Source organism: Streptomyces sp. NPDC051207 (assembly GCF_040682395.1).
Classification (GTDB): Bacteria; Actinomycetota; Actinomycetes; order Streptomycetales; family Streptomycetaceae; genus Streptomyces.
The window spans coordinates 1-45,688 of sequence record NZ_JBFBAX010000038.1; the positions used below are offsets into that span (position 1 = coordinate 1).

Genomic DNA, 45,688 nt, shown 5'->3' on the forward strand with positions numbered 1-45,688 from the left:
GCCGGCGGCGCCGGGGGCGTCGACGAGCCGGGCCTCGAGGCGCCCGCCCGGGTAGCTGTCGCGCTCGAGGGCGGCCTCTGCAGTCTCAGTGGCTGCCGGTCAGCTGGCCGGCGAGGCGCTCGTGCATGTCGGCGCTGGACTTGTTCAGGCCGATGATGGTCACCTTCTTGCCCCGCTGGGCGTACTTCGTCTCGACCGCGTCCAAGGCTGCGACGGAGGAGGCGTCCCAGATGTGGGCGGCAGAGAGGTCTATGACCACGTCGTCCGGGTCGTCCTTGTAGTTGAACTGGTAGACGAGGTCGTTGGAGGAGGCGAAGAACAGCTCGCCGGTGACCGCGTAGACGACCTGGTTGCCGTCGGGGTCGACCACACCGGAGACGTTGACCAAGTGCGCGACGCGCTTGGCGAAGACGACCATCGCGGTGATGCAGCCGACCACGACGCCGATGGCCAGGTTGTGGGTGGCGACCACGCACGCGACGGTGACGACCATGACGGTCATCTCGCCGAGCGGCATCCGCTTGATGGTCTTCGGGGCGATGGAGTGCCAGTCGAAGGTCGCGAACGACACCATGATCATGACGGCGACCAGGGCGGCCATGGGAATGTCGGAGACGACCGGGCCGAAGACGATGCACAGCACCATCAGGAAGGAGCCCGCCAGGAAGGTCGACAGGCGGGTGCGCGCGCCGGACACCTTCACGTTGATCATGGTCTGGCCGATCATGGCGCAGCCGCCCATGCCGCCGAAGAAGCCGGTGACGATGTTGGCGACGCCCTGGCCGATGGACTCGCGGGTCTTGCCCGAGTGGGTGTCGGTGATGTCGTCGACGAGCTTGGCCGTCATCAGCGACTCCATCAGCCCGACCAGCGCCATCGCGAAGGCGTAGGGGGCGATGGTGGTCAGCGTGTCCATCGTGAAGGGCACGTCGGGCAGGCCCGGCACGGGCAGCGAGGAGGGCAGCGCGCCCTTGTCGCCGACGGTCGGCACCGCGATCGCGGCCCCCACGGTGATCACGGTCAGGACGACGATGGAGACCAGCGGGGCCGGGATCACCTTGGTGACCTTCGGGAAGAACACCATCAGGGCGAGACCGCCGATGACGAGCGGGTAGACCATCCACGGCACGTCGTGCAACTCCGGCACCTGCGCCATGAAGATCAGGATGGCGAGCGCGTTGACGAAGCCGACCATGACGCTGCGCGGCACGAACCGCATGAGCTTGGCCACCCCGAGCGCGCCCAGGATCACCTGGAAGACGCCGGCGAGGATGACGGCCGCGATCAGATAGCCGAGACCGTGCTCGTGATTGAGCGGGGCGATGACCAGGGCGATCGCGCCGGTCGCGGCGGAGATCATGGCCTTGCGGCCGCCCACGACCGAGATGACGACGGCCATGGTGAAGGAGGCGAACAGGCCGACCGCCGGGTCGACCCCGGCGATGATGGAGAAGGAGATCGCCTCGGGGATCAGGGCCAGGGCGACGACCAAGCCGGCCAGCACCTCGGTACGGAAGACCTTCGGGGAGTCGAGCCAGTCGGGCTTGGTCAGGCGGAACTTCGGGGCTGCGGACAGCGGTGAGGACATGCAACCGTTTCTGTTCAGGCGGATGCGCCAGCAGAGGGCGGACGCGTCCACGTCGTACACGACTCCGCGCACGAATGAGGCGGAATCCTCGGCGGCCCGGCCACTTCAACGGGGCCCAGCCGATCTGCAAGGCAGCCGTCCGGCTGCCGGTCGGGCATCATGGCCCGGAAGTCTCGGATGCCATCGGGGCCCGGTCAGGCCCACGCTATGGCGTTCACTCCTGCCGTCACTCTCGACGGCGGCCGTGAACACGTAGAGACTCTACCCTGACGTGACGGCAGAGTGCGACGTGCGGCTTGTGAAACGCAGGTAAACACCCGCCAAGATTCTGTGATTCATGTCACTTAAGGTGGGTTGCTTTACGGATTCGAAAATCGAAGAAAACAACGAAGGGGATCGTGGAGCGATGACGGATCAGCGGCAGATGCAGATCGGCGAGGTGGCCGAGCGGACCGGTTTGTCTCTGCGCACCATCCGGCACTACGAGGAAGTGGGCCTGGTGATCCCCTCGGCCCGCAGCAAGGGCGGTTTCCGGCTGTATACGGAGTCCGACGTCGAGCGCCTCATGGTGATCCGCCGGATGAAGCCGCTGGACTTCTCCCTGGAGGAGATGCGCGACCTGCTGGACATCACCGACCGCCTCGCCGCCACGGACGACCCGTCCGCCGGCGAGGAGCGCGAGCGGCTGCGGGAGCGGCTGGACTCTTATCGCAAGGTGGCCGACGCCCGCTGCGAGACCCTGCGGGCCCGCCTGGAGATGGCCGAGGACTTCGCCACCACACTCCGCCGCCGCCTGCAGGCCGATGCCCGCGCGGGCACCTGAGCCGCGTCGGCGGTCGCAGCACCAGACGGGGGCCACGGCTATGGCGGTCCGCCCCTTGATGCGGCCCGGGAACGGTTTTGCGGGCCGGAAGCCCGTGACTGCGCCCGCCACGGGGTGAGTCACCCGCCCAACCTCGCCCCGGCGCGCTGGCGTGCTACTAGGGGTGCAGCAGGTGCAGGCGGCCGGGCAGGGCCTCGATGCGCAGTGGGGCGCGCACCTCGCGGGCGGGTGCGCCGTCCACGTCCAACCGGTAGGCGCCCCAGGCGCGTTCGAAGCGAAGTCGGCGGATGAGGCGTCTGCCGAAGGAGTCACCGCGCGCCTCCAGCAGCCCCTCCTCGGCCAGGGTGATGCGCAGGGGCAGGTCGCCGGGTGCGGTGATCTTCTCGTTGCCGAGGATGAGGCGAGCGTTGCCCGGGTGTGGCTGCAGGGAGACCAGGATGGTCTCGCGCACGGCGACGCCGAAGCCGCCGTCGGGGAGATGGATGCCGATGACGGGGCTGCGATGGGCTCCGAAGGCGTTCAGCTCGCCGCCCGACCGCCCCTCGGGGCGGTCGATCAGCAGCGGCAGCTGCCACAGGGCCGCGGCCCGCATGGCCTGCTCCGGATGGGGTCCTCCGGCGTGCACCAGTAAATCGACGGCCGGGCGCCGGACGCCGCGGTCTGGGCCGCCACGCTCGCCGGCTTCGGGGATGGGACTCAACTCCGTGCTGCGTATGCCGTGTTCGGCCAGCCGTGTGCGCAGCAGCAGGGCCCGCTCCCGGCCACCGCGGTCCCAGCTTCGCACGATGGCCAAGGTGGGGCGCACGGCGGGGAGGGTGCCGGCGAGGCGTACGGCGGCCGCCAAGAAGCGTTCAGTCTCCGGCCCGTCCGTGGCGGATCCGGTGCCGGGGGGGGCGAGGTCGAGGACAGCATGCGGACTCCTTGCGCACTCGGGACGGACTGCTGATCAGGCGGCTTCGGGGATGCGGTCCGCAACCGCGCCGGGGGTGTGCGGCCCGCGAGACCTGCGGGGCAGGACAGGAGGCGGCCTCGCGGGCTGCGACCCGACGGCCGCTTCGGAACGACGGCCCTGAGGCCCCGCCTCTGTGGCCCGAGGCGGGACGAACGGTGGCCTTCCGATGTTCATCTCTAACCTAACGTGAGAGTCGCTTGGTGTGAAGCAGACTCCTCGGCGCGGCAGCCCCAGGTAGGCTCTCCACGCTTCCGGTCTTCCTCAGCGCAGGCCGGCGGCCGGGTCGGAGGTGAGCCAGCCGCGGGCGCCCCAGAAGTCGACCGCCCGGCAGATCGTGCTCAGGCACCGCTGCGCGCGGTCGCCGCCGTCACCCCAGTGCCCGAGGCTCCAGCGGGCGAGCCGGTCGGCGGCGCCGTCCTCGTCCAGCACGGTCAGCCGGTTGTGGGAGCCCAGATGGGTGCCCAGCAGCAGCATCGCGGTGGCATCGGCCTGCCCGGAGGACTCGCCCATGAACGCGGCGATGGCCTGCCGGACGGTGGGCGCCATGGACGGCGACGGCGCGGCCTTCGGCCGGGTCTGCCGAGGGCGAGCCGGGCCGCGCGGAGCGGGTGAACTCTTCGCGGGTTCGGCTGAGTTCGCCGCGGCGGCGGGAGCGTGCTTCGGGGGTGGGGCGGGAGCAGGCGCCTCTGCCTGCGGCGCGGCAGTCGCCGCCGAGTTCTGGGCGGCGCCGAGACAGGCGGCGACGTAGTCGCTGGGCACGGGGGTGTTCTGGGAGATGGACTTTTCCAGCGCCTCGGCGTCGCAACGGCGGCACAGCGGGAGCTCGCGCCAGCCGATGATGGACAGCTGGGTGCCGCGCGAGTGCCGGGTCATGGCCTGCGGGCGGTGGACGATGTGCTGGCCGCCGCAGTTCGCGCAGCGCGCGCCGCCGCGCATCCATTGCGCCGTGCAGCTCAGACAGGTGATCCTGATGTCGTCCTTCACCTGTTCGCCGCGCAGGTCCTCGGCCTCCCCGCACGACGGACATGCCGCCACACCGGCCATGATCGTCCGCCCTCCTCGCCGCGGAGTATTTGCCCATCGAAGTCTACCGTTACGTGAGAGTATGCACCCCGGTCAGGTTTTCTTCTGACTGAGTACGTGGCGAAGGTGCCGTCGGACGCCGGCAATCGGGTCGACGGAAGCGAGACGCAGGGTGAGGCGGTCGTGCCCGGCAAGCGGTCTGACGTATGCGGGCAGGCCCCGGTGGCGGAAACGCAAGGTGGGAAGAGCGCGATCTCCAGGGACGGGCACCTCCTCCGCCCCGGGAACCCGCAAGGCCACGGAGAGCTGCCAGTCGCCCCACTGCAGCGTTCCGGCGGCGACGGCGCGGGGGAGGTCGACGCGGAGCTCGACTCGGCCGCCGGCGCCGATGGTCAGGGTCTGGAAGGCGTCGAGTTCGACGGTACGGCCCTCGCGGTGGGCCCGTACGACCAGGTCCTCGGCGGTGATGTCCTGGACGCCGATGCGGCCGTCGAGGGTGAGGGTGGCGGGGGCGTTGTCCGCCCAGGTGACGCCGTTCATCGTGCAGTGCGGGCGCACGGAGTGCTTGCGCTGGCCGACGTCGAGGGTGAGGTTGTCGTACGGCTTGGTGAAGTAGGGGGTGATGATCTCGGCCCGTGCTTCCGCGAGCCGCACCAGGTGCGGCCGGGGACGGGAGTCGATGCCCGGGGATCGCCGGTTGCCCAGCCGGGCTTCCTTGACGATGTCCTGGCTGCGCACGCGGAGGAAGACGTCCCAGAGTCCGGCGGGCAGGGGGCCGCCGCCGTCGGCTGCGGTGGCGGTGTCGATCCGTGCGGCGAACCCGGCTTGGTCGTAGTCGTACAGGCCTTCCCCTTCCGATGTCGTCAGGTCCGCTGTGTCGGTGGTTGCTGCGGGGAAGGTGTACTCGGTGCGGCTCTCGCGCTCCCGCAGGACGACCTCAGTGCCCGTCTCGTGTGTGTCGACGCGGTGGATGTATGCGTGGCCCTGGACTTCGAGCCAGCTGCCGCTCAGCGATAGCGAGTCGAGGTGGTGACGTACGGGCAGTTGCTCGGTGATGTCGTAGCAGTCGTCCGGGGCGCCGACGGTGGGATCCCGGAAGAACGGGTAGGCGCCGAAGGCACGTCCCTTGTCGACGACGACCTTGTCCCGACGACCGGACCTGTCGAAGTCGACGACGGTGCGCAGCTCGTCCAGCAGGCCCCGGTGGGCCAGGTTGAAGCGCAGCCGGGTCATCGCGGGCAGGCGCTCGGTGATCTCGTCGGTGCACCAGGTGTCGAGCAGGCGCCGGACGCCGGCGAGGGCGGCCTCACGCACATCCGGCTCGTTCTCGCGCACCAGGTGGGCGAGGGCACCGTTGAGGTCGACCTCCAGATGGCGGCGGATCAGCAGATCCCGGCGTGGCCCTGCTTCCACTTCACGTTCCAGCAGTTCGGACATCAGGTGCAGGAAGCGCAGTCTGGGCTGTGTTCCGCGGGTGGTCAGCGTGACGTTGTTGCCGTCCTCGCGTTCGACCCAGTAGTAGCAGTCGTAGTCGGCCACAACGGAGATCGCTGCGGCGTGCAGGTAGGCCATGGCGACGAACGGCTGGTCCTCACCAACCCGCAGATCGGTGCGGAAGCGCAGCCCGAGCCGCTCGATCAGTTCACGTCTGAAGAGCTTCAGCGGGCTGAGTGTCCAGTAGACGCGCGAGGTGAAGACGTCCGTTCTCGGCTGGTTGCGCCGGAACATCGAGCGGGGCGCGCCCCGGCCGCCGACACCCACCATCTTGCCGAGTACCACGTCGGAGCCGTTGGTGTCGGCCATGGCGACCATGCGTTCAAGGGCCTCAGGGCCGAGGTGGTCGTCGGCGTCCAGGAAGAACACATACCGGCCGCAGGCCAGTTCCAGTCCCACGTTGCGCGGCGCCGAGGGACCTCCGGAGTTGGCCTGGTGTACGACACGGATGGCGTCGGGGAACTCCTTTGCCAACCGGTCCAGTTCGGCGCCGGTGCCGTCCGTCGAGCCGTCGTCCACGGCGATCAGCTCGATACTGCCGCGCCCGATCGTCTGCTCCACCACCGACATCACGCAGCGCGTCAGATAGGGCATCGCGTTGTACGCGCCGACAACGACCGAAACATCCGGGACGACGTCAACCGGCATATCACTCACAGATTGTGGCCTTCTCGTGAAAGGGCAGGTGCCCGACTGGGGTGCGGCAGGCGTGCCGCGCCACCGGCCGCAGGCACGCCTGCCGCCGGAAGGGGTGTTCTTCGCCATGTGCGGCATCGCTGCTGGGCGGGCGTCAGCCGGCCACAGCCGCCGTACGGCGGGGAAAAGGAGGGTGGCTCAGCCCTTGGCCTTCCGCTCGGCCAGGTCCGGGCGGAAGGCCCAGACCAGGTCCGGCTCAGTCACCGGACGAAGGTGATGGCGCACCGGTGGGGTGCACAACAAGGTGACGGCAACGGCGGTGATGAGTGAGAGAAGGACCTTCCCGGCCGGGTCGTTCAGCCAGGTGTAGGCGTCGACGACACCCGCGTACTCCGCTCCCTTGGTCAGGAAGCCGTGGAGCAGGTAGCCGCAGATCGTGCCGGCGCCGAGCACCGTGAACCACGTGCGCCGACGCGGCACCCAGGACAGGAAGGCGGCCGTCAGCAGCACGGAACAGCCGAAGAGCGCGAACGTCATGACGACGCCGGTCCACCAGGGTTCCCCGATCTCCTGGGCGCTGGAGCGCCGGAAGAACCACTCGGTCCGCAGGCGGGGCGACGCCCAGTAGGCGAAGGCGAGCGCGCCGACGAAGAGAGGTATGGCCAGCAGCCGGATCTCACGACGTCGCAGGAGCTTGAAGTGTTCGGCCTTAAGGCACAGACCGAGCACGAAGAACGGAAGGAACTGCAGGACCCGCTGGAGGTTGAGGTCGTCGCCGAAGCCAGGGGTGACGGAGGCGAGCACCGCGACGGTCAGCGCGACCGCCAGGGGGTGCCGCAGTTGCTGCCACAGCGGTGTGGTGAGCCGCCAGATGAACAGGGCGGCGAGGAACCAGGTGAGCAGCCACGGATCGAGCAGGCTGATGGGATGGTCGGGCGCGTTGTCGGCGTACCGCTTGAACACGGAGTAGGCGGTCTCGAAGACGACGTACGGAACGGCGATGCCACCGACCAGGCGCCTGATCTGGCGAGGTCGGGCGGTGAAGCTCCGCGACAGGTAACCGGAGATGATGATGAACGCCGGCATGTGGAACGTGTAGACGAGGACGTACAGCGCCTTGGTGGCGCGGCTGGTCTCCACGAGCTCCCAGGCATGCGCTACGGCCACCAGGACGATCAGCAGGTACTTCGCGTTGTCGAAGAATGCGTCACGCGTACCGCCGCCGGGTGGCGGGCCGCTGTCGTGCGTTGCCGCTTCCGGGGCTGGGGAACGGACTTGCGTGACGGCATTCGGTATGTCGTGTGACAAGACGCTACCCTCTCGTGACAGAAGAGATTTCCGAGGGTGCTCAGGCGCCGCACCGACGGCACAGGCCGCCGGTCGCGGCCGGAGCGACCCCCCAGCCACCGGTGACACCCACCCCGTCCGCATGCAATGGCCGTGAGGGCGATCATCTGCCACCCACCCTAGCAGCCTGTTTACCTGTCCTTTGCCAAAACATGGCGACTGCTTTACATGTCGTCTGCTCGCCCAACCGTATTCCGAGCCGACGGTTCAAGAAGGGCTGATCAATCGAGCGACGGCCGACGGGATCGGGCACGTACTCTCCCCTCGGGGGAGATATTAGCCTGCTCCCCGCTCGTAGGCGGCCGTCCTACTCGTGGGCGGCGATGAGGTGGTCCAGCCGGGCGGCGGGGAACTCTCTCTCGAAGGAGCCCGCCTGCCAGCGGTCGGGGAACAGGGCGAGCTGCGCCTTGTCGCGGATGCGGGTGAGGGCTTCGCCTTGGACGATCCGGGAACGGTTGAGAGCTTCTGCGCCGGCCGTGTCGGTGGCGCGGGCCAGGCGGTAGGGCAGCGTCTCCAGCTTCACCGGGGAGGAGAACTCCCCGGCCATGCGGGTGCTGACGACGTCGAACTGCATCGGGCCGACTGCGGCCAGTACCGGCGCCTGGTCCCCGCGCAGGTCGGAGACCAGGACCTGGACGACACCCTCCTCGTCCAGCTGGGCGATGCCGCGCCGGAACTGTTTGGACCGGCCGAGGTCGACCGGGCGGGCCACGGCGAAATGCTCGGGCGCGAAGGTGGGCATCGGCGGGAACACCGTTGACCGGCCGGCGTAGAGGGTGTCGCCGACGCGCAGGGCGGTGGCGTTGACCAAGCCGACCACGTCGCCGGGGTAGGCGATGTCGACCATGGAACGGTCCTGACCGAAGACGCTGTGCGCGTACTTGGTGGCGAACGGCTTGCCGGAGGCTGCCCGGGTGACGGTCATACCGCGCTCGAAGATCCCCGAGCACACGCGCATGAAGGCGATCCGGTCCCGGTGGGCGGGGTCCATGTTGGCCTGCACCTTGAACACCAGCCCCGAGAACGGGGCGTCCATCGGCCGCACGCCTCCGCTCGCCACCTCGCGCGGGCCGGGCGGTGGCGCGAGGTCGACCACCGCGTCGAGCAGCAGCCGCACTCCTATGTTGGAGATCGCGGCACCGAAGAAGACCGGGGTGGTCCGGCATGTCAGGAACGCCTCCTGGTCGTGTACGGCACCGTCGACCTGGAGGAGATCAAGCTCCTCAATCGCCTTGCCCCAGTCCGCGCCGTCCTCCAGAGCAGCCCGATCAGCCGAGACAGGTTCCTCGATGGCTTCGTGGGCACCGCCGGGGGTGCGGGTGTAACGCAGCATCTGCCCCGGCCTGCGTACGTCGATCAGTCCCCGCAGGTATCCGGCGTCGCCGACCGGCCAGGCAATGGGGGTGGGTTTGAGGCGGAACTCGCGTTCGATCTCGTCCAGCAGTTCCAGCGCCTCACGGCCGGGCCGGTCCCATTTGTTGACGAACGTGATGACGGGGATGCCGCGGTGCCGGCAGACGTCGAAGAGCTTGCGGGTCTGCTCCTCCAGGCCCTTGGCGGCGTCGATGAGCATCACCGCGCAGTCCACCGCGGCCAGCACGCGGTAGGTGTCCTCGGAGAAGTCGGCGTGGCCGGGGGTGTCCAGCAGGTTCAGCACACATCCCTGATGGGCGAACTGCAGGACCGCGGAGGTGACGGAGATGCCGCGGGCCTTCTCCATCTCCATCCAGTCCGAGGCCACCCCTCGCCGCCCCGCCTTACCGTGCACCGAGCCCGCCTCGGTGATCGCTTGCGCGTGCAGGGCGAGGGCCTCGGTCAGGGTGGACTTGCCCGCGTCGGGGTGGCTGATCACGGCGAACGTGCGCCGGCGTGCCGCCTCGGAGACCGCCCATTCACTGGCGGAGCTCATCGCACCGCCTCCGCATCCGCGTTCGCTGCGGCCGTGGCGTCCACGAGCCGGGCCAGGTGGCCGTGCAGGGAGCGGGCGAAGTCCTCCGCATGGCCCAGCTGCCGCCGCAGGTCCTCGCACCGCGCGTCGGCCTTCACCCAGTACGTATGCAACCGTTCCACCAGTTCCTCGTGTGCGTGCTCGTCGTTCTCCGGCAACGGTCGGCCGTCGTCGGGGAGTTGTTCCAGTACGTCCAGCAAGGCCCGGATGTCGTCGAGGCAGAAGCCCAGCGGCCGCATCCGCCGCACCAGCGCCAACCGGCGCACCTCGGCCTCGGTGTAGAGGCGGAAGCCACCCATGCTGCGCTCGCTGGGGGCGACCACGCCGACGTCCTCGTAATGGCGGATCGTTCGTAGCGACAGCCCCGTGCGTCCGGACACCTCGCCGATCTGCATCAGCTTCTCGCCCACGGCTTCACCGCCTCACCTCGTGTGCCGGCGCCCTTGCCAGGTTTCAAATCTACCCTCTCGTTAGAGTAGGTTTGCAAGCGAGTGGAACCGAAGGCAACCGTGGACAGGCTGCCGGGCCATCCGCCCGGGGGAGGCCTCCAACCGGCCCCGAGCTGCGGACGAGTCGAGGCCGAGAGGAATGCGGCATTCGCGTCACTCGATCAGGGCTGTCCGGTCCGCAGACACGCCGACGCACGTGACCCGCGAGTCTGTCTCCCTGTCCCCGCGAAGGGGGGCCACCTGCGCGACGGGAAACGATCACTCCGAGCGTGGGAAACGATCTTCGGCGTCTCTGTGTACGTGCTGACCAGCGCATTCCGTCGGTGCCCCACACTGTGGGAACGGGCGGCATCGTCAAGATGCCGCCCATTCCTCTGTCTGTGGCCAAAATCACGCGGACCGCCGACGGCTGGAGCCGTCGGCGGTGACCGAGTGGCTGATGAGGTACTGACCCGCACTCGCCTTGCACGGCGGAGGTCTTCCACAATGGCAGCGAAGCCGGTTGCCCCGCGGAGTGGCCGGAAGTGAGCCCGGGAAGTTCCCGCCGGACGGCGGGGTCCCGGGCTCGCGCCTTCCTCACCCTGCGGTCAGCCGTCGTCGGCGGTGATGCGTATGACCTCGACCGCATGCTGGACGGCATCGAAGTAGCCTGCCGTGCCGGTGTGTGCCGCAACGTAGGCGCTGGCCAGGGAATCGGCAACCCAGAGCAACGGCTCGCGCGGACCGGGCTCGTGGAACAACCGCAGGGCGGATCCGATCGTGCCGTTCGAACGCAGGTAGGCGATCGTTTTCATGTCGCGTCCGTTCTGCCTGCTGGTCTCCCGGCTCTCGGCGACGAACTGCGTCGCCCCGCGCAGGTCGAGCTCCCACGCCGTGCGCGCGAGGCACTTGCGACGACGACGCTCGGACGCTTCGCCTGGACGACCGTCCCGTACGACAATCAGGTGCTGGGCATCGAGTGCGGCGATGCGCTCGATGACGAACGCGCGACGCCGGGGGGACTCGCTGTGCCAGTGCAGTTTGCGCTGGCCGGGAGCCCGTAGGGACAGCATGGTGGCGCGGACCGGGTCCAGGTTCTGTGGTTGGACCAGTGTCGTGGCCAGGAGGTAGGTGTCGGGATCCGCTTTCCGGTCGGACTCCGACTCGTCCATGAACGCACGGTGCCCTGGTGTGGGCCGGGCAGTTGGGTGGGACATCGCGGCGAAGTTCTCCAGCGGTCAAACTTCGCTATGGTCGAGCTCGTCGCGCAGATCATCCAGGGTGCGACCGTCGGCCAGACGCCACGTGATCCAGCCGTTCGCCTGACTCTGCGTCACGGCGAACGCGGCCTTCGACGGCGACCGGAATGGTGTCAGCTTGCCGTCGACCGTCAGAGTTCCGTCCGCATGAACCGTTGCCGTCGCCGAGCGGTTGGCGCGCGGCTGGTGAAGGTGGAGTCGAGTGCCGGGAGCCAGGAGCCCTGCGTGGAGCAGGGGGGCGAGCGGGCCGGTTGGCTTGGGCGTCTCGACCGGCGCCACGGGTTCGTCGCCCGTGCTGACGTTGAGGGTGAGCTCGACGGTGCCGTCCGCACCTGCTTCAGCGAGCTTGGTGAGCAGATCGCCGGGCAGGTGGAGTACGACGGTGGGCATGCGACCTCCGAGATCACTGAGAGCGTGCTTCTGCTGAACACTGATGATGGCAGATGAACTCAGTGAAGGCGAGGTGTATTCCTGGTTCTACCAGTGGGTCAGGTCGAACACCGCCGAGCGGTAGCGATCCACCGCGTCCGAAGTTTTGTACTACAGCTGGTCGTCGGCGATCAGCGGGGACAGAGCTGCTGCAGCCCTGTGATGCCCATGGTCACGGCCCCGTCTTCATCACGGAGGGACACATTGAGGCCCACCATGTCGGACAGCCCCTCGCCGGTCACATGCGGACGCGCGCTGTATTGGTTGAGGAGGACGAAGCCGAGTAGGCGGAGCTCATCGTCGAGTCCCTCTCCGCGCGGGGAAATTCCTGGGGCTGCCGCATGGAGGGCATACGTGAGGTCGAACTCCGGACCGTCCTCAAGGAGCCGCTGTACTTCATCGGAAGCCCGCTACGGGAATGTCACGGCCGAGCGGGCGCGGTCTGATGGGGCACTGGGCCTTGCCTGCTTCGGGGCACATCATCCGCTGGTTGCCGTCAGCGTCGGCGTTTCCCGGGAGCATGATGCGGTAACCGCGGCGGATTCCGATCAGGCTGATCCAGGTCTCCCGGTCGATGCGCTCGGCGTGCAGCTCGATGGTGGCGTTGATGAGTGGGTCGGGCATTGGACGGCAGTGCCAGTGGCCCTCGACGAGGATCGCGCTGTCCGTCCCGGCCTGCTTGCCGAGCTGGTCTGCGCGGTAGCCATTGACGGGCTCACCCAGTTTGGGCTGCCGCTGTCGGCTGGGGCTCGCCCGGGTTGATTGGCAGTCAGTTCGATGGGCTGGATCGAAGAAACGAATCAGCTGGTCAGCGCACCACTCGTTGATCACTCAAGTCGGTGAACCATTCCATCGGCCAGAAACATGATCGCGGCGTCGGAGTTCTTTTCTGTCGGAGAGATTCTCCGCCGGAAGGGGATTGTTCATGGTTGCGCTTTATCGATCCAGGCTGCTCATGGCCCTTACCGCTGCGTGCGCCATCGTGCTGACGGGTTCCTCGGTGGCACAGGCCGGCGCTGTCGGATCGACTCCTGTCCGAACCTTCGAGTACAGCGTTGGCGGCATGGCGATGAAGGTTCCGACCGGCTGTATGTTCACACACATCATCCGAGGCGGCGGGAGGAAGATCACCTATCAGAACGCTGGCGTCGACTGTGCTTTTGTCGCCGCGCTCGGCACCGGCTTCTGCAACTGGCGAATTGACTTCACCTACGCGAACACAAACAACAAGACCTACAGGACCTCCCGGGGGCGAACGCACCCTGAGTGCAAGATCGATCCGATGCGGAACAACTTTCCTCAGACGCTGCCTCGTTATGGAAAGGCGTGTGCGCATCTCCATGTCAACGGGGTGCGCCGAGTGAGCCAGTGTCACCACATCACGAAGTGAGCCGTGCATGATTGATCAACAGCAGGGGCGGGACCAGCGATGGGAGGCGCGACGGCGGTCGGCTGGGATCGCCGCGTTCGTGGCGGGTCTCGTCGTGACACTTGCCTTCTTCGCCTTCTTCCCCGGTCTTCCGCACGTCATCGACTGGGGAGCCATCGTCGTCGCCCTCCTGACAGGAGCACTCGCTCGATGGGCGTGCCAGTCCTGGATGAGCAAGAGGAGCAGGGGAAGCGAGTGAGCGGATCGCCAGATTCCGTCCGTTTCGTGTTCGGGCGGTGAGGAACCTCTCAGGTGGCCTTGGTCGTGGCGTGAGGCGGGACGACGGCGGGCGGTCGAGCGGTAGGTCGAGGCGGCCGGTTGAGGCGGTCGGTGGCGGTTGTCCGTTGTCCACAGGGTCTGACGCGTTCGGAGCGTCGGCTGTACCGTCGGCACGAGTTGATGTTCGTACGTGCGGGGGAGGCGGTCGCGGTGACGGAGAAGGATGTGGGGACGGCCGGGGCGGGCGAGGTGCGGCGGTTGCCCCCGGTGCGCGGCTTCGCGCAGTGGCCGGAGACCGGGTCCCCCAAGGAGGCCGGCAAGGCGCTGCGGAGCAGCGTCCCGCGCGGTGCGCACGCCGCGCTCGATCTGGATGCCGCCCGGCCCGACGCGGTCGAGGCGGTCGAGGCGTCCAACCGGGGCCGCATCCCCGGGCTCGCCCCGCTCAGGGTGGGCCGCATGGCGGCCACGCCGTTCGCCTTCCTGCGCGGCTCCGCGGGGCTCATGGCGTACGACCTGGCGCGTACGCCGATGACGCGGATCGCCGCGCAGATTTGCGGCGACGCCCACGCGGCGAACTTCGGGCTGTACGGCGACGCGCGCGGCGGCCTGGTCATCGACCTGAACGACTTCGACGAGACGGTTCAGGGTCCCTGGGAATGGGACCTCAAGCGGCTCGTGACGTCCCTGGTGCTCGCGGGCCGGGAGGCCGGCGCGGACGAGGACACTTGCCGCACCGCGGCCCACGACGCGGCCGGCGCCTACCGGCGCACCATGCGGCTGCTGGCCAAGCTGCCGGTGCTGGACGCGTGGAACGCCATCGCCGACGAGGAACTGGTCTCCCACGCGGACGCGCACGATCTGCTCGGCACGCTGGAGCAGATCTCCGAGAAGGCGCGCGCCAACACCAGCGGGCGCTTCGCGGCCAAGTCGACCGAACAGACCGGGGACGGCGGTCGCCGCTTCGTGGACGCGCCCCCGGTGCTGCGGCGCGTGCCGGACCCGGAGGCGGCGGCGGTCGCGGCGTCCCTGGAGCCGTATCTGGACACGCTGCCCGAGGACCGTCTGCCGCTGCTGGCCCGGTACGCGGTGCACGACGTGGCGTTCCGCGTCGTCGGCACGGGCAGCGTCGGCACCCGGTCGTACGTCGTGCTGCTGTTGGACCATCGGGGCGAGTCGCTGGTCCTGCAGGTGAAGGAGGCCCGGCCGTCGGCGCTGCTGCCGCATCTGGCGACCGCCGGCTTCGAGGTGCCGAAGGTGACGCACGAGGGGCGGCGCGTGGTCCAGGGCCAGAAGCGGATGCAGGTCGTCAGCGACATCCTGCTCGGCTGGACGTCGGTCGAGGGGCTGCCCTTCCAGGTGCGGCAGTTCCGCAACCGCAAGGGCAGCGTGGACCCCGCCGCGCTCACCGCCGACCAGGTGGACGACTACGCGCGCATGACCGGCGCCCTGCTGGCCCGCGCCCACTCCCACAGCGCCGACCCGCGCCTCGTCGCCGGCTACTGCGGCAAGAACGAGGAACTGGACGAGGCGATGGCCTCGTTCGCCGTCGCCTATGCCGACCGCACGGAGGCCGACCACGCGGAGCTGGTCGCGGCGATACGGGCGGGAAGGGTCCCGGCGGAGCGGGGGGTGTGAGGGGCCTGGCCGCCCGGCCGCCTGGCCGCCCGGCCGCCTGGCCGCCCGGTTGTCCGGCTGCCCGGTTGTCCGGCGGGCTGGGCTTCGGGTGAGGCGGGCCGACCGCCCGGCGAGACGGACGTACCGCGAGACGGACGTACCTCGCGGCGAGATGGACGACCACCCGGCGAGGCGGACGCATGGTCGTCGGTCGGCCCGGGAGCGGTGGGTCGCGGTGCGCCGGGGCGGGGCGAGGCCGCCGGACCCGTGGCCTAGGCTGGCCGGGTGACGACCCCGGAAGCTGAGCAGCCGCGGCCCGAGGACCGGCTCGAACAGGCCGTGCGGGCCGCCGAGCAGGCGCTGATCGAGTACGAGATCGCCGTGGAGACCTTCCGCATCGAGGTCGAGAACTTCTCGCGGCTGCACGAGCAGAAGCTCGGCCCCATGTACGCGCGCCTCGAGGAGCTGGACGCGCTGATCCTGGAGGCCCGGGCCGCCCGCAGCGGGAATCCCGAGGACCGGCGCCGTGCCGACGAGGCGCGGGCCCGGCTGACGCCGATCCCGGGCGTCGAGGAGCTGCTGCACGGCTGGATGGACGGCGACGGGCTGTTCCCGGAGGCCGCCGCCATGCTCACGGACCAGCCGGTGCGGCCCCCGCAGCGGGTGCGGCCCAGCGAAGGCGCCCGCAAGCTCTACCGCGACCTCGTCCGCAAGGCCCACCCGGACCTGGCGCAGGAGGAGAGGGAACGGGCGCGACGCGAGGAGTTCATCACCCGCGTCAACGCCGCCTACGCCCGCGGTGACGAGACGGAACTGCGGAAGCTGGCCGAGGAGTGGGCCGCGGGCCCGAAGCTGGAGCGCGGCCCGAGCCGCGGCGAGGAGCTCTACGCCCGCCTGGAGTGGCTCGCCCAGCGCAAGGAACTGCTCGCGGTGATCGCGAAGGAGCTGGAGGACAGCGCGATCGGCTCGATGCTGCGGCTCGCCCCGGACGACCCGGACGCCCTGCTGGACGAGATTGCCGGGCAGCTGACCGCCCAGGTAGCCGAGCGCGAGGCGGAACTGGCGGCTCTGCTGGACAGCCCGTAGGGGTCCGGTAGCGTCGGGGGCATGCAATTCGGAACTGGTGTGCCCACGGTCCAGGTCGCGGACCTCAAGGACGGCGACTTCCTGCTGGACGTCCGCGAGGACGACGAGTGGCAGGCCGGTCACGCCGAAGGGGCGCTGCACATCCCGATCAGTGAGTTCGTGGCCCGGTACGGCGAGCTGACCGAGGCCGCGCCGCAGGACGGCAGGGTCCATGTGATCTGCCGTTCCGGTGGCCGTTCGGCGCAGGTCACGATGTATCTGGCGCAACAGGGCGTCGACGCCGTGAACGTCGAGGGCGGCATGCAGGTGTGGGAGGCCGCGGGCCGGCCCGTCGTGACGGACGAGGGGCAGCCGGGCTACGTCCTGTAGGTGACGCCGGTACCTTTCCGCGCCGGGTGTCCTGATCCGGTGTGGCCACCACTGGCCGGGACGACCGACCGGGGGTGTGCCGGGCGGGTGCGTCTGAGTACCGTTCGACTGACCGACGGACCGGACACATCGGGGAACGGGGCGGAATGGACGCGTACGACAGAGGCTCGGGCGACCGGCACGGGACGGATTCGCCGGCCTCTCCGGCCCCGCCGCCCGCTCCGGCCTCGGACTCGGTGGGCCCTGCGGACTCGCCGGGCGCGGTGGCCGGTCCCGAGGGCAGGGTGGCCGGTCCCGAGGGCGGTGCTCCCGCCGCGAGCGCCGACCCACCGCCGGCCGAGCCGCCCCCCACCGACATCACCGCGCTCTCGCCGCGTTACCAGACGGGCGTGGCGCTGGCGCTCGCGGTCGTCGCGGCAGCCGTCTGCGTCCACCTCGGCATGTCGTTCCTGCACGTCGCGCCGGCGAACACCGTCACCAAGCAGCACGGGCAGGCCATCGACGACTGGATCTACCCGGAGTTCGAGCAGAACTGGAAGCTGTTCGCGCCGAACCCGCTCCAGCAGAACATCGCCGTCCAGGTCCGCGCCGAGGTGCGCACGGGCGGCGGCGGGACGCGGACGACCGGCTGGTACGACCTGTCCGCGCAGGACGGCCGCGCCATCGACGGCAACCTGCTGCCGAGCCACACCCAGCAGAACGAGTTGCGCCGGGCCTGGGACTTCTTCACCGCCACGCACGACAGTGACAACCGCCCGGTGGGCCTGCGCGGCGCGCTGTCCGAGTCGTATCTGCGGCGCATCGTCGTGCTGCGGCTGGACCGCGCGGGCGTGGCCGGTCCGGGCGGCACCGTCGAGCGGGTCCAGGTCCGGTCCCGGACCACCAACGTGCCGCCGCCCGAGTGGACGCGGGAGCGGGTTTCGGACAAGCCGACCTACCGGGTGCTGCCCTGGTGGCCCGTCTCCGCCGAGTCCGACACCGTGGACGCAGCCGCCGGAGGCACCGGCACAGTCTCCGGGGGCGACTCCGTCGACGTCTTTGCCGCTGCCGAGGGGAGCGCGCGGTGAACCGTCTCGCCCTGTACTTCTCCCAAGGCATCGCCCGCGTCACCGGCGCCGCCCTCGGCCCTTACCAGACGGCCGTCATCCGCATCGGCTTCAGCCTGACCTGGCTGCTGTTCCTGCTGCGCGAGCTTCCGCACCGGCACGAGCTGTACGGGCCCGGCGGCCCCTGGTCCTGGGACCTGGCCGAACAGCTGATCGGGGCCAACGGCGCGTTCACGGCGCTGATGTGGTCCGACGGCCGGCTGTGGTTCGAGGCGGTGTACGCGTTCGGCGTCCTGACCAGCGTGCTGCTGCTGCTCGGCTGGCGGACCCGCACGATGTCGGTGCTGTTCATGGTCGGCGTGCTGTCGCTGCAGAACCGCAGCATCTTCATGGGTGACGGCGGCGACAACGTCCTGCACCTGATGTCGATCTACCTGGTGTTCACGCGCTGCGCCCAGGTGTGGTCGCTGGACGAGCGGCGCGAGCGGCGGGCGCGTGCCGCACGCGCGCGTGGCGAGCGGGTCGCGGACCGGACGGGGCCCGTGCTGTGGTGCGTGCTCGGACTCGCCCTGGTCGCGGTGACCCTGACGGGCAGGCTCGACGGTGATCCCGTCATACCGGTCCTGCTGTGGGGGGTGTGGCTCGCGCAGGCCGTGTGGTGGCTGGTCGGGCAGCGGTCCCGGACCGGTCAGCCGCGCATGATGCTCGACGCGGCCGGCAACATCGTGCACAACGGCGCGCTGTTCGTGATCATGGCCGAGGCGTGTCTGATCTACGCCACGGCCGGCTGGTACAAGATCCAGGGTTCGCGCTGGCAGGACGGCACCGCCGTCTACTACCCGCTGAAACTGGAGTACTTCTCACCCTGGCCCGCACTCGCCGACCTGCTGACCGCCAGCGCCACGATGATGCTGCTGGTGACGTACGGGACGGTGATCGTGCAGGTCGCCTTCCCGTTCACGCTGTTCAACCGGCGGGTGAAGAACGTCCTGCTGGTGGCGATGATGACCGAGCACGCCGTGATCGCCGTCGTGCTCGGGCTGCCGTTCTTCTCGCTGGCGATGATCGCGGCCGACGCGGTGTTCCTGCCGACGACGTTCCTGCGCCGCCTGGGCGGGTGGGCGGCACGCGTGCGTGACCGGGTGACGGGCCGCCGGGGCCGTACGGCCGTGCCCGCGGAGCGCGCCGGGGAGAAGGCCGGGCAGCCGCACGTAGGCTTCCCGGCATGACCGGTTCCGATCCCCTGCGTGTCTGGCACCGGCTCGCCGACACCGCCGTGCTGCTCGACGGCTTCCACGCCCTCAAGCACGCCGTGCGGTTCGGCGCCGAGGTGCCCGTGGCGGTCACCGCCGACCGGTCCGCCGCGCTCGCGCTCGCCGAGGAGCTGGCGCCGGACGTCCTGGCGGCGCTGGACGGGCTGCTCGCCGAGGTGCCCGAGGCGGCGTACCGCGCGCTGGTCGCGCGCCCGCACCTCACCGCCGTCGCCGCCCTGGCCGTACGGCCGTCCCGCGAGGCCAATCTGCGGAAGCTGGCGCACACGCCGCGGGCGGCGCCCGTGGTGGTCCTCGACAACCCGCGGAACCTGGGGAACGCGGGGGCCGTGATCCGGCTGGCGGCCGGTTTCGGCGCGACCGGCGTGGTCACCACCGGCACCCTCGACCCCTGGCACGCCACGGTGGTGCGCGGCGGGGCGGGGCTGCACTTCGCGACCGCCGTGGAGCGGCTGGCGGCCGAGGAGCTGCCGCCGGGGCCGGTCTACGCGCTCGACCCCGAGGGTGAGGACATCCGCGGGGTGAAGCTGCCGGACGGCGCGCTGCTCGCGTTCGGTTCGGAGCGCAGCGGGCTGTCGGCCGAACTGCGCGCCCGCGCCGACCACTTGGTGGCGCTGCCGATGCGCCCCCAGGTCTCCAGCTACAACCTCGCCACCAGCGTGGCCATGACGCTGTACCACTGGAGCGCGACCGGGGGCGCGGCGTAGGGCATCACGCCCCTTCGCGCCCCCTCACGCCGTGATCATGCCGTGGTGAGGCCGTGGTCAGGCCTCCCTGCGGACCTCGACCACGCGGAAGCGGTTGGCGACGAACGCCCCGTCGCACAGGGCCGCGTTGGCCGCGGGGTTGCCGCCCGAGCCGTGGAAGTCGGAGAAGGCGGCCGTCTGGTTGACGTACACCCCGCCGGTGAGGTTAAGGGACAGCTGGGCGGCCTCCTCCAGGCAGACCTCCCGCACGGCCTTCTCGACCTCGGCGTCGGTGGTGTACGCGCCGACCGTCATGGCGCCCTTCTCGCGGATCGTGCGCCGCAGCAGCTCCACCGCGTCGCCCGCCGAGTCGACCGCGACGGCGAACGCGACCGGCCCGAAGCACTCGCTCATGTAGGCGGCCTCGGCGTCCGGCTTCGCGCCGTCCAGCTTCACGATCACGGGGGTGCGGACGACCGCGCCCGGGAACTCCGGGTTGGTGATCTCGCGGGAGGCGAGGGCGACCTCGCCGAGCCCGGCGGCGGCCTCCAGGCGGGCCTTGACGTCCGGGTTGACGATGGCGCCGAGCAGGGCGTTCGCCCGGGCGTCGTCGCCCAGCAGGCCGTCCACGGCCTTGGCGAGGTCGGCGACCACCTCGTCGTAGGACTTGGGGCCCTCGTCGGTGGTGATGCCGTCGCGCGGGACGAGCAGGTTCTGCGGGGTGGTGCACATCTGGCCGCTGTAGAGCGACAGGGAGAACGCCAGGTTGGCGAGCATGCCCCGGTAGTCGGCGGCCGACTCCACGATCACCGTGTTGACGCCGGCCTTCTCCGTGTAGACCTGGGCCTGGCGGGCGTTGGTCTCCAGCCAGTCGCCGAACGCCGTCGAGCCCGTGTAGTCGATGATGCGGATCTCCGGGCGGGTCGCCAGGGTCTTGGCGATGCCCTCGCCGGGCCGCTCGGCGGCCAGCGCGACCAGGTTCGGGTCGAAGCCGGCCTCGGCGAGCACCTCGCGCGCGACCCGCACGGTCAGGGCCAGCGGCAGCACCGCGCGCGGGTGGGGCTTGACCAGCACCGCGTTGCCCGTGGCCAGGGAGGCGAACAGGCCCGGGTAGCCGTTCCACGTGGGGAAGGTGTTGCAGCCGATCACCAGGCCGACGCCGCGCGGGACCGGCGTGAACTGCTTGGTCAGCGCGTGCGGGTCGCGCTTGCCCTGCGGCTTGGTCCACTCCGCGGTCTCGGGCGTGCGGGCCTGCTCCGCGTACGCGTACGCCACCGCCTCCAGGCCGCGGTCCTGCGCGTGCGGGCCGCCCGCCTGGAACGCCATCATGAAGGCCTGGCCGGACGTGTGCATGACCGCGTGCGCGAACTCGTGCGTGCGGTCGCTGATCCGCTTGAGGATCTCCAGGCAGACCACCGCGCGCAGCTCCGGGCCGGCGTCCCGCCAGGCCCGCATCCCGGCCCTCATGGCCGGCAGCAGCACGTCGATGTCCGCGTGCGGGTAGCTCACGCCCAGCTCGATGCCGTACGGGGAGACCTCGCCGCCCACCCAGTCGTCCGTGCCGGGCTGGCCGAGGTCGATGCGGGTGCCCAGCAGGGCGTCGAAGGCGGCCTTGCCCGCGGCCATGTCCAGGCTGCCGTTCTCCCCGTAGGCCTTGGGGTGCTCGGGGTGCGGGGACCAGTACGCGCGCGTGCGGATGGCTTCCAGCGCCTGGTCGAGGGTGGGCCGGTGCCTGGCGATCAGGTCGTGCGCGGTCAGTTCGGCGGCCATGCGGGACCAACTCCTCGTCTCAGGAACTCGTCGTCGAGCTCACGGACCTGGGCATGAACGTGGGCGGAAAATCAAGTGGTGTGGCGCCGAGCGCCTCGTTCAGGGTGGTGGGCGGCGGGCGGGCGGTCAGAGTTAGAGTAACCGAACGATCGGTCGGGACAAGGGGGTCCGCCGCATCTGTGGAAAACCGTGTGCGGGAGGATCGCGCTCATGACAGCACTCGACCTCAGCAGTCCCGTGGCCGTCGTCGGCACCGGCACCATGGGCCAGGGCATCGCCCAGGTCGCGCTGGTCGCGGGCCACCCCGTCCGGCTCTACGACGCCGCCCCCGGCCGTGCCCGGGCCGCGGCCGACGCGATCGGCGCCCGCCTCGACCGGCTCGTCGAGAAGGACCGGCTCGGCGCCGCCGACCGGGACGCCGCGCGCGCCCGGCTGCTGCCCGCGGACAGCCTCACCGAGCTCGCGGACTGTGCCCTGGTCGTGGAGGCGGTACTGGAGCGTCTCGACGTCAAGCAGGACCTCTTCACCGAGCTGGAGGGCATCGTCGCCGACGACTGCCTGCTCGCCACGAACACCTCCTCGCTGTCCGTCACGGCCATCGGCGGCGCCCTCGCGAACCCCGGCCGCTTCGTCGGCCTGCACTTCTTCAACCCGGCGCCGCTGCTGCCGCTGGTCGAGGTCGTCTCCGGGTTCGCCACCGACGTCACGTCGGCCACGCGCGCGTACGAGACCGCCCGCGCCTGGGGCAAGGCCCCGGTCGCCTGCGCGGACACGCCGGGCTTCATCGTCAACCGCATGGCCCGGCCCTTCTACGCCGAGGCGTTCGCGGTGTACGAGGCGCAGGCCGCCGACCCCGCCACCATCGACGCGGTGCTGCGCGAGTCCGGTGGTTTCCGGATGGGCGCCTTCGAGCTGACCGACCTCATCGGGCAGGACGTCAACGAGTCCGTCACGCGCTCCGTGTGGGAGTCCTTCTTCCAGGACGTGCGCTTCACGCCGTCGCTCGCCCAGCGGCGGCTGGTGGAGTCCGGCAGGCTCGGCCGCAAGAACGGCCAGGGCTGGTACGACTACCGGGACGGCGCCGAGCGCCCCGAACCGCACACCGCCGAGGCGGCTCCGCCGCCCGCGTACGTCGTCGCCGAGGGTGACCTGGGTCCGGCGTCCGACCTGCTGACGCTGATCCGCGAGGCGGGCATCGCGGTCCGCGAGGAGGACGAGGACCACGGCACCCGGCTCGTGCTGCCCAGCGGCGGCCGGCTCGCCCTGGCCGACGGGCAGACCTCCGTGGAGTTCCGCGACACCGTCTACTTCGACCTCGCCCTCGACTACCGCGGCGCCACCCGCATCGCCCTGTCCGCCGCCCAGGACACCTCCTCGGGCACACTCGCCGAGGCCGTCGGCCTGTTCCAGGCCCTCGGCAAGAAGGTCAGCGTCATCGGCGACGTCCCCGGCATGATCGTCGCCCGTACGGTCGCGCGGATCATCGACCTGGCGCACGACGCCGTGGCCAAGGGCGTGGCCACCGAGGAGGACATCGACACCGCGATGCGGCTCGGGGTCAACTACCCCCTCGGCCCGTTCGAATGGAGCCGCAGGCTCGGCCGCGACTGGGCGTACGCCCTCCTGGACGACCTGCACCTGCGCGACCCCAGTGGCCGCTACGCGCCGTCCCTCGCGCTGTACCGCCACGCGTACGCGTCCGACAAGCGGGAGGACAGCACGTCATGACCACCGCCAGGCGGGACACGTACACGCCGGAGACCCTGCTGTCCGTCGCCGTGCGGGTGTTCAACGAGCGCGGCTACGACGGCACGTCCATGGAGCACCTGTCCCGGGCCGCCGGCATCTCCAAGTCCTCGATCTACCACCACGTCTCGGGCAAGGAGGAACTGCTGCGGCGGGCCGTCAGCCGCGCCCTGGACGGGCTGTTCGGCATCCTGGACGAGGAGCCCGCGCGCGAGGGGAGCGCCGCCGACCGGCTGGAGTACGTCGTGCGGCGCATGGTCGAGGTGCTGCTGCGGGAACTGCCCTACGTGACGCTGCTGCTGCGGGTGCGCGGCAACACCGGGACCGAGCGGTGGGCGCTGGACCGGCGCCGCGAGTTCGACCACCGGGTCGCCGCGCTGCTGAAGGCGGCGGCCGACGCCGGTGAGGTGCGCGGCGACATGGAGGTGCGGCTCGCGACCCGGCTCGTCTTCGGCATGATCAACTCGATCGTGGAGTGGTACCGGCCGGAGGTACGCGGCATGGGGGAGCGCGAAGTCGCCGACGCGGTGGTGCGGCTGGTGTTCGGCGGGCTGCGCAAGGACGGTTCCTGAGCCGCGGTCGTGAGGCTCAGTGCTGGGGTTCCAGGTCCTCCTCCTCGAACACCAGCAGCGTGCGGGTGCTGAGCACCTCCGGGATCGCCTGGAGCCGGGTCAGCACCAGCTCGCGCAGTGCCCTGTTGTCGGCGACGTGCACCATGAGCAGCACGTCGAAGTCCCCGCCCACCAGCGAGATGTGGGAGGCCCCGGGCAGCTGTCTGAGCTGTTCGCGCACCGTGCGCCAGGAGTTCTGGACGATCTTCAGGGTGATGTACGCCGACGTGCCGTGGCCCGCCCGTTCGTGGTCCACGCGCGCGCCGAAACCGCGGATCACGCCGTCCTCGATGAGCCGGTTGATGCGCGCGTAGGCGTTCGCGCGCGAGACGTGCACCCGTTCGGCGACCGACCGTATCGACGCGCGGCCGTCCGCCTGGAGCATGCGCAGGATGTCCTGGTCTATGGAGTCCAGGGGGCGCGGGGGCGGGAGGGGAACGCCGGGGTCCACTCCCTCGGCCATTTGTTCAGATGCCATCTCCCCCGGCCTCCCTACCATGGACGTACTGCGTTCATTCGAGGCTGTGCAGAACCGTTTGTCCACAGCCTGGGGCCGCCTGTAGCCAAAATGTGCCGTCGACCGAACAATCGGTTGGTGAGGCGTGTCATGGATGCCACGCCTCCGAAGCCGCTCCCAGCAGGAGGTGCCGTCATGACGGTCATGGAGCAGCGGGGCGCCTACCGGCCCTCCCCGCCGCCCGCCTGGCAGCCCCGCACGGACCCCGCGCCGCTGCTGCCCGACGCCGAGCCCCACCGCGTCCTCGGCACCGGGGCCGCCGCGCAAACCGACCCCGACCTGCTGCGCAGGCTGTACGCGGAGCTGGTGCGAGGCCGCCGCTACAACACGCAGGCGACCGCGCTCACCAAGCAGGGCCGCCTCGCCGTCTACCCGTCCAGCACCGGCCAGGAGGCCTGCGAGATCGCCGCCGCGCTCGTACTGGAGGAGCGCGACTGGCTCTTCCCCAGCTACCGCGACACGCTCGCGGTCGTGGCACGCGGCGTGGACCCCGTCGAGGCGCTCACCCTGCTGCGCGGCGACTGGCACACCGGCTACGACCCCTACGAGCACCGGGTCGCCCCGCTGAGCACGCCGCTGGCCACCCAGCTGCCGCACGCCGTCGGGCTCGCCCACGCCGCCCGCCTCAAGGGCGACGACGTGGTGGCGCTGGCCATGGTCGGCGACGGCGGCACCAGCGAGGGCGACTTCCACGAGGCGCTGAACTTCGCGGCCGTCTGGCAGGCACCGGTCGTCTTCCTCGTCCAGAACAACGGCTTCGCGATCTCCGTCCCGCTCGCCAAGCAGACCGCGGCACCGTCGCTGGCCCACAAGGCCGTCGGCTACGGCATGCCCGGCCGGCTGGTCGACGGCAACGACGCCGCAGCCGTCCACGAGGTCCTCGGCGAGGCCGTGCGGCGCGCGCGTGCGGGCGGCGGTCCCACGCTCGTGGAGGCGGTGACGTACCGCATGGAGGCCCACACCAACGCCGACGACGCCACCCGGTACCGCGACGGCGCCGAGGTGGAGACCTGGCGCGAGCACGACCCGATCCGGCTGCTGGAGCGGGAGCTGACCGAGCGCGGCCTGCTCGACGAGGACGGCATACGCGCCGCGCGGGACGCCGCCGAGGAGATGGCGGCCGGGCTGCGCGAGCGCATGAACCAGGACCCGGTGCTCGACCCGGCGGACCTGTTCGCCCACGTCTACGCCGAGCCCACCCCGCAACTGCGCGAGCAGCAGGCCGCGCTGCGCGCCGAACTGGAGGCCGAGGCCGAGTCGGAAGGAGCGCACCGATGACGACCGTCGCCGTCAAGCCGGCCACCATGGCGCAGGCGCTCACGCGCGCGATGCGCGACGCGATGGCCGCCGACCCGGCCGTGCACGTCATGGGCGAGGACGTCGGCACCCTCGGCGGCGTCTTCCGCGTGACCGACGGCCTCGCCAAGGAGTTCGGCGAGGACCGCTGCACGGACACCCCGCTCGCCGAGGCGGGCATCCTCGGCACGGCGGTCGGCATGGCGATGTACGGCCTCAGGCCGGTTGTGGAGATGCAGTTCGACGCGTTCGCCTACCCGGCGTTCGAGCAGCTGGTCTCGCACGTGGCGAAGATGCGCAACCGCACGCGCGGGAAGATGCCCCTGCCGCTGACCATCCGCGTGCCCTACGGCGGCGGCATCGGCGGCGTCGAGCACCACAGCGACTCGTCCGAGGCGTACTACATGGCGACTCCGGGACTCCATGTCGTCACGCCCGCAACCGTCGCCGACGCCTACGGCCTGCTGCGCGCGTCGATCGCCTCCGACGACCCGGTGGTCTTCCTGGAGCCGAAGCGCCTGTACTGGTCGAAGGACTCCTGGAACCCCGACGAGCCGACGCCCGTGGAACCGATCGGCCGTGCGGTGGTGCGGCGCTCGGGGCGGAGCGCCACGCTCATCACGTACGGGCCGTCCGTGCCCGTCTGTCTTCAGGCGGCGGAGGCGGCCCAGGCCGAGGGCTGGGACCTCGAAGTCGTCGATCTGCGCTCGCTGGTGCCGTTCGACGACGAGACGGTGTGCGCCTCGGTGCGGCGGACGGGACGCGCGGTCGTCGTCCACGAGTCGGGTTCCTTCGGGGGCCCGGGCGGGGAGATCGCGGCCCGGGTCACGGAGCGCTGCTTCCACCACCTGGAGGCGCCGGTGCTGCGTGTGGCCGGGTTCGACATCCCGTATCCGCCTCCGATGCTGGAGCGCCACCACCTGCCCGGAGTGGACCGGATCCTCGACGCCGTGGGGCGTCTGCAGTGGGAGGCCGAGAGCTGATGGCACAGGTGCTGGAGTTCAAGCTCCCCGACCTCGGTGAGGGGCTCACCGAGGCGGAGATCGTGCGCTGGCTGGTCGAGGTCGGCGATGTGGTCGCCGTCGACCAGCCGGTCGTCGAGGTCGAGACGGCCAAGGCGATGGTCGAGGTGCCCTGCCCGTACGGGGGCGTGGTCACCGCCCGCTTCGGCGAGGAGGGCACCGAGCTGCCCGTGGGCGCGCCGCTGCTGACGGTCGCCGTGGGGGCGCCCGCCTCCGACCGCCACGCCTCGGACTCGAGCACCCCGGCGCAGGCGGCCCCCTTCGGCCCGCAGTCGTCCGGCACGGCGGCCGAGACCACCTCGGGCTCGGGCAACGTCCTGGTGGGGTACGGCACGTCGGAGGCACCGGCCCGCAGGCGCAGGGTCCGGCCGGGGCAGCTGACGCCCGCCGCGCCCGGGCGCCCGCGCGACACCGCCCCGCCCGCTGCCCCGCCGTCCGACGGGCACACCGGCCCGGCAGGACAGCCGAACGGGCAGGCCGCCGCCGACACGGCCGACGGTCCCGTCCCGGTGATCTCGCCGCTGGTCCGGCGCCTGGCCCGGGAGAACGGCCTGGACCTCAGGAAGCTGACCGGTTCCGGCCCGGACGGGCTGATCCTCCGGGCGGACGTGGAGTACGCGCTGCGGGCCGCCGCCGCGCAGGACCGCCCGGCGCAGCCGTCGGCCGAGCCGCACGCGGGCGTGGCGTCCGCGACGGCCCGGCAGGCCTCCGCGCCGTCCGGCACCGCTGCCGCCACTGCCACGCACGGTGGCATCCGCACACCGCTCAAGGGCGTCCGCGGCGCCGTCGCCGACAAGCTGTCCCGCAGCCGGCGCGAGATACCGGACGCGACGTGCTGGGTGGACGCCGACGCCACGGAGCTGATGCGGGCGCGCGCCGCGATGAACGCCGCGGGCGGGCCGAAGATCTCCCTGGTGGCGCTGCTGGCACGGATCTGCACCGCCGCCCTGGCCCGCTTCCCGGAGCTCAACTCCACGGTGGACATGGCGGCCAGGGAGGTCGTCCGGTTCGACCACGTGCACCTCGGCTTCGCCGCGCAGACCGACCGCGGGCTTGTCGTGCCGGTCGTCCGGGACGCGCAGGCGCGGGACGCCGAGTCGCTGACCGCGGAGTTCGCGCGGCTGACCGAGGCGGCCCGGGCGGGGACCCTGACCCCGGCCGATCTCACCGGCGGCACCTTCACGCTGAACAACTACGGCGTGTTCGGCGTCGACGGTTCCACGCCGATCATCAACCACCCCGAGGCCGCGATGCTCGGCGTCGGCCGCATCGTCCCCAAGCCGTGGGTGCACGAGGGCGAGCTGGCGGTGCGGCAGGTCGTCCAGCTGTCGCTCACCTTCGACCACCGGGTGTGCGACGGGGGCACGGCGGGTGGCTTCCTGCGGTACGTGGCGGACTGCGTGGAACAGCCGGCGGTGCTGCTGCGGACGGTGTGAACCTCTGAGTCCGGCACCCTTCCGGGGCTCCGCCCACCGACCGCGGCGTGCCACGGTGTCCGCATGCTGTGCGCGGGGTGGCTCTGCTCCTTCCTGCGCCCATACTCGGGGGGTGACCGCCTACGAGCCCTCCAGCGGCCTCCAGCAGCCGTTCGCGGCCCGGTCCGGCCCCGGTGCCGGCCCCGCGCCGAAGTCCGGCCCTGCCGCGTACGACGCCGTCGTGCTGGCGGGCGGTGCCGCGCGGCGGCTCGGCGGCGCCGACAAACCCGGCGTGCGGGTGGGCGGACGGGCGCTGCTCGACCGCGTGCTGACCGCCTGCGCCGACGCCCGCGCCACGGTCGTCGTCGCCGATCCCCGGCCCACGGCCCGGCCCGTGGCCTGGGCCCGCGAGGAGCCGCCCGGCGGCGGCCCGCTCGCCGCCCTCGACGCCGGGCTCCGGTACACCGGCGCCGAGCACGTCGTGGTGCTCTCCGCCGACCTGCCCTTCCTCGCCCCGGCGACGGTGGGCCGGCTGCTGGCCGCGCTGCGGACGGGCGACGCCGACGGCGCGCTGCTCACGGACGGCGGCGGCCGCGACCAGCCCCTCGTCGCCGCGTACCGGTCCGCCGTTCTGCGCCGGGACCTCGCCGCGCTCTCCGCCCGGCACGGCGGCCTGGCCGGACTGCCCCTGCGTCGGCTCACCGGGGGTCTGCGTCTCACCCGTGTCGCGGACCCTGTAGCGTCCTTCGACTGCGACACCTGGGACGACATTGCCACCGCCAGGTCACGCATCAGGGAGCATGAGCACGTGTTGGACGAATGGATCTCCGCAGTCAAGGACGAGCTGGGCCTCGACCTGGACGTCGACACCGGCGCCCTGCTCGACCTCGCCCGTGATGCCGCTCACGGCGTGGCCAGGCCCGCCGCGCCGCTGACCACCTTCCTCGTCGGCTACGCCGCCGCGCAGGCGGGCGGGGGCCCCGAAGCCGTTGCCGGGGCGGCCCGCAAGGCGGCGGCGCTCGCGGCGCGCTGGGCCGCCGAGAACAGCCCGGGCGGCCCGGACAGCGCGCCTTCCTCGCGGGCTGACGCCGGAACAGCCGCCCCGGCCGCTCCGGGGTCCGGCGCCGGAGCAGCAACTCCGCCCGCCGCGGGTTCTGGCGCCGGTACGACCACTTCGCCTGCTTCCGGGTCCGGCGCTGAAGCAGCCACTCCGCCCGCCTCGGGGGCCGGGGCCGGTACAGCCGCCCGGCCCTCCCCGGGGTCCGGCGCCGAAGCAGCCACTCCGCCGGCCTCGGCAACCGAAACCGGCACAGCCGTCCCGCCCGCCCCGGAGCCCCACGCCGGACGTGCCGCCCCGCCCGCCCCTGAGCCCGGCGCCGGAAACGCCGCCCCCCGCACCCGCCCGGACGTCGGATGACCGCGCACGGCACCCGGCCCGGCGCAGAGGCCGACGATCTCGACGTCGAGGAGGCGCTCGCCCTCGTGAAGGAAGCAGGCGGCCAGGAGCCGGCGCGCCCACCCGCGGAACGGGCCACCGGAGACGCACCGGCCACGCCTGCCAGGGAAACCACCAGAGCCACGCCTGCCACCGGAGCCACCCCAGCCACGCCTGCCACCCCTTCCGCGCCAGGTGATCGGCCCGCGTCCGAAGCCCGGCACCGTGCCGCCCCCTGGCCGCAGGCCCGCGCTGCCGCCGCACGGGCCCCGCGGCCCGGCTCCCGCCGTCCGCCCGTCTCCGTCCCGCTCGACGCCGCGCTCGGTCTGACCCTGGCCGCTCCCCTCACCGCCCTCACCGACCTGCCCTCCTTCGCCACGTCCGCGATGGACGGCTGGGCGGTCGCCGGGCCCGGTCCCTGGGACGTACGGGCCGAGGACGTCCTCGCCGGGCACGCGGAGCCCGGGCCGCTCACCGACGGCGAGGCCGTGCGCATCGCGACCGGCGCCCGCATCCCCTCCGACACCACGGCCGTCCTGCGCTCCGAGCACGGCCGCACCGACGCCAAGGGCGCCCTGTACGCCACCCGCGACGTCGTGCACGGCCAGGACATCCGGCCCCGCGGCCAGGAGTGCCGCAACGGTGACCAGTTGCTGCCCGCCGGGGCGCTCGTCACCCCGGCCGTCCTCGGGCTGGCCGCCGCCGCGGGATACGACACCCTGACCGCCGTTCCGCGCCCGCGCGTCGAGGTCCTCGTCCTCGGCGACGAACTGCTGACCGAGGGGTTGCCGCACGACGGCCTGGTCCGTGACGCCCTCGGTCCCCTGCTGCCGCCCTGGCTGCGGGCGCTCGGCGCCGACGTGACCGCCGTACGACGGCTCGGGGACGACGCCGAGGCGCTGCACCACGCGCTCACCACGTCCGGCGCCGACGTGATCGTCACGACCGGCGGAACGGCCGCGGGCCCCCTCGACCACGTCCACCCCACCCTGCGCCGCATCGGCGCCGAACTCCTCGTGGACGGCGTGAAGGTGCGCCCCGGCCACCCCATGCTGCTGGCCCGCCTCAAGGACGACCAGCACCTCGTCGGCCTGCCCGGCAATCCGCTGGCGGCGGTGTCCGGCCTGCTCACCCTGGCCGAGCCGCTGCTGCGGACCCTGGCGGCCCGGCCGGCCCCGGAGCCGTACACGCTGCCGTTGCGGGACGCGGTGCACGGGCATCCGTACGACACCCGGCTCGTCCCCGCCGTCCTGCGCGGCGACCGGGCGGTGCCGCTGCACTACAACGGACCGGCCATGCTGCGCGGCATTGCGGCGGCCGACGCCCTGGCCGTCGTACCGCCGGGTGGTGCGCGGCCGGGTCAGGAGACGGAATTGCTCGACCTGCCGTGGGCCACCGGCGGAATCGGAGTGTGTTTCACGTGAAACTTCCGGGCCATGACGCGATAGCGCGCCAGGCGGACGAGCAGTTCGTGACCCACCGGGTGCGACTCCCGCGGATGATGGTGGAACACCCGATCCGCCAGGTCCTCAAGCGGTTGTCCATGGCCTTGGTGGTCCTGGTGGTGACCGCGGTGATCGTCTACGCCGACCGCGAGGGCTACAACGACAACTCCGACCGCTCCGTCGATCTCCTCGACGCCTTCTACTACGCCACCGTCACGCTCTCCACCACCGGCTACGGCGACATCACCCCCGTCAGTGACGCCGCCCGGCTCACCAATATCTTCGTCGTCACCCCGCTGCGCGTGCTGTTCCTGATCATCCTGGTCGGTACCACGCTGGAGGCGCTCACGGAGCGCACGCGGGAGGAGTGGCGACTGAACCGCTGGAGGTCCGCCTTGCGCGATCACACCGTCGTCATCGGCTTCGGCACCAAGGGCCGGTCGGCGATCCAGACCGTGTGCGCGACGGGACTGAAGAAGGAGCAGGTCGTGGTGGTCGATCCCAGCTCCAAGGCGATCGACGCGGCGAGTGCCTACGGCTTCGCGGGCGTCATCGGCGACGCGACGCGCAGCGAGGTCCTGCGCCGGGCGGAGCTGCACCGGGCGCGGCAGGTCATCGTCGCGACCCAGCGCGACGACACGGCCGTCCTGGTCACGCTGACGGCACGGCAGATGAACCGCGGCGCCAAGATCGTGGCCGCGGTGCGCGAGGAGGAGAACGCGCCGCTGCTGAAGCAGTCCGGCGCCGATGCGGTGATCACCAGCGCCAGCGCCGCCGGCCGGCTGCTCGGGCTGTCCGTGCTCAGCCCGTCCGCCGGCATGGTGATGGAGGACCTCATCCAGCAGGGCAGCGGGCTCGACATCGTGGAACGGCCGGCGATAAAGGCCGAGGTGGGCAAGACGCCGCGGCAGCTGGACGACCTGGTGCTGAGCGTCGTACGCGGGCACCGGGTGCTCGGGTACGACGATCCGGCCGTCGGGACGGTGCAGCTGACGGACCGGCTCATCACCATCGTGCGTGTGACGCCGGGCACGCAGGTCGCGCCCGACTCCCGGCCGATCCCGCGGGACTGACGGGACCGGCCACCCGCAGACGACCGGGGAGGACGGTTGCCTGCGGCCAGGGAGCACGGCCACGTGCGGACGGCTACTTGCGGTTGTAGAGCCGCATCGTGATCGGTCCGAAGACCAGCACGAGCAGGGCCGCCCAGCCCAGCGTCCAGGAGACCTCGGCCGTCGGCCAGTCACCCGCCATCAGGCCGCGCACCGCGGACGCGAGATGGGTGACCGGGTTGTTGTTGACGAAGACCTGCAGCCAGCCCGGCATGGTCCCCGGGTCCACGAAGACGTTGGACAGGAAGGTGAGGGGGAAGATCACCATCATGCTGACGCCCATCACCGACTTCTCGGTGCGCAGCATCAGCCCGAACATCGTCCAGATCCACGAGAACGCGAACGAGAAGACGATCAGCAGCGCGATCCCGGCGAGGACGCCGCTCACGCCGCCGCCGGGCCGGTAGCCGAGGATCAGGCCGACGGTGAGCATCACGACCGAGGCGATGGCGTAGCGCAGGGCGTCGCCCAGCAGATAGCCGACCATGGTGGACGGCCGCCAGATCGGCAGGCTGCGGAAGCGGTCGAAGACGCCCTTCTCGATGTCCGTGTTCACCGAGACGCCGGTGTACATCGTGATCATCACGACCGACATCACGAGGATGCCCGGCAGCAGGAACTGGATGTACTCCTTCGGCGACCCGGCCAGCGCCCCGCCGAACAGGTACGTGTACATCACGACCATCATGATCGGGAACGCCGTGACGTCGAAGAGCTGCTCCGGCACGTGCTTGATCTTCAGCATGGCCCGCCAGCCGAACGTCAGCGAGGCCGACAGCGCGCTGGGGCGCGGCGGGCGCTCCTTGGCCACCAGCAGCGCGGTGAGCGACTCGGCGCTGACCGGGGCCAGGTCGGTGGTCTCGGGGGTCGTCGCGGTGCTCATGCCGCCACCTCGTCCTTCGTGTCGCGGGCGCCTCGCCCGTCGTGGGTGTCGTGTCCGGTGAGGGCGAGGAACACCTCGTCCAGGCTGGGCTGCCCCAGCGAGAAGTTGTCGACGGTGACGCCCGCCCGGGCCAGTTCGCCGAGCGCGCGGGCGGCCTGCTCGGCCGCGGTGTCCTGACCGGCGGCCGAGCCGAGACGGGCCGTCAGCGCCAGCGGGTCGGGCTCGGGCTGCACGCGCGCGTCGAGGGTGCGCAGCAGGACGTCCGCCGCGCGTTCCCGCTGCTCGGCGTCCCGCAGCCGCAGATGGACGGTGCCGGCGCCGACGGACGCCTTCAGCTCGCCCTTGGTGCCCTCGGCGATGACCTTGCCGCGGTCGATGACGGCGATCCGGGACGCCAGCTGGTCGGCCTCGTCCAGGTACTGCGTGGTCAGCAGCACGGTCGTGCCCTGGGCGACGACCGCGCGGACGATGTCCCACACCTGGTTGCGGCTGCGCGGGTCGAGGCCGGTCGTCGGCTCGTCGAGGAACAGCAGGTCGGGCGTGTTGAGGATGGACGCGGCGATGTCGATACGGCGTCGCATGCCGCCCGAGTAGTGCTTGACCTGCTTCGCCGCCGCCTCCGAGAGTCCGAAGGCCTCCAGCAGCTGTGCCGCGCGGTACCGGGCGGCCTTCTTGCCGTGCCCGAGGAGCCGGGCCAGCAGGACCAGGTTCTCCGTGCCGGTGAGGTCCTCGTCCACGGACGCGTACTGCCCGGTGAGACTGACCCGGCCGCGCACCTCGTCCGCCTCCCGCACGACGTCGTGTCCGAAGACGTGGGCCTGGCCGCCGTCGGGCCGCAGGAGGGTGGCGAGGATCTTCACGGTGGTGGTCTTGCCGGCGCCGTTCGGGCCGAGGACCCCGTAGACCGTGCCGGCCGGTACGGACAGGTCGACCCCGTCGACGGCGCGGGTCTCGCCGAAGGTCTTCACCAGGCCCGCGGTCTCGATCGCCAGTCCGGACGTCTGTGTGCTCATGCTGGGGGTCCTTCCGCAGGCTCGGGCTACGCAGGGGGAGACCTTCACCGTCGCTCAAACTCATCGGTCCCGCACATGGTTTTGCCGCACACCGGTCGAAGGACCCGACGGACCGGGACCGCGGACCCAGGACCACCGGACCGCGGGGCGGCTGAGAGAGGGCGAGGCGGGGAGACGGGGCGAGGATCGGGGCGGGGGGCCGAGGGGTAGCGTCCTGTCCATGCACGCGATCACGATTCCCGAACCTGGAGGGCCCGAGGCGCTGGTGTGGGCCGAGGTCCCCGACCCGGTGCCCGGCGAGGGCGAGGTGCTGGTCGAGGTGGCGGCCGGCGCCGTCAACCGGGCCGACATCCTGCAGCGGCAGGGCTTCTACGACCCGCCGCCCGGCGCGTCCCCCTACCCCGGTCTGGAGTGCTCCGGGCGGATCGCCGCGATCGGCACCGGCGTGTCCGGCTGGGCCGTCGGCGACGAGGTGTGCGCGCTGCTCGCCGGCGGCGGCTACGCCGAGAAGGTCGCCGTACCGGCCGGGCAGCTGCTGCCCGTCCCGAAGGGGGTCGGCCTGACGCAGGCCGCGGCGCTGCCCGAGGTGGTCTGCACGGTCTGGTCGAACGTCTTCATGGTCGCCCACCTGCGCCCGGGCGAGACGCTGCTCGTGCACGGCGGCTCCAGCGGCATCGGCACCATGGCGATCCAGCTCGCCAAGGCCGTCGGTGCCCGGGTCGCCGTCACGGCGGGCACGCGGCAGAAGCTGGAGCAGTGCGCCCGGCTCGGCGCGGACATCCTGGTCAACTACCGGGAGCAGGACTTCGTCGCCGAGGTCAGGAAGGCCACGGGCGGGGCGGGCGCCGACGTCATCCTCGACAACATGGGCGCCAAGTACCTGGACCGCAACGTCCAGACCCTCGCCGTCAACGGCCGCCTCGCCATCATCGGCATGCAGGGCGGCGTCAAGGGCGAGCTGAACATCGGCGCGCTGCTGCGCAAGCGGGCCGCCATCAGCGCGACGTCGCTGCGCGCCCGCCCGCCGGAGGAGAAGGCGGCGATCGTCGCGGCCGTACGGGAGCACGTCTGGCCGCTGATCGACGGAGGTCACGTGCGCCCGGTGATCGACCGCGAGGTCCCGATGCCGGACGCGGCAGCCGCCCACCGGGTCGTGGAGGAGAGCGGCCACGTCGGGAAGGTGCTGCTGGTGACGCCGTAGCGCCGGGCCCCTCAGGCGCGGCGCATCCGCAGGCCGAGGAAGGCGAGGCCCAGGCCGAGGCCGATGAGGACCAGTCCGCTGCCCAGCGGCAGGATGCGCAGCGGTGGCCCGACGGCCCGCTCGGAGTGCGCACCGGCCTGCGGCCCGGCCGTCCCTCGCCCGGTCTCCGAGGGCACGGGCGCGGCGTCCTGAGTGGCCTCGCCGTCCGGTACGGCGGTGGCGTCCGGCTCGCCGGAGACGCCGCCGGCGTCGCGGCTGCCGCCGGTCCTGCTGCCGGCCGGTCTGCTGGGCTCCGCCTCACTCCGCTCCCGCCGCTCGTCCTGGACCTCCCCGGGCCGCCCCGGCCGCACCCGCCCCTCACCGGGGACGCTCCCGGCCCGGGACGGCGGCACGGCGGCGGACGCCTCGGACGGTCCGGGCCGCTCGGGCCGCTCGGACCCTTCGGACGGCGGACCGGACCGGGACGCGGCGGCCGGACGGAAGCCCGGGGCCGGATCGGACGCGGGCGCGGATGCGGACGAGGCCGGGGAGGCGTCGGAGACCGGCGCCGAGGGCGATCCGGACACCGGGGCCGACACACCGGGCGCAGGCTCGGCGGCGGGCGGTGTTTCGACGCGGCGGGACGGTTCGGCGGCGTACGACGGGCCCGCGCCGCCGAGCACCCCGTACGGCGCCACCAGCGCACCCGACGTCAGCGCGGCCAGCAGTGCCGCCGCCCGGAGTGTGCGCAGCCAGGAAGTCACCGTACAAGCCTCACATTCACCGCGAATTCCGGCATTCCCTGACCCGCCAACAGATTGATCACGCTTCTCCGGGGGCACCGCCGTGAGAACGTGACCGGTGGGAGAGAATGGGCGCATGGAGATGCCGAGGAACGACAGGTCGCCGGAGAACCCGCAGATCCTGGTGGTCGGCCAGGACGGCATGGCGCTCAGCGGCGGCAACGGGGGCGAGGACTCCCGCGAGACCCCGCTCACGGAGCAGGTGGAGCAGCCTGCGAAGGTCATGCGCATCGGCAGCATGATCAAGCAGCTCCTGGAGGAGGTGCGCGCGGCTCCCCTGGACGAGGCCAGCCGGGTCCGGCTGAAGGAGATCCACGCCAGCTCGGTCAAGGAGCTGGAGGACGGTCTGGCGCCGGAGCTCGTCGAGGAACTGGAGCGGCTCTCCCTGCCCTTCACGGACGAGGCGACCCCGAGCGACGCGGAACTGCGCATCGCGCAGGCCCAGTTGGTGGGCTGGCTGGAAGGCCTCTTCCACGGGATCCAGACCACGCTGTTCGCCCAGCAGATGGCGGCACGCGCCCAACTGGAACAGATGCGCCGCGCCCTCCCCGCGGGCGCCCTCCACGAGGACGAGGAAAACCCCCCGGGGGGCCGCTCGGGCGGGCCGTACCTGTAAGAAGGCTCCCGCACGCGAGGGCCCGGCAGCCGTGACGTACGGCTGCCGGGCCCTCGCCATGCGGCGGAACGGTTCTCCGGTCAGGAGGACGGGGGGTTGCCCGTGGAGACGCTGAGCTGGACTTCGACGTCCTTGGGGTCCACATCCGTACCGGCGGCCGGGAACTGGGCGATGACCGCGCCCTCGCCGTAGGTGTTCTCGTCCACGTCCTTGGTGTCGACGCGCCACCCCGCGGCCTGGGCGCACGCCTTGACCGACGGGAGGTACTTGAACCGGAAGTCCGGCAGCTGCACCTTGTCCGGGTCGTTGTGGGACTCGACCGGCTCGGTGCACTTCTCCACGTCGATCGTCTTCGACGTGTCCGGCCCCCGGTACCCCGCCGCCTTGGACGGCGCCCCCGGCACGCTCGCGGTGCTGCTGCCGCCCCCCGTGTCGTCCTTGTCGCCGCCGCTCGTCGTCAGCGCCACGATCAGGCCCACGACCGCCACCGCCGACACCACGATCGAGCCGATGACGACCGGCCTGTTGCTCTTGCCGCCGCCCCGGGAGCCCGCGGACGCCGGCTGCTGCGGGGCGATGGTGTACGGCGGCGGAGTCGACGGCTGGTAGCCGCCCAGCTGCGGATAGCCGTACGCCGGGGAGGGCGCGGGCGTGCCGTACGGATGCGGGGCCGGGTGGTACGGCGTCTGCACGCTGCCCGACGGCGCCGGGGCGCTCTGGTCGACCGGCGGGAACACCGCCGAGCCGACGCCCGCGCCGCTCGCCGTCTGCGCGCCCGGCACGATGCTCGGCGCGGCGGCCTGCAGGGACGACGCCACGCGCAGGCACTCGGTGCGCATCGCCTCGGCGCTCGGGAAGCGCTCGTTCGGGTTCTTCTTCAGCGCGCGGGCGATCAGCGCGTCCACGGCCGGCGGCAGCGCGCGGTTGATGGAGGACGCCGTGACCGGCTCCTCCTGCACGTGCGCGTACGCGATCGCCAGCGGGGAGTCCGCGTCGAACGGCAGCCGCCCGGTGACCAGCTGGAACAGCATGATGCCGACCGAGTACAGGTCGGAGCGGGCGTCGACGCCGCGGCCGAGGGCCTGCTCGGGCGACAGGTACTGCGGGGTGCCCACGACCATGCCGGTCTGCGTCATCGACGTGACCCCGGACTGCATGGCGCGTGCGATGCCGAAGTCCATGACCTTGACCACGCCGCGCTTGGTCACCATCACGTTGCCCGGCTTGATGTCCCGGTGGACCAGGCCCATCTCGTGGCTGATCTCCAGCGCGGCGAGCACGTCCGCGGTGACCTTCAGCGCCTTGTCGGCGGGCATCGCGCCGTACTGCCGTACGTCCTCGTCGAGGACCGAGCCGAGCGGGCGGCCCTCGACGTACTCCATGACGATGTACGGCGTCGTCATGGAGTCGAGGTCGTCCTCGCCGGTGTCGAAGACCGAGACGATGTTCGTGTGCGTGAGCTTCGCCACGGCCTGGGCCTCGCGGCGGAAGCGCTCGCGGAAGGCCTGCTCGCGGCCCAGTTCGGTGTGCAGTGTCTTGATCGCGACCTGGCGGTCCAGCACGCTGTCGTAGGCGAGATGCACCGAGGCCATGCCGCCCTCGCCGAGCAAGTCGCGCAGCTGATAGCGGCCACCGGCGAGCGCGCGCCCCGTGTACCGGCCCTGTGCGCCGTCCTGGCTCATCGTTCTGCGTCCCCCATAGCCCCTCAGGCGCCGGCTTCTTGTCGGTGACCCGGTCAGTGATCGAATGTGCTATTCCCGGCCAAGTCTGCCCGAGGGCACTGACACGTCAAGCTCGGTGCCCGTTCCGTGACCGTACGCGAAAGAAGCGTCGCGGAAGCGTTACAGCCGCCGTACCCCCGGTACACAGAATTTGCACTACCGGGCGTCCGGCCGGTTTGATGGCCGGTCCGTCTCATGCCGGTCCCGGCCTCCGTCTCGCACCGGAGCCTTGCGCGGAGGCTGTAGCGTGGCCGACGGAGACCGTAACAACACCGCGCGCATCGCGGGCAGAAACGACGGCGAGGACTGATGGCACAGCAGCGCGCTCAGGGCCCGTCCGACCCCGAGGCGACTGGCGGCGGTATGTCAGACGCGCCGGAGCACTGGGGCAACGGCGGGCTGGTCGGGGACGGCCGGTACCGGCTGACCCACAGACTCGGCCGGGGCGGCATGGCCGAGGTGTTCGCCGCCGAGGACGTCCGCCTCGGGCGCACCGTGGCGGTCAAGCTGCTGCGCGCCGACCTCGCCGAGGACCCGGTCTCCAAGGCCCGCTTCACGCGCGAGGCGCAGTCGGTGGCCGGGCTCAACCACCACGCCATCGTCGCCGTGTACGACTCCGGCGAGGACGTCGTGGGCGGCCAGTCGGTGCCGTACATCGTGATGGAGCTGGTCGAGGGCCGCACGATCCGCGACCTGCTGCTGAACGCCGAGGCGCCCGGACCCGAGCAGGCCCTGATCATCGTCTCGGGGGTCCTGGAGGCGCTGGCGTACTCGCACCAGCACGGCATCGTGCACCGCGACATCAAGCCCGCCAACGTGATCATCACGCACAACGGCGCCGTGAAGGTCATGGACTTCGGCATCGCGCGCGCCCTGCACGGGGCGTCCACGACGATGACGCAGACCGGCATGGTCATGGGCACCCCGCAGTACCTCTCCCCGGAGCAGGCGCTCGGCAAGGCCGTCGACCACCGCTCCGACCTGTACGCCACGGGCTGCCTGCTGTACGAACTGCTCGCGCTGCGCCCGCCGTTCACCGGTGAGACCCCGCTGTCGGTGGTCTACCAGCACGTCCAGGACATCCCGACGCCGCCGTCCGAGGTGTCGGACGCCTGCCCGCCCGAGCTCGACGGCCTCGTCATGCGCTCGCTGGCGAAGGAACCGGACGACCGCTTCCAGACCGCCGAGGAGATGCGCGGCCTGGTCCAGTACGGGCTGCAGATGCTGTACGACCAGGGCGGCCACACCGGCACCTGGAACACCGGCCCGGTCGACATGCACGAAGGCCGGCACACCCCGGCCGCGGGCTTCGCCGGCACGGCCGTGATGCAGCACCCCGACGCCTCGGGGACGTCGCAGATCCCGCCGATCCTGCCCACCGGGTACGGGGGCGACGACGGCGGCTTCGAGGGGAACGGCAACCGCGGCGGGCGCGGCAAGCTGTGGATCCTCGCGGTGCTCGCGGTGATCGCCGTCGCGGCGGGCGTCGCGCTGGCCCTGAACAACGGCGGCTCCGGCGGCGGCGGGTCCGGCACGACGCAGTCGCCGACGACCTCGCAGACCACCAAGGACGACAAGGCCAGCAGGACGCCGAGCGACGAGGCCTCGGAGAAGCCCACCGACACGGGCTCGGACCAGGGCACCGGCACGGGGTCGAACCCGGACTGGACGCCGTCCGCCACGCCGTCGTTCACGCCGTCGCCCAGCTACACGGGCGAGCCGACCGAGGAGCCGACGACGGAGGAGCCGACGGAGGAGCCGAGCGCCGATCCGCCGACCGGCGGTCAGTCGTCCACGCCCTCCAACACGCCGGATCCGCCGACGGGCGGGACGCTCAGCGGCGGCACCGACGGCGGCGGCGACGGCGGAGACTGACCCTTTCACGCGCGCGTGTGGCCCGGAAACGGGCTTCACGCGCGCGTGGTGTCCCGGAAGCCGAAGCCGCTCCGTACGGCGGCCCAGCAGGACGAACGGGTCGCACGCGCGCGTGGCGTCACGGGCCCGCGCGGGTGCCGCTCAGTCCGTGAACGCGTCGCACACGGCGTCGTACTCCCGCGTCCACCACACCGCCAGCGCCGACGCCGCCGGGAACTGCGGGTCCGCGCGGGTGTCGCCGCGCTCGTAGTGCCAGCGCAGCATCCAGAAGTCGTTCAGGCGCTCCCACCACACCCGGTGCACGGCCGCGGCCAGCTCGGAGGGCGTGGCGCCGGTCGTCCGCCGGTACGCGCGCGCGTAGGCGCGTACCTTCGGCAGGTCCAGCGTGCCGGTGGGGCGCACGAAGAAGATCGCGGCGGCGCGTACGGCCTCCTCCGCGCGGGGCTGCACGCCGAGCCGGTCCCAGTCGACGATCGCGGCGGGCACGTCGTCCTTGTAGAGCACGTTGAACGGGTGGAAGTCCCCGTGCACCCAGCCCACCGAGCCGCCGCGCGGCGGGCGTCGGCCGGCGTGCTGCTCCAGGAGCGCGCGCCGCTCCAGCAGCCGGTGGCGGGCGAGTTGGTCGAAGGGGCCGGCCGGCTGGTGGCTGCGTACCCGGTCCAGGAGGTCGTCGATGAGGGCGAAGGTGTCGCCGGGGTCGGCGCTCTCGGCGCGCGGACCGGCGCCGTCGGGGGCGCCCCGGGAGGCGGTACCGGCGGCGTGCGCTCCGGTGTGGTTCTCGCGCGCGGGCATCACGCGCTCCAGTCCGGCGTGCACCGCCCCGAGGAGCGCGCCGAGGCGTCCGCACTGGGCGGTGCCGAGCTGGCCGCCGTGGCGGTGGCGGCCGTCGATCCAGGGGTGCAGCGCGTACGCGGAGCCGCCGACGACCACGACCGTGCGTCCGTCGCGGCCGGGCAGCGGCGGGGCGACCGGGACGCCCAGGTCGGCCAGGCGCTGGGTGGCCCGGTGCTGGCGGGCGATCGCGGCCGGGTCGGCGGTGTCCGGGTCGAAGTGGTGCTTGAGGAAATAGCGGCCGCGGGTCGTGCACAGGCGGTAGCCGCGGTTGAGCAGCCCTTGGTCGACGGGCTCGCAGGTGAGCGGTGAGCCGGCGGCGAACCGGCTGAGGAGGGCGCCCAACGGGGGCGCATGGGGCACGGGGGGTGGTACACATAAGCGCGACACGCGCCGAATGCTAGGGCACCGAACGGGCCTGTGAGCTGGGCGTCGTCACACACAGTCGTCACTGGTCGCCCTCAGTCGCAATCGGTCACAGTGCGCTGCGGAAGTGGCGCCGGGGGCGCGGCGGGCGGCTCGCGCGCCTCGCAGCGGCAGAGCGGCGATGCTCACGACGGACCGGCCGAGGAGAAAAACCCCGATTTTCCCGGCTTCACCCACGAGAGCCCTCTCGGACACGAACTCTTCCCGTGCCCGGGGTGCCCGGGATAACGTGCCGTTGTTCCGGCCCCCTGCAAGGCTGTGATCAGTGCCGTGACCAGCGGCTGCTTCGGATTCTGCGAGGTACTTGGGACCGCCAAGCGAAAATACTTGGAAATCCAAGGAAATACGCAGGTCAGAAGGGGTTTCACAGAAATGTGGAGCACTGGGTAACGTGATTCTTGCAGGGCGCTCGCCGGGGCACCTGTCACGCCTGTTCCCGGCCGAGTGGCACCCACCCCGTGCCCGTAGGTCCAGAACAGGTGAGCCTCCCCGGCTTCCAAAGAGCAGGGGGGACCCTCAGGCCTACCGGCAACCCCGGGGGCCGGACCGACGGAGGAGCACACGTGACCGTGGAGAGCACTGCCGCGCCCAAGCCGCGACGCAGCGCCGGAAGCACAGCCGGCACCACCGGCGCCAAGCGCACCACCAGCACGACACGCGCCAAGAAGAGCGGCGAGCCCCCGCTCGTGCAGCTGCTGACGCCCGAGGGCAAGCGCGTGAAGAACGCCGAGTACGACAAGTACGTCGCCGGCATCACCCCCGACGAGCTCCGCGGCCTGTACCGCGACATGGTGCTCACCCGCCGCTTCGACGCCGAGGCCACCGCCCTGCAGCGCCAGGGCGAGCTGGGCCTGTGGGCCTCCCTGCTCGGCCAGGAGGCCGCCCAGATCGGCTCCGGCCGCGCCCTGCACGACGACGACTACGTCTTCCCGACCTACCGCGAGCACGGCGTGGCCTGGTGCCGCGGCGTCGACCCGACGAACCTGCTCGGCATGTTCCGCGGCGTCAACAACGGCGGCTGGGACCCCAACGGCAACAACTTCCACCTCTACACCATCGTCATCGGCTCCCAGACGCTGCACGCCACGGGCTACGCCATGGGCGTCGCCAAGGACGGCGCCGACTCGGCGGTCATCGCCTACTTCGGCGACGGCGCGTCCAGCCAGGGCGACGTGGCGGAGGCGTTCACCTTCTCCGCGGTCTACAACGCCCCGGTGGTGTTCTTCTGCCAGAACAACCAGTGGGCGATCTCCGAGCCGACCGAGAAGCAGTCCCGCGTGCCGCTGTACCAGCGCGCGCAGGGCTTCGGCTTCCCCGGCGTGCGCGTCGACGGCAACGACGTCCTCGCCTCCCTCGCGGTCACCAAGTGGGCCCTCGAGCGGGCCCGCAACGGCGAGGGCCCCACCCTGGTCGAGGCGTACACGTACCGCATGGGCGCCCACACCACCTCCGACGACCCCACCCGCTACCGCCACGACGACGAGCGGGCCGCCTGGGAGGCCAAGGACCCGATCCTGCGCCTTCGCCGTCACCTGGAGTCCGCACACCACGCGGACGAGGGATTCTTCGCGGAACTCGAAGCGGAGAGCGAGGCGTTGGGCAGACGAGTGCGCGAAGCGGTCCGCGCCATGCCGGACCCGGACCACTTCGCCATCTTCGAGAACGTGTACGCGGACGGGCACGCGCTCGTGGACGAGGAGCGGGCCCAGTTCGCCGCCTACCAGGCATCGTTCGCGGACGCAGACGGGGGTAAGTGACATGGCAGAGAAGATGGCCCTGGCCAAGGCGATCAACGAATCGCTGCGCCGCGCCCTGGAGGCGGACCCGAAGGTCCTCGTCATGGGCGAGGACGTCGGCAAGCTCGGCGGCGTGTTCCGGGTGACGGACGGCCTGCAGAAGGACTTCGGCGAGAGCCGCGTCATCGACACCCCGCTCGCCGAGTCCGGCATCGTCGGCACCGCGATCGGCCTCGCCCTGCGCGGCTACCGCCCGGTGGTGGAGATCCAGTTCGACGGCTTCGTCTTCCCGGCGTACGACCAGATCGTCACGCAGCTGGCGAAGATGCACGCGCGTTCGCTGGGCAAGGTGAAGATGCCCGTCGTCGTCCGCATTCCCTACGGCGGCGGCATCGGCGCGGTGGAGCACCACTCCGAGTCCCCGGAGGCCCTGTTCGCGCACGTCGCGGGCCTGAAGATCGTCTCCCCGTCGAATGCGTCCGACGCGTACTGGATGATGCAGCAGGCCATCCAGAGCGACGACCCGGTGATCTTCTTCGAGCCCAAGCGCCGCTACTGGGACAAGGGCGAGGTCAGCACCGAGGCGATCCCCGACCCGCTGCACAAGGCGCGCGTGGTCCGCGAGGGCACCGACCTGACCCTCGCCGCCTACGGCCCGATGGTGAAGCTCTGCCAGGAGGCGGCCGACGCGGCGGCCGAGGAGGGCAGGTCCCTGGAGGTCCTGGACCTGCGCTCGGTGTCCCCGCTCGACTTCGACGCGATCCAGGCGTCGGTCGAGAGGACCCGCCGCCTGGTGGTCGTCCACGAGGCGCCGGTGTTCTTCGGCTCCGGCGCGGAGATCGCCGCGCGCATCACGGAGCGCTGCTTCTACCACCTGGAGGCCCCGGTGCTCCGGGTCGGCGGCTACCACGCCCCGTACCCGCCGGCCCGCCTGGAGGAGTCGTACCTGCCCGACCTGGACCGGGTACTCGATGCCGTCGACCGCTCGCTGGCGTACTGAGGAGAGGGTCGTGACGACGATGACGGAAGCGTCCGTGCGCGAGTTCAAGATGCCCGACGTGGGCGAGGGACTCACCGAGGCCGAGATCCTCAAGTGGTACGTCCAGCCGGGCGACACGGTCACCGACGGCCAGGTGGTGTGCGAGGTCGAGACGGCCAAGGCCGCCGTCGAGCTGCCCATCCCCTACAACGGCGTGGTCCGCGAGCTGCACTTCCCCGAGGGCACCACGGTCGACGTGGGCACGTCGATCATCGCGGTCGAGGTGGCGGGCGGCGCGCCCGCGGCCGAGGCCCCGGTCCAGGAGGCCGTCGAGCCGCAGGCCGAGGAGCCCGCGGCGCACGGCGCGGGCCGCCAGGCGGTCCTCGTCGGCTACGGCGTGGCCACGTCCTCGACCCGCCGCCGCCCCCGCAAGGGCGCGCAGCCGCAGGCCGCGGACGCGTCGAAGGCGATCCAGTCCGAGCTGAACGGCCACGGGGGCGCGCCCGCGGCGACCGCCGTCCCCGCCGGGGCCCCCGCCCCGGCCGGCCCGGCCCGTCCGCTGGCGAAGCCGCCGGTGCGCAAGCTGGCGAAGGACCTGGGCGTGGACCTGGCCACGGTGGTCCCGTCCGGCCCGGACGGCATCATCACGCGCGAGGACGTCCACGCCGCGGCGACGCGTACCGAGGCCCCGGAGCGGGCCGAGCCCCAGGCGCAGCCCGCCCCGTCGGTCCCGGCCCAGGCGGCCCCGCCCGCCGTGGTCTCCTACGACACGGCGCGCGAGACCCGCATCCCGGTCAAGGGCGTCCGCAAGGCGACGGCGGCGGCGATGGTGGGCTCGGCGTTCACCGCGCCGCACGTCACGGAGTTCGTGACGGTCGACGTGACGCGGACGGTGAAGCTGGTCGAGGAGCTGAAGCAGGACAAGGAGTTCACGGGCCTGCGCGTGAACCCGCTGCTCCTGATCGCCAAGGCCCTGCTGGTCGCCATCAAGCGCAACCCGGACATCAACGCGTCCTGGGACGAGGCGAACCAGGAGATCGTGGTCAAGCACTACGTCAACCTGGGCATCGCGGCGGCCACCCCGCGCGGTCTGATCGTGCCGAACATCAAGGACGCGCACGCCAAGACGCTGCCGCAACTGGCCGAGTCCCTGGGCGAGCTGGTGTCCACGGCAAGGGAGGGCAAGACCTCCCCGGCCGCGATGCAGGGCGGCACGGTCACCATCACCAACGTCGGCGTCTTCGGCGTCGACACCGGCACGCCGATCCTGAACCCCGGCGAGTCGGCGATCCTCGCGGTGGGCGCGATCAAGCCCCAGCCGTGGGTCCACAAGGGCAAGGTCAAGCCGCGTCAGGTCACCACGCTGGCCCTGTCCTTCGACCACCGCCTGGTGGACGGGGAGCTGGGCTCGAAGGTCCTGGCGGACGTGGCGGCGATCCTGGAACAGCCGAAGCGGCTGATCACCTGGGCGTAGCCCGGGGAAGGCCACACGCGGGAGCCGCGCACCCCACGGGGATGCCGTTGGTTAATTCGGGCCTGGTTGCTTCGCCCCGTCGCTATGCGGCGGGGCGAAGTGCTGTCAGAGGGCTGGTGCGGGTGCGGGCTCGGG

Annotated in this window: 39 protein-coding genes and 1 pseudogene; 23 read left to right on the forward strand and 17 right to left on the reverse strand. The window is 71.6% G+C overall.

Annotation, left to right across the window (positions count from 1 at the left end):
- Nucleotides 1-85: 85 nt before the first annotated feature.
- Complete coding sequence (locus AB0M97_RS27315) at nucleotides 86-1,588, reverse strand: SulP family inorganic anion transporter (RefSeq protein ID WP_365963629.1); 1,503 nt, start codon at nucleotides 1,586-1,588, stop codon at nucleotides 86-88.
- A 406-nt stretch (nucleotides 1,589-1,994) separates the two neighbouring features.
- Between AB0M97_RS27315 and AB0M97_RS27320 the strand changes: the two genes are divergently transcribed.
- Nucleotides 1,995-2,411: a MerR family transcriptional regulator gene (locus tag AB0M97_RS27320; RefSeq protein WP_365963630.1), complete on the forward strand. Its 417-nt coding sequence runs from the start codon at nucleotides 1,995-1,997 to the stop codon at nucleotides 2,409-2,411.
- A gap of 157 nt (nucleotides 2,412-2,568) precedes the next feature.
- Here AB0M97_RS27320 and AB0M97_RS27325 read toward each other — a convergent pair whose 3' ends face one another.
- From AB0M97_RS27325 to AB0M97_RS27365, 9 genes are all read right to left on the reverse strand, one after another.
- Complete coding sequence (locus AB0M97_RS27325; protein WP_365963631.1) at nucleotides 2,569-3,195, reverse strand: hypothetical protein; 627 nt, start codon at nucleotides 3,193-3,195, stop codon at nucleotides 2,569-2,571.
- Between the two features lie 429 nt (nucleotides 3,196-3,624).
- Nucleotides 3,625-4,407, reverse strand: a complete 783-nt coding sequence (locus tag AB0M97_RS27330) for a hypothetical protein (protein WP_365963632.1) — start codon at nucleotides 4,405-4,407, stop codon at nucleotides 3,625-3,627.
- Nucleotides 4,408-4,479: 72 nt separating this feature from the next.
- Nucleotides 4,480-6,528: a glycosyltransferase gene (locus AB0M97_RS27335; RefSeq protein ID WP_365963633.1), complete on the reverse strand. Its 2,049-nt coding sequence runs from the start codon at nucleotides 6,526-6,528 to the stop codon at nucleotides 4,480-4,482.
- A gap of 186 nt (nucleotides 6,529-6,714) precedes the next feature.
- Nucleotides 6,715-7,824 carry an acyltransferase family protein gene (locus AB0M97_RS27340; protein ID WP_365963634.1) on the reverse strand — a complete coding sequence of 370 codons (1,110 nt, stop codon included), beginning with the start codon at nucleotides 7,822-7,824 and terminating at the stop codon, nucleotides 6,715-6,717.
- 346 nt (nucleotides 7,825-8,170) lie between these two features.
- Complete coding sequence (locus tag AB0M97_RS27345; protein ID WP_365963635.1) at nucleotides 8,171-9,772, reverse strand: peptide chain release factor 3; 1,602 nt, start codon at nucleotides 9,770-9,772, stop codon at nucleotides 8,171-8,173.
- Nucleotides 9,769-10,221 carry a MerR family transcriptional regulator gene (locus AB0M97_RS27350; protein WP_365963636.1) on the reverse strand — a complete coding sequence of 151 codons (453 nt, stop codon included), beginning with the start codon at nucleotides 10,219-10,221 and terminating at the stop codon, nucleotides 9,769-9,771. Before AB0M97_RS27350 ends, AB0M97_RS27345 begins: the two co-directional genes overlap by 4 nt.
- Nucleotides 10,222-10,847: 626 nt before the next feature.
- Nucleotides 10,848-11,411 carry a hypothetical protein gene (locus tag AB0M97_RS27355; protein WP_365963637.1) on the reverse strand — a complete coding sequence of 188 codons (564 nt, stop codon included), beginning with the start codon at nucleotides 11,409-11,411 and terminating at the stop codon, nucleotides 10,848-10,850.
- Nucleotides 11,412-11,477: 66 nt separating this feature from the next.
- Nucleotides 11,478-11,888, reverse strand: a complete 411-nt coding sequence (locus AB0M97_RS27360; protein ID WP_365963638.1) for a DUF4357 domain-containing protein — start codon at nucleotides 11,886-11,888, stop codon at nucleotides 11,478-11,480.
- 435 nt (nucleotides 11,889-12,323) lie between these two features.
- The gene (locus AB0M97_RS27365; protein WP_365963639.1) at nucleotides 12,324-12,758 is read right to left on the reverse strand and encodes a hypothetical protein; all 435 of its coding nucleotides are present in this window, start codon (nucleotides 12,756-12,758) and stop codon (nucleotides 12,324-12,326) included.
- Between the two features lie 94 nt (nucleotides 12,759-12,852).
- Between AB0M97_RS27365 and AB0M97_RS27370 the strand changes: the two genes are divergently transcribed.
- The 8 genes from AB0M97_RS27370 (at nucleotide 12,853) to AB0M97_RS27405 (ending at nucleotide 19,668) form a co-directional block, all read left to right on the forward strand.
- Complete coding sequence (locus AB0M97_RS27370; RefSeq protein ID WP_365963640.1) at nucleotides 12,853-13,317, forward strand: hypothetical protein; 465 nt, start codon at nucleotides 12,853-12,855, stop codon at nucleotides 13,315-13,317.
- Nucleotides 13,318-13,324: 7 nt separating this feature from the next.
- Entirely contained in the window at nucleotides 13,325-13,555 is a 231-nt protein-coding gene (locus tag AB0M97_RS27375; RefSeq protein ID WP_365963641.1) for a hypothetical protein, read from the forward strand.
- A 200-nt stretch (nucleotides 13,556-13,755) separates the two neighbouring features.
- The gene (locus tag AB0M97_RS27380) at nucleotides 13,756-15,210 is read left to right on the forward strand and encodes a DUF2252 domain-containing protein (RefSeq protein WP_365963664.1); all 1,455 of its coding nucleotides are present in this window, start codon (nucleotides 13,756-13,758) and stop codon (nucleotides 15,208-15,210) included.
- 264 nt (nucleotides 15,211-15,474) lie between these two features.
- On the forward strand, nucleotides 15,475-16,275 hold the full coding sequence (locus AB0M97_RS27385) for a hypothetical protein (RefSeq protein ID WP_365963642.1): 801 nt from the start codon (nucleotides 15,475-15,477) through the stop codon (nucleotides 16,273-16,275).
- A gap of 39 nt (nucleotides 16,276-16,314) precedes the next feature.
- Nucleotides 16,315-16,644, forward strand: coding sequence for a rhodanese-like domain-containing protein (locus AB0M97_RS27390; RefSeq protein ID WP_365963665.1), 330 nt, complete (start codon nucleotides 16,315-16,317; stop codon nucleotides 16,642-16,644).
- 146 nt (nucleotides 16,645-16,790) lie between these two features.
- Nucleotides 16,791-17,711 carry a DUF5819 family protein gene (locus tag AB0M97_RS27395; protein WP_365963643.1) on the forward strand — a complete coding sequence of 307 codons (921 nt, stop codon included), beginning with the start codon at nucleotides 16,791-16,793 and terminating at the stop codon, nucleotides 17,709-17,711.
- On the forward strand, nucleotides 17,708-18,919 hold the full coding sequence (locus AB0M97_RS27400) for an HTTM domain-containing protein (RefSeq protein WP_365963644.1): 1,212 nt from the start codon (nucleotides 17,708-17,710) through the stop codon (nucleotides 18,917-18,919). The genes AB0M97_RS27395 and AB0M97_RS27400 overlap by 4 nt, the downstream gene beginning before the upstream one ends.
- Nucleotides 18,916-19,668, forward strand: a complete 753-nt coding sequence (locus tag AB0M97_RS27405) for a TrmH family RNA methyltransferase (protein ID WP_365963645.1) — start codon at nucleotides 18,916-18,918, stop codon at nucleotides 19,666-19,668. Before AB0M97_RS27400 ends, AB0M97_RS27405 begins: the two co-directional genes overlap by 4 nt.
- A gap of 57 nt (nucleotides 19,669-19,725) precedes the next feature.
- Here AB0M97_RS27405 and paaN read toward each other — a convergent pair whose 3' ends face one another.
- Nucleotides 19,726-21,417 (reverse strand): phenylacetic acid degradation protein PaaN, encoded by a 1,692-nt coding sequence (paaN, locus tag AB0M97_RS27410; protein ID WP_365963646.1) that lies wholly within the window; start codon nucleotides 21,415-21,417, stop codon nucleotides 19,726-19,728.
- A gap of 210 nt (nucleotides 21,418-21,627) precedes the next feature.
- On the opposite strand from paaN, the gene AB0M97_RS27415 reads away from it, so the two are divergent.
- Nucleotides 21,628-23,145, forward strand: a complete 1,518-nt coding sequence (locus AB0M97_RS27415; RefSeq protein WP_365963647.1) for a 3-hydroxyacyl-CoA dehydrogenase — start codon at nucleotides 21,628-21,630, stop codon at nucleotides 23,143-23,145.
- Nucleotides 23,142-23,735, forward strand: coding sequence for a TetR/AcrR family transcriptional regulator (locus AB0M97_RS27420; protein WP_365963648.1), 594 nt, complete (start codon nucleotides 23,142-23,144; stop codon nucleotides 23,733-23,735). Before AB0M97_RS27415 ends, AB0M97_RS27420 begins: the two co-directional genes overlap by 4 nt.
- A gap of 16 nt (nucleotides 23,736-23,751) precedes the next feature.
- Here AB0M97_RS27420 and AB0M97_RS27425 read toward each other — a convergent pair whose 3' ends face one another.
- Nucleotides 23,752-24,237, reverse strand: coding sequence for an Lrp/AsnC family transcriptional regulator (locus tag AB0M97_RS27425; protein ID WP_365963666.1), 486 nt, complete (start codon nucleotides 24,235-24,237; stop codon nucleotides 23,752-23,754).
- 189 nt (nucleotides 24,238-24,426) lie between these two features.
- On the opposite strand from AB0M97_RS27425, the gene pdhA (AB0M97_RS27430) reads away from it, so the two are divergent.
- The 6 genes and pseudogenes from pdhA (AB0M97_RS27430) (at nucleotide 24,427) to AB0M97_RS27455 (ending at nucleotide 31,977) form a co-directional block, all read left to right on the forward strand.
- Nucleotides 24,427-25,569, forward strand: a complete 1,143-nt coding sequence (gene pdhA / locus AB0M97_RS27430; RefSeq protein ID WP_365963649.1) for a pyruvate dehydrogenase (acetyl-transferring) E1 component subunit alpha — start codon at nucleotides 24,427-24,429, stop codon at nucleotides 25,567-25,569.
- A complete protein-coding gene (locus AB0M97_RS27435; protein ID WP_365963650.1) occupies nucleotides 25,566-26,570 on the forward strand; it encodes an alpha-ketoacid dehydrogenase subunit beta in 1,005 nt (334 codons plus the stop codon). Before pdhA (AB0M97_RS27430) ends, AB0M97_RS27435 begins: the two co-directional genes overlap by 4 nt.
- Nucleotides 26,570-28,045 carry a dihydrolipoamide acetyltransferase family protein gene (locus AB0M97_RS27440; RefSeq protein ID WP_365963651.1) on the forward strand — a complete coding sequence of 492 codons (1,476 nt, stop codon included), beginning with the start codon at nucleotides 26,570-26,572 and terminating at the stop codon, nucleotides 28,043-28,045. Before AB0M97_RS27435 ends, AB0M97_RS27440 begins: the two co-directional genes overlap by 1 nt.
- A 220-nt stretch (nucleotides 28,046-28,265) precedes the next feature.
- Nucleotides 28,266-29,066, forward strand: a pseudogene (locus AB0M97_RS27445) (NTP transferase domain-containing protein); the annotation flags it as partial.
- A 371-nt stretch (nucleotides 29,067-29,437) separates the two neighbouring features.
- On the forward strand, nucleotides 29,438-30,883 hold the full coding sequence (locus tag AB0M97_RS27450; RefSeq protein ID WP_365963652.1) for a molybdopterin-binding protein: 1,446 nt from the start codon (nucleotides 29,438-29,440) through the stop codon (nucleotides 30,881-30,883).
- Complete coding sequence (locus AB0M97_RS27455; protein WP_365963653.1) at nucleotides 30,880-31,977, forward strand: potassium channel family protein; 1,098 nt, start codon at nucleotides 30,880-30,882, stop codon at nucleotides 31,975-31,977. The genes AB0M97_RS27450 and AB0M97_RS27455 overlap by 4 nt, the downstream gene beginning before the upstream one ends.
- 73 nt (nucleotides 31,978-32,050) lie before the next feature.
- On the opposite strand, the gene AB0M97_RS27460 is transcribed toward AB0M97_RS27455, so the two are convergent.
- Nucleotides 32,051-32,899 (reverse strand): ABC transporter permease, encoded by an 849-nt coding sequence (locus AB0M97_RS27460; protein ID WP_365963654.1) that lies wholly within the window; start codon nucleotides 32,897-32,899, stop codon nucleotides 32,051-32,053.
- On the reverse strand, nucleotides 32,896-33,912 hold the full coding sequence (locus AB0M97_RS27465; protein WP_365963655.1) for an ATP-binding cassette domain-containing protein: 1,017 nt from the start codon (nucleotides 33,910-33,912) through the stop codon (nucleotides 32,896-32,898). Before AB0M97_RS27465 ends, AB0M97_RS27460 begins: the two co-directional genes overlap by 4 nt.
- A gap of 220 nt (nucleotides 33,913-34,132) precedes the next feature.
- On the opposite strand from AB0M97_RS27465, the gene AB0M97_RS27470 reads away from it, so the two are divergent.
- Complete coding sequence (locus AB0M97_RS27470) at nucleotides 34,133-35,113, forward strand: NAD(P)H-quinone oxidoreductase (protein WP_365963656.1); 981 nt, start codon at nucleotides 34,133-34,135, stop codon at nucleotides 35,111-35,113.
- Between the two features lie 11 nt (nucleotides 35,114-35,124).
- Here AB0M97_RS27470 and AB0M97_RS27475 read toward each other — a convergent pair whose 3' ends face one another.
- A complete protein-coding gene (locus AB0M97_RS27475) occupies nucleotides 35,125-35,856 on the reverse strand; it encodes a hypothetical protein (protein WP_365963657.1) in 732 nt (243 codons plus the stop codon).
- Nucleotides 35,857-35,971: 115 nt separating this feature from the next.
- On the opposite strand from AB0M97_RS27475, the gene AB0M97_RS27480 reads away from it, so the two are divergent.
- Nucleotides 35,972-36,511, forward strand: a complete 540-nt coding sequence (locus AB0M97_RS27480; protein ID WP_365963658.1) for a bacterial proteasome activator family protein — start codon at nucleotides 35,972-35,974, stop codon at nucleotides 36,509-36,511.
- Between the two features lie 80 nt (nucleotides 36,512-36,591).
- Here AB0M97_RS27480 and AB0M97_RS27485 read toward each other — a convergent pair whose 3' ends face one another.
- Entirely contained in the window at nucleotides 36,592-38,193 is a 1,602-nt protein-coding gene (locus AB0M97_RS27485; RefSeq protein WP_365963659.1) for a protein kinase, read from the reverse strand.
- A gap of 345 nt (nucleotides 38,194-38,538) precedes the next feature.
- Here AB0M97_RS27485 and AB0M97_RS27490 point away from each other — a divergent pair, with 345 nt between their 5' ends.
- A complete protein-coding gene (locus AB0M97_RS27490) occupies nucleotides 38,539-40,107 on the forward strand; it encodes a protein kinase (RefSeq protein WP_365963667.1) in 1,569 nt (522 codons plus the stop codon).
- A 141-nt stretch (nucleotides 40,108-40,248) separates the two neighbouring features.
- Here AB0M97_RS27490 and AB0M97_RS27495 read toward each other — a convergent pair whose 3' ends face one another.
- Nucleotides 40,249-41,301: a phosphotransferase gene (locus tag AB0M97_RS27495; RefSeq protein ID WP_365963660.1), complete on the reverse strand. Its 1,053-nt coding sequence runs from the start codon at nucleotides 41,299-41,301 to the stop codon at nucleotides 40,249-40,251.
- 626 nt (nucleotides 41,302-41,927) lie between these two features.
- Here AB0M97_RS27495 and pdhA (AB0M97_RS27500) point away from each other — a divergent pair.
- From pdhA (AB0M97_RS27500) to AB0M97_RS27510, 3 genes are read left to right on the forward strand one after another with little or no spacing between them, the layout of a single operon-like run.
- Complete coding sequence (gene pdhA / locus AB0M97_RS27500) at nucleotides 41,928-43,121, forward strand: pyruvate dehydrogenase (acetyl-transferring) E1 component subunit alpha (RefSeq protein ID WP_365963661.1); 1,194 nt, start codon at nucleotides 41,928-41,930, stop codon at nucleotides 43,119-43,121.
- Between the two features lies 1 nt (nucleotide 43,122).
- The gene (locus tag AB0M97_RS27505) at nucleotides 43,123-44,100 is read left to right on the forward strand and encodes an alpha-ketoacid dehydrogenase subunit beta (protein WP_365963662.1); all 978 of its coding nucleotides are present in this window, start codon (nucleotides 43,123-43,125) and stop codon (nucleotides 44,098-44,100) included.
- Nucleotides 44,101-44,110: 10 nt separating this feature from the next.
- A complete protein-coding gene (locus tag AB0M97_RS27510) occupies nucleotides 44,111-45,553 on the forward strand; it encodes a dihydrolipoamide acetyltransferase family protein (protein WP_365963663.1) in 1,443 nt (480 codons plus the stop codon).
- The last annotated feature ends 135 nt before the right edge of the window (nucleotides 45,554-45,688 follow it).

What these genes read in the sequence shown, in the direction of transcription:
- AB0M97_RS27485 (WP_365963659.1), bottom strand. Translation starts at nt 38,193, where the DNA reads ATGAGCCAGGACGGCGCACAGGGCCGGTACACGGGGCGCGCGCTCGCC.
- AB0M97_RS27370 (WP_365963640.1), top strand. Translation starts at nt 12,853, where the DNA reads ATGGTTGCGCTTTATCGATCCAGGCTGCTCATGGCCCTTACCGCTGCG.
- AB0M97_RS27405 (WP_365963645.1), top strand. Translation starts at nt 18,916, where the DNA reads ATGACCGGTTCCGATCCCCTGCGTGTCTGGCACCGGCTCGCCGACACC.
- AB0M97_RS27335 (WP_365963633.1), bottom strand. Translation starts at nt 6,528, where the DNA reads ATGCCGGTTGACGTCGTCCCGGATGTTTCGGTCGTTGTCGGCGCGTAC.
- AB0M97_RS27380 (WP_365963664.1), top strand. Translation starts at nt 13,756, where the DNA reads ATGTTCGTACGTGCGGGGGAGGCGGTCGCGGTGACGGAGAAGGATGTG.
- AB0M97_RS27460 (WP_365963654.1), bottom strand. Translation starts at nt 32,899, where the DNA reads ATGAGCACCGCGACGACCCCCGAGACCACCGACCTGGCCCCGGTCAGC.
- AB0M97_RS27360 (WP_365963638.1), bottom strand. Translation starts at nt 11,888, where the DNA reads ATGCCCACCGTCGTACTCCACCTGCCCGGCGATCTGCTCACCAAGCTC.
- AB0M97_RS27420 (WP_365963648.1), top strand. Translation starts at nt 23,142, where the DNA reads ATGACCACCGCCAGGCGGGACACGTACACGCCGGAGACCCTGCTGTCC.
- AB0M97_RS27395 (WP_365963643.1), top strand. Translation starts at nt 16,791, where the DNA reads ATGGACGCGTACGACAGAGGCTCGGGCGACCGGCACGGGACGGATTCG.
- AB0M97_RS27440 (WP_365963651.1), top strand. Translation starts at nt 26,570, where the DNA reads ATGGCACAGGTGCTGGAGTTCAAGCTCCCCGACCTCGGTGAGGGGCTC.
- AB0M97_RS27435 (WP_365963650.1), top strand. Translation starts at nt 25,566, where the DNA reads ATGACGACCGTCGCCGTCAAGCCGGCCACCATGGCGCAGGCGCTCACG.
- AB0M97_RS27375 (WP_365963641.1), top strand. Translation starts at nt 13,325, where the DNA reads ATGATTGATCAACAGCAGGGGCGGGACCAGCGATGGGAGGCGCGACGG.
- AB0M97_RS27425 (WP_365963666.1), bottom strand. Translation starts at nt 24,237, where the DNA reads ATGGCCGAGGGAGTGGACCCCGGCGTTCCCCTCCCGCCCCCGCGCCCC.
- AB0M97_RS27470 (WP_365963656.1), top strand. Translation starts at nt 34,133, where the DNA reads ATGCACGCGATCACGATTCCCGAACCTGGAGGGCCCGAGGCGCTGGTG.
- AB0M97_RS27505 (WP_365963662.1), top strand. Translation starts at nt 43,123, where the DNA reads ATGGCAGAGAAGATGGCCCTGGCCAAGGCGATCAACGAATCGCTGCGC.
- AB0M97_RS27345 (WP_365963635.1), bottom strand. Translation starts at nt 9,772, where the DNA reads ATGAGCTCCGCCAGTGAATGGGCGGTCTCCGAGGCGGCACGCCGGCGC.
- AB0M97_RS27415 (WP_365963647.1), top strand. Translation starts at nt 21,628, where the DNA reads ATGACAGCACTCGACCTCAGCAGTCCCGTGGCCGTCGTCGGCACCGGC.
- AB0M97_RS27315 (WP_365963629.1), bottom strand. Translation starts at nt 1,588, where the DNA reads ATGTCCTCACCGCTGTCCGCAGCCCCGAAGTTCCGCCTGACCAAGCCC.
- paaN (WP_365963646.1), bottom strand. Translation starts at nt 21,417, where the DNA reads ATGGCCGCCGAACTGACCGCGCACGACCTGATCGCCAGGCACCGGCCC.
- pdhA (WP_365963649.1), top strand. Translation starts at nt 24,427, where the DNA reads ATGACGGTCATGGAGCAGCGGGGCGCCTACCGGCCCTCCCCGCCGCCC.
- AB0M97_RS27355 (WP_365963637.1), bottom strand. Translation starts at nt 11,411, where the DNA reads ATGGACGAGTCGGAGTCCGACCGGAAAGCGGATCCCGACACCTACCTC.
- AB0M97_RS27330 (WP_365963632.1), bottom strand. Translation starts at nt 4,407, where the DNA reads ATGGCCGGTGTGGCGGCATGTCCGTCGTGCGGGGAGGCCGAGGACCTG.
- AB0M97_RS27480 (WP_365963658.1), top strand. Translation starts at nt 35,972, where the DNA reads ATGGAGATGCCGAGGAACGACAGGTCGCCGGAGAACCCGCAGATCCTG.
- AB0M97_RS27320 (WP_365963630.1), top strand. Translation starts at nt 1,995, where the DNA reads ATGACGGATCAGCGGCAGATGCAGATCGGCGAGGTGGCCGAGCGGACC.
- AB0M97_RS27465 (WP_365963655.1), bottom strand. Translation starts at nt 33,912, where the DNA reads ATGAGCACACAGACGTCCGGACTGGCGATCGAGACCGCGGGCCTGGTG.
- AB0M97_RS27450 (WP_365963652.1), top strand. Translation starts at nt 29,438, where the DNA reads ATGACCGCGCACGGCACCCGGCCCGGCGCAGAGGCCGACGATCTCGAC.